The following is a 57671-nucleotide window of genomic DNA, read 5'->3' as shown; positions in this document are numbered from 1 at the left end:
TCCCATGATAAGTGTTTTCTATGTTAGCAATATAAGTTTGTTTAATATGTAATATAAGTTAAAATGTTTGCATAAACTTATAATTGTTAAAGTATATTTTTGGCGTTGACCCGCCCTCGCTAGGGGGTTGTATCGTCTGTAGGCGAACAGAGGGCGACGAAAGGGCGAAGAGAGGGCGAACCAACCCCCTAGAGACCCCCTTGCAAATGAAAGGTCATTTGTCGTGTCTATTAATTTTCTTTTAGCGCACAATGCGATCATAATAAACACTAATCCCAAAAAAAATTGTTAACTTAATCAGTATACTAAAAACCATAAATATGAAAAATCCAGTCCTATTTACATTACTCTGCGCTTCCGCATTATTCGCCAGTTGCGGTCAGAATACCGATAGCAAAAAGGTTAAAGATATTGATGCAGCCAAAACAGATTCTCTGGCAACTGCTGAATGTTATGTTGCGGTTGATTCCAATGATAAAGCTACCCTTAAACTATTCACTGGTAATGATGGTAAGGTGACGGGGAGTTTAGTGATTGATTATCATGAAAAAGGTAAAAATGATGGTACCCTGGAAGGGAAGTATAGTGGCGACACGTTATTTGTGGATTACACGTTTAAAATAGGAACAAAAAATCCAACCGTATATAAAAACCCATTGGCTTTTCTAAAGAAAGATGGCAAGCTGACCTTAGGGGTAGGGGTAATTGAGACTTACATAGGTAGATCATACTTTGCAAAAGACAAGCCGATCCGTTTTGACAGGAGTAAATTTATATTTGATCCAGCAAATTGTGAAGAATAGTATGGTTATAAATGTGGATAACCCTGTGGATAACCAGGGTAAAACTATGTTGGTAACAGGTGTAGAACCCGTTGGTAACACGTGGAAAAAGGGTGAATAAAGTGTTAATAATTATTTTAAAATAAACTTGACATGTATAGTTAATTAGCTGTATATTAGATATATCAAATACGGAGTACCTTGATAAGCTGAAAGACTACATCCAATGATACCATATGGCCCAAGGGCACGAGGGTGAGGATGATTCGCAGGTAAAGCAATGTTAAGATTCGACGCAACGGAGAATCGAAGAAAAGAGTAACTTAGTTGAGAAACCAGGTGAAATCATGAGCTGCCTAATCAGCATGTAAAACTTTGAACGGTTCTATGGAACGGGGAAAAAGAAATTACATAAAACGTGTATAAACTGGTTTGAAAAGATCAGGCATACCATAAATATCAATGGAGGAACGATTTGATGTTTTTTAGATAGCTACGGCTATTTGAAATGAAGCCAGGGAACCTATTCGAACGAAGCGGAACCCTGGCTTTTTTATGTTTGGTGGGGTATAGCCACTATCATTTCATAGCCCATGCTTATTAAAATAATTCCCAATCAACTTCTTCTTTTCAAAATCTTCAATGACTTTATCTTCTAATGGGGTTCTTTTGATAACAGGATTATCCATCCAGAAGCTTGGATCATAACTTACCTCCTTTAAGATGTCCTCGTCATTGGCCGTCAGGTTCAACGCATAAAATGTAATTTTTGAAAGATCAGCTTGCTCGTTGAGCATATATACCTGCGAGTTATAGCTTAAATGGCCGCCGCCAAGTAGTCCTGCATATTTAATTTTTGCATTAACATCCAAATTAGCATATTTTAGAATGTAATGGTTGCCGTTATTACTTTTAGTATAGATGGCTTCCAGTGGACTGTCGTCAATTTCCAGTTTTACGGGTCCACCACTAGTAATCTTGAAATTTCGCACAAAGCCAGTTATTCTGGATACATCATAGCTACTTGTGTTTATAAAATAACGGCCTTCAAAATACATCGTTTTCGGCTGGATCTTTTTATTCTTCAGGTGGCATTCAATGATAGCGATTTCATCTTCACCATCTTTGATGTAACCTTGTAATTTATAGTTGTAAAATTCTGAGGCGTTCTTTCCTAAAGGCGTAGCAAAGACAGAAGAGGAGAGGTAGCCTACGGATGCGAAACTGATGAAATTAAAATTTGAAAGCGGGACGTTTTTTTTTGACTTTGAAGATCTTGATTGCGTAGGGTTCCATCCAAGGATTGCAAAATTACTGTATTGAGCATCAAAAAAACTTTCACTTACCCCCGTGTATTGATCATTTAAGGAAGACAATTGTCTGATGAAGGCTTTGGCATAATGTCGGTTGCCCGCATTATTTAAGGCCTTCTTATAGGCAGAATCCATAATAGACTTGGAGGGATTGCTGGTGATGTTAACCTCATCGAGATTGACCTGAGTTGCCTGGAGTTTGATCGCTATGGGCTGATCTATTTTCAGATTTGATATTTCTACAGCCTGATATCCTAAATATGATGCGATAATCCTGGAGTTTTTATGGGCGCTAAGCGTAAATATCCCTTCTGAATTAGTAACAGTTAATTCTTTCCCATCAACTTTTATGGTGGCGTAAGCAATAGGAAGTCCACTTTCGGCATCTTCAACTTTTCCTGATATCCGGGTTTGTGCTAAACCCTGATTTACAATGAAAAAGATGGCAAAAAAAACTAGCCTTAATATATTTTTTAATTTCCTCATTAATTTAAACTTACAATTTTCCTTTAACAAAATCCGTATGTCTAAAAGATTCGCTTCGTGTTGATCTGATGCATTTTACACTGGTCTTTATTTATTTTGTTTTTTATCATAGGCACGAAGATTTGAAAAGGTGTTGAACGAGCCTTGCTTAACCAATTGTTTGAATTTTGCAAGTATTCATTTGTTCGCTGCAAACGGACCATCGCACCAGGATCTACCTTTGTTTAACACTAATTAAATGTTTTACACTAATTAAAAGGAACAATCATGGAAATAACACATCAAAAAGTATGGTTCATTACCGGCGCATCAAAAGGTTTAGGTTTAACACTTGCCAAACAATTATTAGCACAGGGGCAACAGGTGGCCGCCACCTCAAGGCGCGTGGAAGATCTTAGCGATGCGGTTGGGGATAATGATAATTTTTTGCCACTGTCGGTAGACATCAGTAATGAAGACAGTGTGGGCAACGCCATTGACCAGGTGATTGCGCACTTTGGAAAGCTGGATGTTGTGGTGAATAACGCAGGATACGGCTTAACAGGTGCATTGGAAGAATTAACAGATGCAGAAAGCAGGGCCAATTTCGAGGTCAATGTTTTTGGTTCGCTCAACGTAATTCGTAAAGCCATGCCACACCTGCGCCGTCAGGGTTCGGGACATATTATAAACATCGCTTCTATTGGTGGTTTTACCGGCGCCTTTCCAGGATTTGGGATTTACTGCGCCACAAAATTCGCGGTACATGGTTTCTCTGAATCCTTAAGAGAAGAAGTGAAAGACTTTGGTGTTAAGGTAACGGTGGTTTCGCCGGGTTATTTCAGAACCAGTTTCCTCAGCAAGACCTCTTTAAATGTGCCGGCCAATCAGATGGCAGAATACCAGAAAGTACGCGCTGTACAGGATGCCCATGAGCATGACATCAATGGAAACCAGCCTAATGATCCGGAAAAAGGTGCAGCGGCAATGATTAAACTGGTGAGTCTGGAAAACCCTCCAGTTCATTTATTTCTGGGTGAGGATGCTTATGCACTTGCGGAAGCTAAAATAGCTGCGGTACAACAAGAAATGGAGCAATTTGCAGCTATTGGGAAATCGACAGGTTTCGATGCAGTGGTTAGTACACCTGTTCATTAATTGAAGGAATATTTTTAATTTTGAAGGAGGCTATCCATGCAGGAACTAAAAGGCACTCAGGAAGGTACACCAATTCATAAACGCAAGCAAACTGATGGAGGCAAAAAACAGGAGGACAGGAACAGAAACGCTGGAAGAATTTTACAAACATAAATTTGTAGGTATATCCGGGGACGCCCAAAAAGCCATCGGCGATTTCAATGTGTTCGTGATGGAAGACATCAGTACACCCGAAGGGAATTCTACGGTGGAGTATACACGTCGGGATTTTTTTAAAATCAGCCTGGTTTCTGGTACCAACTTGTATCATTATGCCGATAAAACAATAAAGATTGAGGGCACAGCACTCCTGTTTTTTAACCCTCGGGTGCCTTATAAAATGGAATGTGTAAAGGGTAACAATAAAGGCTTCTTTTGTATATTTAAAGAAGCCTTTTATACGGAAAAATTAAGGGGCAGTTTGAATGAGCTTCCGATGTTTTCCATCGGTGGAAAACCTTGTTACCTGCTTGATGACCAGCAGCAGGAGGAGGTTTCGCTGATTTTCAAAAAGATGATCAAAGAAACGGGGTCAGATTATAAATACAAACAAGACCTGTTGCTGACCTATGTGACCGAGATGATCCATTATGCTTTAAAATTGGAGCCTGCAGAGGGATTGACGCAGCACACCGATGCCAATGCACGGATTACGGCTGTGTTTTCAGAGTTGCTGGAACGGCAGTTCCCCATCATATCGCCCGAGCAAAGGCTGCGGATGCGCTCAGCAAAAGATTATGCTGACCAGCTTTTTGTGCATGTGAACCACCTGAACCGGGCCATTAAGGAAACCACGGGTAAAACCACGAGCTTTTATATTGCAAGCAGGATGGCGCGGGAAGCGAAGGCTTTGCTGAAACATACGGACTGGAACATATCGGAGATCAGTTACTGCCTTGGTTTTGAAGAGCCAGCGCATTTTAATAACTTTTTTCGGAAACATACGGAGGTGACACCAACTAAATACAGAATGGCATAACGGTGCAAAAGACTACCTAAACAAGATACTTAAATATGGAGACGAACCACGAACGACTAAAGTACCCCATTGGTAAATTCGAAAAACCAGCAATCATTGAAAATGCGCAAATAGAACGTTGGATTAAAAGTATCGAAGCGTTTCCCCAACAATTAAGTCAGGAAGTTCGCGGGCTTTCTGAAGAGGAATTGGAGCAGCAATACCGGCCAGACGGCTGGACCATCAGACAAGTGGTTAATCATTGTGCAGACAGCCATATGAACAGCCTGATCAGGTTTAAGCTGGCATTAACAGAAGATACGCCAACCATAAAGCCATACCAAGAAGATCGTTGGGCTGAACTGCCTGACACGAAAAAATTTCCTGTTGAAAGCTCATTGAAGCTGCTAAATGGGCTGCATGAAAGATGGGTTTGCTTACTCAGGAATTTATCGGACGAACAGTTGGATCGCCAGTTTAAGCATCCGGAAACGCAAGAGCTCATATCGTTAAAAACCAATATTGGAATTTATGCCTGGCATGGTGAGCATCATTTAGCGCATGTGAGAAATGCAAAAGCAAGGTTACAAACCAATCTTAACGAGGTGTAAAGAAGTGTATTCATCGCCAAACCTTTAAGCTGTTCAAATATTATTCTATTGCTCAAAATGTATGTTTTGAACTAGGTAAGCTTTTCCAAAATACTGTTTGTCGTGACTAACGTTTGCTTTGATTGATTTCCATTTTGGGAGCTGAGCCTGACCCGGATTTTCACGAAGGGATTGTGCGTGTTGCCAGATCTCTTCCAACTGGGCTTTTATAGTTTCATTGGCTGGGGTAAGTTGTACTTTTTCTGACTTGAAAAAGTAATCGTTTCCTTTTTTGTTTAGTAATAAAGTTGGGCCGCCAGGAACGTGGGATTGGATGAGTTCAAGTTGGAAAGCATCATGCCCAGTATACTGGTTTTTATCAAGGATATCCATAAATTCAAACCAATAAGCTGAACCATCTTGAGGTGGGTTTTCTGTAAATACAAACCTGGCTTTTACCCGGTAGGAATAACCAGGCTGACGCTCTTCAAATCCCATAAGTGAGGCACCTGCAGGTACTTTATTGGGTAACTGCAAAAGGATGTCTTCGGTTGAGGCATAGTTATGGTTTACGAGCAGTTCTACTACTTGTCCGTTTTTAAGTTGGTTGGGTCCATGTAATTCTTCTTTGGTGCAGGAAAGGAGGGAAAAGGCAATGACCAGTAAAAGTAAGTGCTTCATAAAGGTTTGATTTGGTTAAGGTTTGTTTAAAGTTAAACGAGGATACGGGTTTTTACGCTACAATTGATGATTATATAGTTTATACATTGGATGAGAATGATTTAGTGATATGGGGATACGGATTACCATTAAGAAATTTCAATTTGAGTTGTTTACTTCTTGTGAAAAATAACATTGTGAAATATTACGCGAAAAAAGTAAATTTATCCTCTACTGAGAATCAAAATTAACTCTGCTGCTATTATTTTTAAGCAAAACAAATCAACGACGCTCCTATGAAACATTTAATGTTGACATTTATTGTTCTTTTTATCAGTATTGATTCCGTGTTTTCACAGGACCTTTCCGGAAAGCGCATCACTGTGCATGCAAGAGGTAGTGGCTATGGTTTTGAGTATTTCGTGGAAACTTCATGTTTCGAAAATCAGATTAAAATCAAAATTAAATCTAAGGACAGTGTTTCAAACCACACATTGGAGTTAGACAGTAATTATCTGGCTACGAGAAAAACGATTTATAGTTTGGATTCCTATGACTTAAAAAACGACAGGCATGTTAATCTTTTTAAGAAAGCTGATTCAATTAATAATGCTTATACAGTTTATGATATCGACAGTGTTATTATATTAAATACTAAAAATCCAGCATATGAGAAGCTCCTGAGGGAATTGTTCAGCTCATCAATGGCAGAACTCGAAAATCAAGAGGGTAATAAAAACAGAATAGTTCTGGATGGAACTTTGATGTACTTTGATTTTCTGCAAAATAATTCCAGTTTGTTTACTGCACGCGCTCACAGTCCGTCTGAAGTAAGTCATCCATTACTTCATAGGTATATAAAAGCTACTTTAGCTATTTACAGAAAAGAAACCAAGAATACCTTTTTTACAATACAAAGATCCGGAGGATAATATATTTCATGCGAATCCTACCAGTGTTGCTATCGGGAGCAGATTTAGAATAGCGTATGGGTTGTACTACCTATTAGCGAACAGGGATGTAGAGATTTTGATTTCCTGGTTTAGAGTAGACAAATTGCCAGAGATGGTTTTTTTTTGCTCTGAATGAAGCGGCACTACAACATAAATAATAATCCCACATACGGTAGAATGTTTCATCATAGTCTTGGCGTAGCTCTGGCCAAGACTTTTTAAATCTGGTTCGCCATTCCATTAATGTTGGGTCATAAAATGAACCGAAGTTATGCCAATCCTCAGTAACAAACAAACCTTCAGCCGCTTTAGTGATCTGATTTAAAGATGGCATCATGCCATTTGGGAAAATATATCGATGTATCCAAGGATCGGTGCGTTTTGTAGAGATATCGGAACCAATTGTATGCAGAAGAAAAAGTCCATTATCCTTTAATGCATCGTTTACCACTTGCATAAATTGCTTATAATTTTTATATCCAACATGCTCCATCATTCCGATAGATACAATCCGATCAAATTGACCACGTATTTTACGATAATCTTGTAAATGGAACTCTACTGGCAAATGTGCATACTTTATTTTTGCTAGTTGGGCCTGTTCTTTAGATAAGGTAACTCCAACCACTTCTACGCCATATTTTTGCGCTGCGAAGGCTGCAAAGCCTCCCCATCCACAGCCAATATCTAATATGCGTTGCCCTTCTTCCAACTTGAGTTTTCTGCAAATTAGATCCAGTTTATTATCCTGTGCCTCTTCAAGCGTGTTTGCGTCCTTCCAATAAGCACATGAATAGATCATTCGTTTATCAAGCATTGCTTCAAAAAGCTTATTTCCAAGATCATAATGCTTATGAATGTTTTGTAATGCACGCTTAATGGATTGTTCATTTACTAACCAGCCTACTATCTTATGCCATAATATTTTAATAGATTGATGTTTATATGGGCTTATGTTAGCAATTAAAAGCTTGTATAAGGCAATATCTGGCGATATACAATCCCACAAACCTGCAGTATAAGATTCGCCAAGTCCAAGGGACCCATTTTGAAATACAATTTTATAGAACCGGTCATCATTAACTTGAATGTCTCCTGGGTTAGTTCCATTAACCTTAATGTCTGCTAATTCCAAATGCTTCCTGATAAACCGTTGTTGAAAGTTATCATTATATGATGATGTTATTGGAATATCCATAAAACTCAATTTAGTTCTAGTTGGTCTTTAATACAGAATACGGAGCTCGCCAAAGATAAGATTGTCAGCATGCATAAGAAATGATTTAAATCACCTATAATCGTGACTGGCTTAGCGTAAGCTGCTGAATGTTAATGCATTTGTGTTAATAAATGCCTGGGGATAGCTGTTAGTTATCATCCTATTGAAATTATTTATGTAGCTTGGGTTAACCAAATAACGCTCCATGAAAAAAATTTATCTAGTAATAGCCTTCCTGTCGCTATTCTTCAACCTGTATGCACAGAAACAGGATGTTATAAAATCTAATAGGCAGGGTGCTACCACAGGAATCGTAAACAGTTTGAATGAAGTAATGATCCCGATGGAAACACTATCCCCTGACAGCAGTTTTTCGGACATCCGCATACTAAAACAGCGATTAAAAAATAGGAATATCGTTGCTTTAGGCGAGGGCACCCACGGCACCAAAGAGTTTTTTCAATATAAAGACAGGTTGATCCGGTTCCTCGTTTCCGAACTTGGTTATAAAGCCATTGCATTCGAAAGTGACTTTGCGGCTGTTCAGTATCTTGATCATTATATCAATCATCAAACAGATCAAATAACTACAGGATATGGTGGCTTTCCTTTAACAAAAGAAACAAGGCTGATGTTATCGTGGTTAAGGGAATACAATCAAGCAAAGGATGCGGATGATCGGGTTCATCTCTATGGAATCGAGGCCAGAGGCTTCAACAATATATCCGACAGCATTCTGAATTCATTCAGTGATCTTCCGGAAGCATGTAAGCAAGTGTTGACGAAAATTAAACAGACAGGTTATACTGATTTAACTAAGAAAGACATTCAAGATGTTAAAACGATCATACCACAACTTGAGCAGCATGTGCTTCGGCATGATAATGTTTTATACAGGCACTATGTTAACTTACTGGCGCAATTAACAAACAATTATTTAGCGTATAAGGTTGGCCACCGTGATCAGTATATGGCTGAGAATACCTCCTGGATTATTGAAAATACAAACAGCAAAAATGTGATCTTATGGGCACATAATGGTCACTTGTCGAAGACAGCAATTTATAAAGGGTATACGCTGGGCAATCGTTTATATGAGAAATATGGATCGGGATACTTCGCCATTGCGACTACTTTTAACAAGGGGGAAGTTACGGTGTCGGTAAGAAAAAAAGGAAAAAGAGTTTACCAAAAAGCTTATTACCCTGAAGTAACCTCAAAAATTGACTATGCGTACTATTTAAAACAGTCTAAAAATCCGAATTTCATGATCGACATGAGCGCTGTTAAAGATCATGACGTTTTGCAGCCGTTCTTTTTAAAAAAGAGGTTGTTGAGAATGATCGGTGCTACAGGTGGTATATTGAAAGCCCCGCTATCTATTTCTGAAAACTTTGATTTACTCATCTATATTAATAGTACTCATGCGGGTTGATCACCTTCGAATTTGATTGTTATGGCATAGGAATTCGTTTAGCGATCAGTTAGTGGCGTAGAAAGCTGTGTAATAGGGGGTTTATAATGGTCAGATCTTCAATTTTTAAAGTGGATTGCTTTCAGATTAAATAATTCATAGAACATCTTTATTAAATGTGTGTTTTTTATAGAAAATAAAGGTGCAACCAACTTTATAAATTATGGACACTACAAAAATCACCATACAATCCACTGTTTCGGCAGATAAATCAAAAGCCTGGAACTATTACACCATGCCCGAGCACATTACACAATGGAATTTTGCCACCGACGACTGGGAATGTCCAAAAGTGGAAAACGACATGCAGGTTGGTCGTAAGTACTACGCAAGAATGGAAGCTAAAGATGGCAGTGTGGGTTTTGATTTTGAAGCCATATATGACGACATCGATGAAGGAGAATCATTCACTTATACCATGTTAGATAACAGGCAAGTTGATGTGAATTTCGAAAGTATTGGCGATGAAACTCTAGTCACTATAACCTTTGATGCAGAAAAAGAAAACAGTGAAGAATTGCAAAGAAGCGGATGGCAAGCTATACTTGACAATTTTAAAAGGTACGTCGAAGCAAATTAGCGTTCTGCCGGTCAGCTAGAATAATACATATGTCTTTAATGGTTTGATACTGACCTTTGTAAATCATTTGGCCGGCATCAAGACGGAACTTTATTATATTTCCTTAAATTTAGGAACCATGAGTAAAGTCCGAAAAAACACTTCATCCGATCCGAAAAAGATATTCGTCCTTGATACGTCTGTAATTCTGTACGACCACAATGCTTTTAACAATTTCCAGGAACATGATGTAGCCGTGCCTATACAGGTTTTAGAAGAGCTCGACAACATGAAAAATGGTAACGAAACTCGCAATGCGGAAGCAAGGAGTTTTATAAGGCTAATGGATCAGGCTTCCAGCGAACAGCTGATGACAACGTGGCATCCGATTAAAGGCGGCAAAGGGGGAAGGTTCAAGGTGGTAATGGATATAGCTCCGACCTCACAAAATGCAGAGGCCATTTTTGGTTCCGGAAAGTTTGATCACCGGATCCTGAATGCTGCATTGGGATTAAAAGAGGAGTTCAGTGATAAAAAAGTAGTGCTGGTGTCTAAAGATATTTGCTTGCGGCTGAAGGCGAAATCCCTGGGGCTTTTTGCAGAGGATTATGAAACCGGCAAGGTGAAAAATGTGGACGACCTGTATACTGGCAAGACCACATTGGTGAAAGTGCCCGCATTACCTTTTGATGAGCTCAGAGAAACCGGGAGTCTGAAGGGCGATGCTATTAACCTGCCGTATACTCAAGGCAATCATTTTTACCAGTTAAAGAGCGGCCGTAAATCTGGTTTGGCCTTTTATAGTGTAAAATCAAATAACCTTTCGCTGATCAAAGCGGCCAGTGCTTTTAAAATTTCACCTAAAAATGAAGAGCAGGCGCTTGCTATGCATGCATTGCTGAATCGCGACATTAAACTGGTGACCATACAGGGGAAAGCAGGAACCGGGAAAACCTTACTGGCTATGGCAAGCGCCCTTGAACAACGTAAAGAATACCGGCAGATTTATGTTACCCGCCCCATAATTCCATTAAGCAATAAAGACATCGGGTTTTTACCAGGTGATGCCAAGTCAAAGATAGATCCGTATATGGCTCCGATCTGGGACAGCTTGCGGTTTATTAAAGGGCAGTATAACCACGACCCTAAAGTGCAGGCTAAGATTGATGAGTTTTTGAGTACTGAAAAGATTGTGATTACTCCTTTGGCTTTTATCAGGGGGCGTACACTGACTAAAGTCTTTTTTATTATTGACGAGGCTCAGAATTTGACGCCACATGAAGTTAAAACTATTATTTCAAGGGCCGGAGAAGATACGAAGATCATCTTTACGGGCGATATCCACCAGATAGATGCGCCTTACCTGGATGCAGAAAGTAACGGATTGTCCTATTTAATTGAAAGTGCAAAAGGTCATCCGCTTTATGCGCACATCACCCTGGATAAAGGGGAGCGAAGTGCATTAGCCAACCTGGCCAACGACTTGTTATAAGGGCTGTTCTGGCGCTTGGAATTGCCTGGTGATGGAATCGAGCACCGGCTGGTTTTTGATGATGCTAAGCTGCATCTGTTGTAAAGCATAGTCTGAAATTTGCCAGCCTATTGGCAGTACCGGCCATACATTTTCTTTGATTTTAACCACCCTGGGGTTGATGGAAAAGTAATTCCAGTTATTTCTCTTTGCCAGGAACCTGTTAATGGTGTCGGCTTTTACTGTATTGCCATTGGTGCTGTTTAATAAACCCAGGGCTGGCGCCAGTGGTTCGTAAAGGTTTTTTATCCGTTCTACCGAATCTAATACGGGGATGCTGTTAGGCAGGGATAGAAAGTTTATTTTTAGCTTTAAGTTTTGATAAGATGGGTCTTTGTGTTGTAAGGAATCCCATACGCTTTTAAATACCTGAAATACTTGTAGGGAGGTTTCTGCACCTGAGTTCTCCAGGGTGCCACCATCTGTAAAATGATGTCGTTCATCAAATTTTGCTGTCGGGCTTACATATGGGAAGCGGGCACTGATGAAGGCAGCCGTACTTAGATACAGGTCTTCGTTACTTTTAATAAATTCCTGCAAAAGCACCGTGCCGGGAAAATCGGTACCCTTTAAGTGCACTGGTGAAATAATGCCTTTATAGCCTGTATTGATGTCGTAAGTATTAGAGAAAAACAGGGGCACATCGATCATATTAGGCAGCCATCCAGTGCGCATGGGCACCTGGTAATTTATGCCGTTTCGGCGCATATAAATTTCCCAGTTTTGTTCTTGAATCCGGGCGCGATCTGGGTATAACTTAACACCAATGAGCGATTGTAAGGCATCGCGGCCAAACAACCCGGTCAGCGTTGCGGTAAGGTAATCGTGCTGGTATAACTTCAGTATATTTTCAGGGTAGAATGTTTCGTCGGTTTTTCCTCCATGGTGTTCCAGTCTTGAGGAAACCAACAGTGATATACCAATAGTGCCACCTGAGGTGCCGGAGTAGGAGAATACATGATGCTGGAAATCGTGGTCTCTGACTCTTGTGCCGGGCATTTTATGGAGCATCTGATCCAGTCGCCCCACCACCATGGTGGTCCAGGCAGCAGCCCTGATGCCACCGCCATAAGCATTTACAAAGAATACCGGATACCCCAGGTTGTATTGCTGGTTATGATTGGCAATTTCCTTTTTACGGTGTTCCAGCCAGGTTAGTGTGTAGCTACGCAAGGTCTGGGGTTTGGATTGCGCTGCTGGGCGCGCTATCAGGTGAATTTTATGGATGTCGTTTATACTTACCGCAGACTTATAAACAATGACCAATAAAAACAGGGTTATAAATTGTATACCCATTCGGTTACCTGCAACCAACAAGAAGGAAAAAAACAGTGTATAAGCTACTAAGGCTGCAATAACCACGGGCAAGGTGTAAAATCGATCGTTTCGGGTAAGTAGAAAGACCACCGCCTCAAAGTTGAACGCAATGAAAAGAAGGCTCACCAGTACACCTGCTGTCAAAATAATGGGGGATATGGCCATGTGCTCAAAATGGCGAATACAATTTCGGTAGCTAACGGTAAGTAAAAAGGCAAAGGAAAGGAGTAGAAACCCTAATGCAAGGTAAGTAAGGTAGTAAGGAGCACGAGTTTCTTCTGAGCGGCCCCAAAAGATAATAGTGAGGAGAATGATGAGCATGGTAACGGTATACCTTGTGCTGCTAAATACGCCGTTTGGTTTATAAATGTAATCGAGCCAGTTGTACCGAAGGATGTTGATGTATAACACCGCAATTACAAATAAAACCAGGAGGGGAGGAATACTGTCGATCAGGTAATGGATATGGTAGTTTTGCATGGTAATCATAATGCAAATGGCGGGGATGATAAAAGTGAGGGCGCCAAGAAAACGTGCGAAGTCGAGCTTCTCCCTTCTATGCTCCTTAGTAAAATCTAATTTAGGGGCGGTAACCTTTTTAAGGTCTACCTGGGGCATGTTATCGTAAACTTTTGGAAGTAGCCAGTTAACCATGGCCAGTACCGTAGTTACACTATAAAACCAGAAGATACCCCAATCTGAGGTGTTAATGGTGACTAACAAATCTTGCCCCTGATCGGTTAAGGCCAGCAGTAAAAAAAGGCTCAGTAGCCCCAGAAGAACGATGCGGAATTTCCAGCTATAGATGACAAAGGACCTTAGTAAAGCGGAGAGTCTTTTTAGCCATATGCGTATGTGGTTAAGGATGCCTATTTTAATACAGAAATAATAAAGAGTACCGGTTAGTAGTGCATATTTTAATAGGGCAGGGCCGTAAATTTTCCATGGGGGTGGGATTTTGTGCGGGGCTAGGGGCTCATTCTCGAAAGCCCGTAACAGGTAGCTGTTTTCTATAAGGTCTGCAATACCCGCAAACAGTACTAACAGGAACAAAAGTAGCCATCGCCTGCGATAGGTAGAATGAGGGCCCAGAGACAACTCTTTTCTGAATTTGTAAAAGATTAAAAAGAAAAACAGGATGTATAAAACTATAAAATAATCGTTGGCTTTGGTTTGTTTTATTGCAGTATCGAGCCCGGTTAATTTTCCTGTAATGACGGTGTCGCGGCTATAAGTTTGTTCATTAATATAGGCACTTTCCCACTCTTTAAGAATTTGCTGTTGCTGCGCTTCGGTAAAAGCAAATTGCATGGAAAGCATTCCCTGGGGGGCGTGGTCTGTGCGCAGGAGAAAACTGTTTTTTGTAGTCACGACGGCTGCAAACAACAAAGCGATGACAACAAGATAAAGGATGGTTTTGAAGCTGTTCATAAGCCATTTAAGCGAAGGGCAAACAAAAGGACTGAACTATTAACTGTATAAGTAGAATATTGGCAAATAGGTTTTTGGTGAGTTAAAATAGTTGATAATTAAGTTATTATAAAAAAGTGTGCCAAGCTAGAATAGATTAGGCGTATATTTGCGCCCAAATGGTAAGAAGTTCTTTAGCCTTCCTTTTAATCTTCACGACCCTGTCGGCTAACCTTAGCCGATATTTCGTGTACGTGGGCTTTGAATTTAACAAGAATTACATTGCCACCGTACTTTGTGAAAACCGAGATAAACCGGTGTTACAATGTAATGGGAAATGTTACTTATCAAAGCAGCTGAAACAAGCAGCAGAAAAAGAGAAAAACCAGGAGCAGGCCGCCAAAAAAAGTGTATTTCATGATGCATGCATGAGCCAGGAAATTGTGATAGAAATTCCTTCGCAATTGTTGAAGCCAATGGTTGTTTTGGAGCTGCCTTTTGCGCTCCCAACGCATTCTGCTATGATCTTCCATCCTCCAAAAGTATAGTTTTATTTACTTCGTTTTTGAAACGTTCCATAGAACGTATTAACCCCTTGTGACCTATTTTTTAAAAATCATGGAAAACAAGGGCTGTAAATGGAATTGACGCGCTTTTAGCGATCGTCGGTGATAGACTATGCTTCAGCGTATGGCTATTGAAAACTATATTATCTAATGAAATTTAAAAAACTAGTATTTTTAATTGGCTTTGCCCTACACGCTATTTCGGTACAGGCACAGGAGCTTGCCTTTAAAGGGCATATCTATGATTCTCAAACCAGACAGGCACTTGCCGGGGCTACCATAAAATCATCGTTAAACAAAGAGATTGGAAAGACGGATGAAAGGGGATTATTCGAAATTAAGGTTACGCCCTCTGAAACAGCTGTTAAGGTTGTGCTGGTGGGTTATAAAACTCAGGTGTTTACCCTTAGCAGTGAACAAAAAAACATTAATGTACAACTGGAAGCTGATGTAAACCGGCTTAATGAAGTTAGGGTGCAGGGTTATGATGGCCATAAAACAAATAAAGAAACTGCGGGTTCTGTGGCCTTGATTACCTCGGCTACCCTTTCCAGAGGATCTGGTGTATCATTACAATCGGCTTTAAATGGGATTCCGGGAGTTAGGATGGACCAAAGCACACTTTCAGAAGCAAGGATTTCTATCCGCGGAAATGGTGTGCGTGCCTCCTTTGGTATGCGCAATATTAAAGTATACCTGAATGAGATTCCATTGACGGAAGCTGATGGCACCACGCGGATAGAAGCGTTGGACATTAACAGTGTAGGACGTGCAGAAGTAATCAAGGGGCCTGCATCGAGTATCTATGGCGCGGGAACAGGCGGAGTGATTAATTTTCAGCTGCAGCGTGCACCATACCAGGAGCAAAGTATTGAAGTGGCATCCTTGGCGGGTGCTTACGGATTGCGTAGGCTGTCCAGCACCTATCGAAATGGTGGCGATCAGATGAATAGCTACCTGTCTTATGGCTGGCAGGAATATGGTGGTTACCGCGAGCACAGCAAAGATATGAGAAGGTTTATGACAGGTAATTTCCAGTTGTTCCCAAGCGATAAGCGGATCATCACGTTATTGCTGAATCGCACGCAACAGAATTCACAGATCCCGGGTGCGTTAACCCAGGCACAAGCTGATGCTAATCCGTTGCAAGCCAACGCTACAAATGTTGATAAAGCTGCAGCCCGGTACCAGACCTGGACGCGCATTGGCATGGGGCAGCAATACCGATTTAATGAGCATTTATCAAATAGCAGTAGTGTATTCACATACTTTTACGACCTTGATCATCCGCTGGCTTATGCTTACCTGCGTAATACCTATCAAAGTTTCGGGGGACGGACTCGGTTTAATTACGACCCTGAATTTAGTGTTTTGCCTACTCGATTTACCGTAGGAGCCGAATATAACCAGGGTTTAACCAAAGGAACACAATACGTGAATAACCATGGGAAGGAAGGCGAATTAACAGGTAATGTTGATTATAAGAACACCCAGTATTCGTTGTTTTATCAGTCGGAAACGCAGCTTGCCAAAAATACCGCGCTAACATTTGGTTTAAGTTACAACAGCTTAAGTTACGATGTAAATAATTACTTGCAGCAGGAGCAGCGTGGTGTGAAGAAGTTTAAACCGCAGGCCAATCCACGGCTTGCCATTAGTCAGCATGTGAGTGATGCACTAAGTTTGCATGCCAGTGTGAGCACAGGTTTTTCACCTCCATCAAGTTCGGAGATTAAAAACGTTGACGGATCGATCAATCCTGCGTTACAAGCTGAAAAAGCGGTTAATTATGAACTAAACGCAAAAGGCAATTTAATGCAATCTCGCCTGGCTTATGACTTCGCATTGTTTAAAATGGATATGGAGGGTGAACTGATTGCTCAGTCGGTACAGCAGGGCATTACCATTTACAACAATGCGGGTAAAACCAGTCACAATGGGGCAGAGCTAGCCTTGTCATACCAATGGGTGCAAGCAGAAGACGACCAGCAGGTGAAAGTTTTTCGTCCTTATGCTTCGGTTACCTATTCAGACTTTACGTTTAAGGACTATAACGTATTAAATAGTGCTAACGAAGTTACTGCACGATACCATGGGAATGCGCTTACAGGTATTGCACCCTGGGTGTTTAATGCAGGGTTAGACCTGGAAACCAAACTTGGCTTTTACTTCTACGGGAGTTATTTTTTTAGTGATAAATTACCTGTCAATGATGCCAATAGCGCATTTAATGCAGCATACCATTTACTAAATGGGAAAATAGGATATCAGGTTAAAGTCGGCAGGCAACTGGACATCAATGTTTATATGGGTATGGATAACCTGCTTAATAAAAATTACAGTTCAATTGTAGCCTTAAATGCAGTAGGTTATAATGGCGCGCAACCCGCTTATTACCAGCCTTCCCCGAAAAGAAACGGTTATGGTGGCTTAAATCTTAAATGGATATTTTAAACATGAAACGATATAAATTATTGATGGTATTCCTTGCTGTGATTGGCTGGACTGCCTGTAAGCAAGCTGCAGTTTCACCGATGGAACCAGTGGCCCTAAATAAAACGAGTAGCCATGCTGTTGGCGCTTATTTTACCAAAGACCATAAAGGTAACCCAGTGCTTTGCTGGTCGGAGAAAGAGAACGAACAAGCGCCGTTTCAGCTGAAATACGCGGTTTATGATGCGGTTGCGCAAGATTTTTCGGCACCCGTAACAGTCGCCGGATCGGCAGGTTGCAGCACTGGGGCAGAAAGCATGGGTAAAATTGCATTTAAAGCAGATGGAACAGTTTTCGCCCTTTACGGTAAACGTTTTGAACAAGAGAAGAATCCTTTTGCAGGAGCAATATATTATACCGTGTCACTTGATCATGGCAAGACCTGGGCCAGGGAGTCTTTTCTGCATACGGATACTTCTCATCATTATGGCAGGGGTTTCTTCGATGTGACCACTTTGACTGATGGTGAGCTTGCGGCGATTTGGCTTGATGGCCGCTTTGGAAAAACGGTTAAGGGTTCTACCTTATTTTTTGCCCGTACAGAGAAAGGAAAAGGTTTTGTTCAGGAACGTGTGCTGGATAAAGGAACCTGTGAGTGTTGCAGAACGAATATCCTTAAAGATGCTGCCGGCAATATTCATGTGGCTTACAGAAGTATCATGTCGTCTTCTGAATTATCCGAAAAGCAAGTGCGGGATATGGCCTACCTGTATTCAGCTGATCGAGGTAAAACATTCTCAGCAGGAAAAACAATTAGTTACGACAATTGGGAGATAAATGGTTGTCCGCACTCAGGTCCGTCCTTAGCCAGCACTCCTGAAAGTATCCATGCCCTGTGGTTTACTGCAGGCGGCGCGCCAGGGATTTATTATGCTCAGGCCGACGAGGGTTCAGTGTTTCAAAAGAGACGTTTAATAAGCGCAACGGGCAGGCATCCCCAAATGGTAACCTTAGGGATTAATCAGCTGGCACTTGTTTATGAAAACACCATAGAACAGGAGCCAAAAACGGCGGCCAAACCGATGAAGATGTCCTCGCCGATGCACCACCAGGCAGCAGGCTTGGCTAAGATCATGTTGCATATACAGGGTGCTGGCGTGAAAGCTGCCCCTATAGCTGTAACCAATGGCCAATTTGCCGACCACCATGCAGTGCTTACTCCCAATGGTGACCAATTATTGGTGGCCTGGATCAGGGATGATGGGCATGGGGGCTCTAAAGTATATTACACGAGGGTGTTATAAAAACCATTCAGGCCGCCGGGTTGTTGAGGTGTTAACCAACATGAAAACTATGGGTCTTGAAAAATATGTAGAGAAGCGGGACTTTACCAAAACCGCTGAACCAAAATCTGGAAAAGCTAAGGATAAAAACTCCCTGGTATTTGTGATTCAGAAACATGATGCATCCCGGCTGCATTATGATTTCCGTTTAGAAATGGAGGGTGTGTTGAAAAGTTGGGCGGTGCCCAAAGGACCTTCTACAGACCCGAAAGTGAAACGACTGGCGATGATGGTGGAAGACCATCCTTATGATTACCGGACTTTTGAGGGCATTATTCCGAAGGGAGAATATGGTGGGGGAACTGTAATTGTATGGGACGAAGGAACCTATGAGCCACTGGATCCGATTAAGGGAAAAAAAGCACAGGAAAAATACTTACTGAAGCAGCTGGCCGAAGGATCAGTGAAGGTGAAACTGCATGGTGAAAAACTGCAGGGAGAATTTGCGTTGGTAAAAACCCACGGTATGGGCGACAATGCCTGGCTGCTGATTAAACATAAAGATGAATATGCATCTGCCAAAGATATTACCAAACAGGATAAGTCGGTAGTTTCCGGTTTAACGATTGAAAAAGTAGAGAAAAATACTGCTGAAACGCCCGTGAAGGCTGCAAAGACTAATGGAACGAAAAAAGCAGGTGATAAAACCAAAACCGCAAAATCAAAGACTGCCAAACCGGCCAAGGAAGTAGAACCATCACTGGAAGACGAACCGGAAAAGGAAATAGACACCACCAAGTTACTGAAATCGGCACCCAAGAGTAAGCTGCCAAGAAACATAAAGCCCATGCTGGCAACCCTGGTGGATGAGCCATTTGATGATCCGGGCTGGCAATATGAAGTAAAATGGGATGGGTACCGTGCCCTGGCTTTTATTGAAAAAGGGGAGGTTCAGTTGGTTAGTCGTAACAATAAATCTTTTGAGGAAAAATTTTATCCCATATTTAACTTGTTAAAGGAGTTGAAGTTCAATGCCGTATTTGATGGTGAAATCCTGGTGCTGGATGAAAAGGGCAGGTCTAATTTTAGTGATTTGCAGAACTGGCGAAGTGAAGCAGATGGGGAACTGGTTTATTATGTGTTTGACCTGTTGTGGTATGAGGGTAAAAACTTGATGGATATGCCTTTAATTGAACGCCAGGCCATACTAAAAGAGATATTGCCTACTGATGATGACCGCCTGCGCATGAGTAAAGTGTTTCATTCAAGTGGCATCGATTTTTTTCATGCCGCTGAAAAGATGGGCCTTGAGGGAATTATTGCAAAGAAAAGCGACAGCACTTATGCTTCAGGTAACCGTTCGAAAGAGTGGTTAAAGGTAAAGGTTAGTAAACGGCAGGAGGTAGTGATTGCCGGATTTACGAAGAACCAGGATACGGTGAAGCAGTTCAGTTCGCTACTGTTAGGTGTTTATGAGGACGGTGCATTCACTTATGTGGGTAAAGTGGGCACCGGTTTCTCTGACAAACTGCAGAAGGAGATGATGGCACAGTTTAAGCCTTTAATTACGGATGAAAGCCCGTTTACTACAGAGCCCGATGTAAATAAACCATCGCGTTTCCGTCCGAATCCGCCCAAAGCGAAAGCCACCTGGCTCAAGCCAGCGCTTGTTTGTGAAGTAGCATTTAGTGAGGTAACTACGGATGGGGTTTTTCGTCATCCTTCCTTTCAGGGAATGCGGATAGATAAAAATGCAAAAGAAGTAATTCGTGAGGTGCCTGTGGAAACAACAGAAGTGGTGGACGCAGAGGTGGAAGCCGATGCTCAGGAAGATAAGAAGACGCTGGTAAAAGCACCGAAAGCCAAAGAACGAAGAACGTTGCTGAATCCGACTGATGAGACACAGGTGCGTAAGATTTGCGGACATGAATTAAAATTTACCCACCTGAGTAAGTTATACTGGCCAGAAGACAAAGTTTCAAAACGAGATATGTTTAATTACTACTACCAGGTTGCGGAATACATATTGCCTTATTTAAAAGACCGTCCGATGTCCTTGAATCGTTTTCCCGGTGGTATCCACAGCAAAGGCTTTTATCAAAAGGATATTAAGGGCAAAGGGCCTGACTGGGCAAAGACATTTCCCTATACCACCAGCGATGGGGAAGAAAAAGAGTACCTGGTGGCTACTGATGAGGCGGCTTTATTGTGGATGGCCTCCCTGGGATGTATTGAAATGAACCCCTGGTTTAGCAGGGTACAGTCGCCCGACAACCCTGATTATTGCGTAATTGATCTGGATCCTGATAAAAACACCTTCGACCAGGTGATTGAAGCGGCTTTGGAAGTGAAGAAAGTGTTAGATGCCATAGGTATTCCAGGCTATTGCAAAACTTCTGGATCTACAGGTATACATATTTATATCCCTCTGGCAGCAAAATATACTTATGAGCAGTCACAGTTGTTTGCCAGGATCCTGGTGAATATTGTTCACGAGCAAATACCTGAATTTACCAGTGTGGAGCGAATGATTGCTAATCGAAAAGGGAAGATGTACCTTGATTTTCTGCAGAACCGTCCTGGGGCAACCATCGCGGGACCTTATTCTTTGCGACCAAAACCGGGGGCTACGGTGTCTATGCCCTTGCATTGGGAGGAATTGAAACCAGGATTAAAAATGCAGGACTTTAACATATTTAATGCGGTGGATCGTCTAAAAAAGGAAGGTGATATTTTTAAAGGTGCCCTCGGGAAGGGTATTGACCTTGAAGCAGCGATGAAAAAGGCTAAATCCATATATGGATAAACAAGAAAGCAGTTCATTTGAACTGCTTTCTTGTTTATTAATTAAAAATCTGAATAGGCTGTCGGCGAGAGGAGCATCGCGTCTAACTTCTGCATGTTGTTTTTGTAGATTTCCTGGCTGGCCATGGCTTTCCATTTAGGGTCGTTTCCGAATTTCTTCCATTGTTCGTCACGTGAAGCTTTGTTACTATAGGAGGTCATATACATCAGGTTGGGCATACGGCTTCCAGCTATTACTTCACCATAAAACACTGGCTGGCTTCCGATACGATCGAATATTTCCATTTCGCCGTCATTAAACATGGCGACTTTGTTTTTGTAAAGCTTTTCTGTAGCACTTTCATAACTCCGCAATTCATAGATGCGCTCACTTTTAAGTCCAGGAAACTCAGGTGTTTTAAGTTGCGGCATCCCGTTAAAGGCATACATGAGGATGGATTCTTTACGGACATATGGTGCGTCGTTGTGTGCTGCATGGATGTAGTCGCTTCCTTTCTCTGCAAGTTCCTTGTCTTTGGCAAGCGAACTTTCGAGGTTACCAAATCCTGTTAGGGTGTAAAAAGGGATCAATACATACATTCTTTTGTTGGTAGCAGTATCCATGTTTGCAGTTTTAAAGACGCCAACAGTTTTAATGCCCTGGCGGTGCAGTGCCGGCAAATAAGCTTCGGAAAGATACTTATCCAAGCGTTGCTCCTGACCTTTATTAGCCACATGGTAGATAATAAGCTGGTAATACTGTCGTTTTGGAGGTTTCGTGACTGCCGAAGCCGGGACAGTGAAGATGCCCGCGAGCAGGAAAATAGTAACTGCTGCGGTTAAAAAGGATTTTATTTTCATGGTGATGCGTGTTTTTTTGATGATTAAAAATAAGATAAAATTTAAGAATTAGCCACATAAAACTTGGCATATGGAAACTATTTAATAAATTAAAGAAAAATCTAATGTGCATTAAAACGGGCGAAAATGTTTGATGAACTAGAAAAATACAACCTGAATGGCAACTTCTTTTTTCAGGCCACAGATCGTCTGGAAGAAGTTTGCAACGCTCCGCGTGATCAATTTGGTGTTTTCTTAGTATATGCATTGCATAAAGGGCGGGTGGAACTGATTTATGTGGGTAAAACTGGTTATCACCGGCCAGGTACGAGAAAACAGGAAGAGCCATCTTTGCATGATGGATTACGGGAAAATTTGGTGGATGGTCTTCATTTCGACGAGACCAAACGAAAGAATTGCTGGCCTGTGCAGATGCTGATTGAGGACATTGAAGCATTGCATATTCATTGGTATGTAACCTGTGATGGTAAATATAATGACCGGCCGAAAACCATTAAAATAAAAATATTAAAAATTTATGAAAATATTTACGGCACTTTTCCCAGGTGGAATTTAGCTGCAGATTTGTGTTAGGATTAAGCTATGCGTCTCGTTATCAGAAAGCTGTGAAATATAGGCCTAGTATTCGGTTTAAACATATGTGAGCGGCCTTTAAATTTTTATTGAAAATAATTAGAAAAGCATTTTGACTTATCAAAACTATCTCTATCTTTGCAGTCCTAAACAACTCCTAACTGCGGATGTGGCGTAATTGGTAGCCGCACCAGACTTAGGATCTGGCGCTTCACGGCGTGGGGGTTCGAGTCCCTTCATCCGCACATTAAATTCCTCCGAAAAATTTCGGGGGAATTTTTGTATAAAGAATTTAATTATTTGATTCAGAAATATGAATATTACACAGGAAAAGATTAACGACTTAAACGCAGTTGTAAAAATTAAAATAGCACCTGAAGATTATACTGAAAAGGTAGAAAAAGCCATTAAAGACCAAGCTAAAAAGGCAACTATCCCTGGTTTCCGTAAAGGAATGGTTCCTGCATCGCATATCAAAAGGACACATGGTAAAGCAATTCTTGTTGAAGAGATCAACAACTTGTTAAGCGAAACCTTAAATAAATACTTAACTGAAAATAAAGTAGAAATTCTTGGTCAGCCATTACCGGTAATGGATAACACCAAAGAATTTAAATGGGATAACACCGATGAGTTTGAATTCGACTACGAAATTGGTTTAGCCCCAGCAGTTGACGTAAACATCACAGAAAAAGATAAGTTTACCCAATATATCGTTAAAGCCGACGAAGAAACTTTAGCATCTCGTATCAAAAACATCAGACGCAGCTATGGTAAGATGACAAATCCGGAAGTTTCGGAGGCGGATGACGTACTTTATGCCGATTTAGCACAGCTTGACGCTGATGGTTCGATTATTGAAGGTGGTATTACAGCAACAGGCTCTATTCGCTTAGATGCAGTAAAAGACAAGAAAATCTTAAAGACCTTAATTGGTTTGAAAAAGGATGATGTTGTTGAATTAGACCTTCAGAAAGCATTTGATAACAATGAAGGGATTATTGCCAAGGTTTTGAATATCAGCGAGGAAGATGCTGAAAAAGTAGATTCTAAATTCAAGGTAACGGTTAAAAATGTAAACCGTTTAGAAGAATCGGATTTAAACCAGGAGTTCTTTGACAAAATATTCGGTGAAGGCGTTGTTACAGACGAGGCAGGATTTACTGCCAAAATTACCGAAGAAGTGGAAAGTATGTTTAAGCAAGATGCTGATCGCAAATTGCAAAACGATATGTATACGCAATTGGTAGATGGTTCGAACATTGAATTACCTGACGAATTTTTACGTAAATGGTTAAAAGCAACTAACGAGAAATTAACAGACGAAGAATTGGCAGAAGGATATGATGACTTTGCTAAAAACCTTAAATGGACGTTAATTGAGAATAAGCTGATTAAAGACAACAACATCGAAATTAAATATGAAGATGTTTTTCAAACAGCTAAACAACGTTTAGATGCGCAATTTAGAATGTACAGCCCTGCTCCAATGCCAGAGGACCAGTTAGCTCAATACACAACTACTTTCTTAAAGGAAAAAGACAACGCTAACCGCATTTTTGAAGAAGTGAAAGCAACCAAAGTTTTTGAATATATTCAAACAGTTGCCACTTTGGATAAAAAAGAAATACCTTATAACAAATTTGTAGAGTTGGTATAGTACATACTCAAAACATATTAATTTAATTGAATAAGGCGGCTTTTTTAGGCCGCCTTATTTATATTAACTCTTTTCATTTTACAATACAATAATAATTAATCAAAATAGTTTTATTATTATTGAAATATAGATTACTGAATAGAAATTAAAAAATAGATCTCATGAAGATTGATAAAGACGAATTTAGAAAATACGCAGTTAAACACCACCGTATAAACGGTTTAAATGTAGATCGTTTCATTGGGCAAACCAATATGTCGCCTAAAAGCATGACTCCATATATCATCGAAGAACGTCAGTTGAACGTTGCACAGATGGACGTTTTTTCCCGTTTAATGATGGACAGAATTATCTTTTTAGGAGATGCAATTCATGAGGGAAATGCTAACATTATCCAGGCACAGTTGTTATTCCTTCAGTCTACTGATAATAACAGGGATATCCAGATTTACATTAACTCCCCAGGTGGTTCTGTTTATGCCGGTTTAGGTATTTACGATACCATGCAATACATTACACCGGATGTAGCAACAATTTGTACAGGTATGGCAGCATCCATGGGTGCGGTACTATTAGTTGCCGGGGCTAAAGGTAAACGTGCTGCTTTAAAGCACTCCCGTGTAATGATTCACCAGCCATCTGGTGGTGCACAGGGAGTAGCGTCTGATATGGAGATTAATTTAAGAGAGATGCTTAAATTAAAAAAAGAATTATATGACATCATTGCTGGTCACTCTGGTCAGACTTACGAATGGGTTGAAAAAGCTTCCGATCGTGATTACTGGATGACTTCTAGCGAGGCTAAAGACTTCGGAATGATTGACGAAGTGTTAGGTTCTAACAATATTTAATAAAATGGCTAAACAAAATAAAGAATCCCGTTGCTCATTTTGCGGATCCGGAAAGCAAGACACACTGATGCTTATTGAAGGATTAGATGCATTTATCTGTGATAAATGTGTAGTGCAAGCCAATCAGTTACTGGTGCAGGAATTGGGAAATAAGAAAACGAAAGGCCTAGATGCGTCGTTAACTTTATTAAAACCTTTGGAAATAAAGCAACATATTGACCAATATGTTATTGGGCAAGATGCTGCAAAAAAGGTGCTTTCTGTAGCAGTTTATAATCACTATAAAAGATTAAGTCAAAAAATTAACCAGGAGGATGAAGTAGAGATTGAAAAATCAAATATCATGCTGGTTGGTGAAACTGGTACAGGCAAAACTTTATTGGCAAAAACTATTGCGAAGATCCTTCATGTTCCATTTTGCATTTGCGATGCGACAGTTTTAACTGAAGCAGGCTATGTTGGAGAAGACGTAGAAAGTATTTTAACCCGTTTGTTGCAGGCAGCTGATTATGACGTTGCTTCTGCTGAACGTGGCATAGTTTATATTGATGAAGTGGATAAGGTTGCGCGTAAGAGCGATAACCCATCTATTACGAGAGATGTTTCTGGTGAAGGCGTACAACAGGCTTTGCTAAAGATCCTGGAGGGTACAATCGTTAATGTTCCACCACAGGGCGGACGTAAACACCCTGATCAAAAAATGATTCCTGTAAATACCAATAACATTTTATTTATCTGTGGAGGTGCATTTGATGGTATTGAACGTAAGATTGCCAATCGTTTACGCACACAGGCAGTGGGTTATAAGGTTAAGAAGGATGATATTGATTTAGACCTTAAAAATCTTTATAAATACATTACCCCACAGGATTTGAAATCATTTGGTTTGATTCCTGAGCTTATTGGTCGTGTACCGGTGTTAACTCACTTAAATCCTTTAGACAAAGAGGCTTTGCGTAACATATTAACAGAACCAAAGAATTCTTTGTTCCGTCAATATGTGAAGTTATTTGAATACGAAGGCGTTAAATTGAATTTTGACGACGACGTACTTGATTTTATTGTTGATAAGGCGATGGAATATAAATTGGGTGCCAGAGGACTTCGCTCTATTTGTGAAGCGATTATGTTGGACGCGATGTTCGATATCCCGTCAGAACCGGGAGTCAAGGAATTGAATATTACCCTCGACTATGCGGTAGAGAAATTTGAAAAGGCCGACTTTAAAAAGTTAAAAGCTGCTTAAAAATTTGATCCCCGTTTTTAACGGGGATTTTTTTTACCATTTAATTATGGCTTAGCATATGATAATCTAAAAAGAGAACCATGAACGAAGAAAAAGAAATTAAAAAGGAAGAATTGGGCGTAAAAGAAAAAAAAGTGAAGAAGGTTAAAGAGGTAGATTCACCTATTCAATCAGGTTTAAAAACGAAAGAGGATATTGTTAAAAATTGGTTACCCCGTTATACAGGCAGACCGCTGGAAGAGTTTAGTAAGTATATTTTATTGACAAATTTCAGTATATACGTTCAAATGTTTTCAGAATGGAATGACGGTGCACCAATAATGGGTTTGGATAAACCTATGCAAAGTGTTACTGCAAACGGAATCACTATTATTAACTTTGGTATGGGAAGCCCGCTTGCTGCTACCATGATGGATCTGCTATCGGCCATAACGCCAAAAGCCGTTTTATTTTTAGGCAAGTGCGGTGGTTTAAAGAGAAAAAATCAAATAGGCGATTTGATTTTACCGATTGCAGCGATCAGGGGCGAAGGAACTTCAAACGATTATTTACCTGCTGAAGTACCGGCATTGCCTGCCTTTGCGTTGCAAAAAGCAATTTCTACTACTATACGCGACCACGAAAGAGACTATTGGACCGGAACATGTTATACCACCAACCGCAGGGTTTGGGAACATGATAAGGAGTTTAAGAAGTATTTGAAAACACTACGTGCCATGGCTGTTGATATGGAAACTGCAACTATATTTACAGCGGGTTTTGCCAATAAGATTCCCACTGGTGCTCTGTTGCTTGTATCAGATCAACCGATGATTCCAGAAGGTGTTAAAACCTCAGAAAGTGATAGCAAAGTAACCACTAACTATGTTGAAACGCACTTGAGAATTGGGGTAGATTCTTTGAAACAATTAAGTAACCATGGGTTAACGGTAAAACACCTCAAGTTCTAATCCTCATATTATCGTACAGGCTTTATTGAATCATTGAATCGAGCTAAACCTGCGGTTCTTCTGCTTTTTTAGGAAAATCAAATAACAATACTGTTCCTGTATGATAACTAATTTCGGCCCAGTTTGCTGTATCGAAATGTAGCAATACAATGCCTGAGGTCGGAATATTATAAATCTTCGCATCTGACAGGTAATTGGCAAAATCTGTGAAACCCGGATTATGCCCGAAAAGCGCTGCAGAATGATAATCATTAGACAGGCTATTTACCACCTTTAAAAGATCTTTGGTATCGGCCTCGTAGATAGACGAATCAGTAATAATGCTCTCTGCCGGTCTGTTCCAGACCTGCGCGAAATGTTTAGCAGTAGTGAACGCTCTTACAGCCGGACTACTTACGAGAACACTTGTTGATACGGCTTTATTGAGGCATCTTTCTGCCATGCAATGTGCATTTTTATTTCCAGTATGGTTGAGGGGCCTATCAAAATCTTTAAGATTAATGTTGCCTCTATCTGATTTACCGTGTCTGACCAGCAGAAGTTGTTTCGCCATATAATTTTTGTATTACCTTATTTAGAACAATTAACTCCGACAAATTGTTCATACAGGCAAAATCGCCTCTAAAACACGGCTTATTGCCATATATGGAGCAGGGTCTGCACTCAAGTTCTAACTGGACGGTGTCCTGATCGTGCTGCCCATATCCCATAAAGCCTGCATAAGGGTGTGTAGCGCCCCAAATAGAAACCACGGGTATCCCTTTTAAAGACGCCAGGTGCATTCCGGATGAATCCATGCTTACCATGACATCAAGATGAGAAATTAGGTCTAATTCCTGGGAAAGGTTGAGTTTTTGGATCACGGAATGAACGTTTGGGTATTTCTGCTCCCATTGCTCAGCAATAGCGCTTTCCTGCGGGCCTCCTCCAAATACGAGGACTTTATGTCCCAACTCGGAAAGTTTCTGGACCACATATTCCATTTTGTCTAAGGGATATACCTTTTGTGCATGTTGGGCAAAAGGGCTGACGCCTATATATTTCTGTGTTTTTTGCTCGTCGATGAATGGCTGTAGTACCGGGGTTACATGAGCTATAGCGCGTGTTGGCAACTGATGCGAAAGTTGGAAAGGAAAGCCCAAGTTGCGGAATACGTCGGCATAGCGTTCTGACGTCCGTTTAAGGGGCTTCAATACTTTGTTCACCTGACGCGTTAATTTTTTCTTTTCACTGCGGCCTTTATCCAGTCGCCTAACCTTTACACCGCTTAAAAAGAATAGCAGACACAAGATTGCACTTCGGAGGTTGGTATGCAGGTCGGCTACAGCGGTGAATTGATGCCGTCTTAGTTCCCCAAAAAGTTTAAGCAGACCAAGGAAACCTTTGTGCTGCTTTTTGGGATCAAAAGGATGAAAGGACACCTGACGAAGATCAGAAAAAAAGGGAGAAAAGAGCGCCCGGCTAAGCATAACCACTTCGGCATCAGTGTATTTATCAGTAAACTCCCGAATAACAGGCGCCGCCATGGCCACATCGCCCATGGCAGAAAATCTGATGACCAGAATCTTAGCTGCGCCGGACATTTATTTTGTATTGTATAAAATGGGATTCAAAGCAGGGTCATTATACATTTTCATTTGCTTATACACTTTCATGTATTTATCGCCATTTTTAATGTCTGTTATTAGTTCATCAAGACTGCCTGAGAGGTCCTGACGTTGTTGCAATAAAATGTCTAATTTAAGTTTACATGCTGCCGTATGTTCAGAAGAAACATTAGTTCTTTCTGTTTCTTCCTTCATGTGAAAAACCTTCAAAGCAAGAATGGACAGCCGGTCAATTACCCATGCCGGGCTTTCCGAGTTTATTTTAGCGTTGGCCTTGGGGCTAACCGAAGCAAACTCTTCCAGAAAATAACTATCTATGTACTCTACAACATCAGTACGTTCCTGGTTAGATTTATCAATCCTTCTTTTCCATTGCAAACCTTCTACAGGGTCGATATCAGGATTACGTACCACATCTTCCATGTGCCATTGCGCCGTATCGATCCAGCACTTCAAATACAGGAGGTGTTCCAGGGTATTCACAGGATATGGATTATTGATGGGATGATCGATTTGGTTGTGTTGGTGATAGTCGTTAATCACATCATCAAATATCTTATTGCATAGGGTACTAATCATGCGATAAAGGTAGGTATAATCTATTTTTTATTGCGGAAATATTCAGTAATGTCTGTCAGATTAAATGCATTTAAGCACTGTTTTGCTGATAATCCACCTTTTCTTGCCACCAATGTGCCGTAATGCATGTCCTTGAATCCTTCCATGCGGTGGGCATCAGGATTAATGGAAAGTAACACCCCTTTTTCAAGCGCATAACGGTGCCAGCGCCAGTCGAGGTCAAGTCGAAGAGGATTGGCGTTAATTTCTATCACCACCTTATTGGCTGCACAAGCGTCAATTACTTTTTCAAAATTGATAGGGTAACCTTTCCGGCTGAGCAACAGGCGGCCAGTAGGGTGGCCTAATATGGTAGTATAAGGGTTTTCTATCGCTTTAATTAAGCGGGCAGTGGCTTTCTCCTCATCCATCCGTAAATTGCTATGTACCGAAGCAACAACAAAGTCAAATGTTTTCAAAATTTCGTCACTATAATCAAGTGAACCATCATTCAGGATATCGCTTTCAATCCCTTTAAATATTTTAAAAGGTGCCAGTTTAATATTTAGGGCTTCAATTTCCTTTTGCTGCGCATAAACACGCTGATCGTTTAGACCGTTGGCATAAACAGCAGAACGGGAGTGATCGCAGATGCCCAAGTATTCCAACTTTAACTCATCTTTACAGTACACAGCCATTTGTTCAAGCGTATGTACCCCATCACTCCAGGTAGAGTGGTTATGTAATGTCCCTTTCAGGTCCTCGTCAGTAATAAGTACAGGTAATTGTTTAGTTCTGGCCAGTTCTATTTCATTGGTGCCTTCCCTTAATTCAGGTTCGATATAGTCAAGTCCCGCTTTGGCATAGATTTCTGCCTCAGAAGCATAGGTTCCTGTACCCGCCAGGGCAAGTACCGCCGTAACATGTTCGGTATTTCCAGTCAGGCTAAACCATTGCGTGTAAAAATCTGCCTTCTTGGATAAGAATAGCCTGATTTTCAAACCCATGGAAGTTAGGGCATGGTAGGTGTAATCGTCTTCTTTAACAAATTCAAAGGGTTCAAACAGCCTTAGTTTTTCTGCAGTTTCGTCCGGCAGGTCGGTTCCAACCAGAATATCCAGTTCGGTGATAATTTCGCAACGCCTCCTAAAATCACCCGTTATTTCCACCAGTGGGGCATTTTCGAAGTTGTTGAGCCACAGCGCAAGGTCAGCATGCAGGGAGTAGGCTAAATGTTCGGCTTGTGCGTAAAGGAACTTCCCTTCAGCAGCCAATTTAAACTCAATTGCCTTTTTTATTTCCTCCTGGGTTTTCAAGCCAAAACCTTTAGCCTCAATCAGCCGGTTTTCATTGCAGGCATAATAAAGCTCGCCTAGGGTTTCAATGCCAAGGTCTTTCCATATGACCACAATCTTTTTCGGGCCTATACCTTTCATGCCTAACATCTCAATAACACCTTCGGGCGTTTTATCGATGAGGTTCTGCAGTTCAGTGAGGGTACCGAGCGATATTAGTTCCCACACTTTGGAGGACATGCTTTTACCCAGTCCGTCAATTTGCGCTATTTCTTCAAGGGTTTTCCCTTTAATGGGGTAAGGTAGTTTATCAATTTTCAGGGCCGCATTGGCCACAGTTCTTATTTTAAAAGTATTTTCTTTATGCAGTTCCATCACCTGAGAAAGCAGGCGTAGGGTACGGGCTATGGTTTTATTTTCCATTAATTGATATTAATGTTAAATGGCATACGTGCCTGAATGCCGCTATTTAAAACAGCTTTTTTCATTTGTTCATACATCAGGAAATGCTCACCAAACTCTTTTTGCGCATAATAGGTTCTAATTTTATCGGTAGAGCTGTCCATCAACGATTTAAAAGGATCAGTTTTTTCCGGATATTCCACCACGCGGTATGTTTTAAGTTTAGCTTTTTTGCCTGCGGCAGCAATGGCGTCCTGGAAGCTACCTAGTCGGTCAGCAAGCCCAAGTCTCACGGCATCAGTACCCACCCAAACACGTCCGCCACCAATAGAATCTACATATTTTGTAGTCATCTTACGGCCATCGGCAACCCGGGTAACAAAAACATCGTAAATGTGATTAACTTCGTTCTGAATAATAAACCTTTCTCCGGCGGTGAGCGGGCGGTCTACACTCATGATATCGGCATATTTCCCGGTTTTTACCCCATCAAAGGTGATACCCAGTTTCGTGTTTAACAGCTTTTGAAAATTAGGTATAATACCGAACACACCAATTGAGCCCGTAATGGTATTGGGCTGTACAAAGATCGAATCTGCAGAGCAGGCGATGTAGTAGCCACCAGAAGCGGCAACATCACCAAATGATGCCATTACCGGTTTCACCTTTTTACTCAATTCCATTTCTCTCCAGATTACATCGGAAGCCAAAGCACTACCGCCACCAGAATTTACTCTAAGTACAATAGCTTTAACATTTGAGTCCTGTCTGGCTTTACGAATGGCACGGGAGATACGTTCTGACCCAATGGTTTCATCATTGCCTTCACCGTCAGTGATTTCGCCAATGGCATAGATTACTGCAATTTTAGAGCGGTCGGACGTTTTCTCACTTATTACATTTTCTGCATATTCATTAATAGTAACGGCTACAATTTTATCGTTTTTACCAATACCACTTAATTTCTTCAATTCATCAATCACCTGGTCTTTATAGCGCAATGCATCAACCATTTTGAAAGTTATTGCATCTTTTGGTAGTTGAATTTTATAATCATTGGCAATAACAAAAAGACTGTCGATTGGAATCTTGCGGGTTTCAGAAATCCCTTGCAGAAAAGTTTTATATAAACCATTTACATAAGCAGAAACCTGTAGGCGGTTATACTCGCTCATTTTGTCGTTAATAAAAGGCTCTACTGCACTTTTATAGTCACCTACACGAATAATTTGTGCTTCAATACCCATTTTTTCAAGGGCACCTTTAAAAAACATCAGTTCAGAATTGAAACCTTTAAATTCTAAAGCACCTTGAGGGTATAGGTAGACTTTATTCGCTGCAGATGCCACGTAATAAGCATCTTGTGTGTAAACCTCACTATAAGCAATTACTTGTTTTTTGCTTTTTTTAAAATCAATTATGGCGTCTCTGATTTCTTTAAGGGATGCCTTACCTACACTCGGGGAACTTACATTCAGGTATATTACTTTGATGTTGGGATCAGTTTTAGCTTTTTCAATTGCCCTGATCATATCTCTTAAACCAATGCTTTTTTCAGACGAACCAATAATTGGTAAGTTTTCAAAACGGGTGTTTGGTGTACGTTCTCTAATGTTTTGATCCAGGTTAAGGTAAAGTACACTGTTAGGCTTTACATCAACCGTTTTATCGTCGCTTATGGAGGAGAGCACGGCGCCAATGATGAACATAAAAAAGATGAAGACCAGGAATATTGAAAGCATAAATCCCACTACTGTGGCAGAAACATATTTGAAGAATTCTCTCATGAGTTGTTTAGGTATTAGATTTTGTAAATATAGGAAACAGTTTGGGCTTAGGTTGCAAAAAGTGATAAGCTCACAAATGTTTCCTAACTTTAAAGCCGCCGTTAATGGCGATTAATATGGGTTTAGATACTAAATTAGTTTATTTGTTACTCGGAAGCAACCTCGGGGACCGGAATGCGTTGATTGAAGAAGCAATTGTAGCAATAGCACATCAGATTGGCCCAGTGAAAGCCAGATCGTCGATATATGAAACTGCGGCATGGGGGAAAGAAGACCAGCCAGGATTCCTAAACATTGCAATAGCGGTAGAAACCCGGCTAGCTGCACAGGAAGTTTTAAAGCAGGCTTTGGCAATTGAAGAAGAATTGGGAAGAGTGAGGAAAGAGAAGTGGGGTGCGAGGCTAATTGATATAGACATTATTTTCTATAGTAAAGATGTGATTTCCATTGCCGGAGAGCTGGAAGTGCCACATCCAGAGATGCACAAAAGGAAGTTTGTATTGGTTCCTATGGCAGAAATTGCTGGAGATTTTATACATCCTGTGTTCCATAGTAAAATATCGGAACTATTAATAGATTTGCCAGATGATTTAAAGGTGTTTAAATTATAAAATTATTTTAGTTTTGTTTTATGCTAGACCTCGAAAAGAATAACCTCCCACTGGATCTCTCTTACTTAAGTGAAATGTCGGGCGATAGTCCGGAATTTATGATAGAGATGATCGATATGTTTAAACAGCAAACACCCATCTATCTAGACGATCTAAAAAAAGCGATCGATGTACAGGATTGGAGCAGGACGGCGAGTTGTGCCCATAAAATGAAACCTACTTTTTCCTATGTTGGTCGCGATGACGCCAAAGAACACATGCAATGGATTGAACATCACGCTCGTGACCTACAGGATTTAGATAAAATTCCGGGAAAATTCGCTGAGGTTAATGAGTTTGTAAATGTGCTTTATCAACAGCTTGATGATGCCAGAGCGGAATTAAGCAAACGACTTTAAACCGAAGGGCTTAAAGTCGTTATAAATATTTACGATTCTATCTCGTTTCTAAAGTGCAGAAACGACGAAGTAATGTATAAGACCAGTACAATAGGTATTGCTGCAAACTTTAAAAGTGCTATTAATACCGCTGATATGATCAGGAAGATGTATTTTACTTTATTGTCCTGCCAATTGGAAGTACCAAACTTCAAGGAAAAAATCTTTATTTCCGAAACCAGTAACCAGCACGTCAGGATGGTGATTCCAATAAGGAAAATAGTCGAGTTAATGATTTCCGGGTAGTCCCGCTGAATAAATGGGAGGGAAACAATAAACAAGGTGTTCATCGGGGTATTTAAACCAATAAAATCTTCAGTCTGCCGGGTATCAAGGTTAAACTTGGCCAAACGCAAAGCAGAGAATATGGTAATTAAAAAAGCAGTGTAGGGTAGGTAAGGCGAAGTAAAATTACTTTGCGATATTAACTGAAACATTACCACACCTGGTAGAAAACCAAAACTCACTACATCGGCAAGAGAGTCTAGCTCCTTGCCAATTTCAGATTTCACTTTTAACAGCCTGGCAGAAAATCCATCGAGGAAATCGAAGATTCCTGATACTAAAACTGCGTAGGCCGTTATTGTTAAATCTCCCTTAAAGGCAAATACAATGCCGATGCAACCTGAAAGAAGGTTTGCGCATGTTAGTGCATTAGGGATATGTCTCTTCATGTATTAGCTGTTCATCGATATTAAGAATTCTTCATTTGATTTTGTGTTTTTGATTTGTGCCTGCACAAATTCCATTGCTTCCTGGGCGTTCATATCCGCCAGGTGATTACGCAAGATCCAAACACGTTGAAGGGTATCTCTATCATGTAACAAGTCGTCGCGGCGTGTACTTGAAGCTGTAATGTCAATAGCTGGGAAGATACGTTTGTTAGACAACTTACGATCCAACTGAAGCTCCATGTTACCAGTACCTTTAAATTCTTCAAAGATTACCTCGTCCATTTTCGAACCAGTATCTGTTAGTGCTGTAGCCAGGATGGTTAATGATCCACCTCTTTCGATATTACGGGCTGCACCAAAGAAACGTTTAGGTTTATGTAAAGCATTAGCATCAACACCACCAGAAAGAATTTTTCCTGAAGCAGGAGCAGTAGTGTTATAGGCTCTGGCCAAACGGGTGATGGAATCTAACAAGATAACTACATCGTGACCACATTCTACCAAACGCTTAGCTTTTTCTAAAACGATATTGGCAATTTTAACGTGGCGTTCTGCAGGCTCGTCAAAAGTAGATGCAATTACTTCTGCACGTACACTTCTGGCCATATCGGTAACCTCTTCAGGCCTTTCGTCAATCAGCAAGATAATCAGGTAAACTTCAGGGTGGTTGTTAGCAATGGCATTAGCTACTTCTTTCAACAAGTTCGTTTTACCAGTTTTTGGTTGAGCAACAATTAAACCACGCTGTCCTTTACCAATTGGGGTAAACAAATCGATAATACGGGTAGAATAATTGTTAGAATCGTTAGAAAGGTTAAATCTTTCTGTAGGAAACAAAGGCGTTAAATAATCGAAAGGCACCCTGTCGCGAACATCAGCAGGTAAACGTCCGTTGATGGTTTCTACCCTTACCAAAGGGAAATATTTTTCACCTTCTTTAGGGGGGCGAATACTGCCTTTAACAGTATCTCCGGTTTTTAAACCGAATAGTTTAATCTGCGATTGCGAAACATAGATATCATCCGGAGAGGACAAATAGTTGTAATCTGCAGACCTTAAGAAACCATAGCCATCAGGCATAATTTCTAAAACACCTTCATTAGTGATGGTATTATCGAAATCCAGGTTAGAATAACTGGTTTCGTTTGATTTATTATTGTTTTGAGTTGGATTCTTTTGTCTGTTGTCTTCACGTTGTGGTTTAACTTTCCGTTGTTCCACAGGCACAGTAACACCATTTGCCATGGGTGTAGCAATAACAGTAGCTTCCACTTTTTCTGGTTTTTCCTCAGCAACTGCAGCTACCACCGCAGTTTTATCTTCGGCTAAAACTTCAGGAAGATTTTCGAAAGGTTTCTTTGTTAAAGGCTCTTCAAATAAAGTGGGTCTGTTTGATGGACCCGCGTCAGCATCATCCTTATTGGTAATACGAGCACGTTTTCTTAATGGTTTGTCGCCCGTAGACATGGATTTGGCCATTTTAGGTTTTGCGACTTTCTCTTGCACAGGATCTTTTTCGGTTAACGCTGGCGTAAGTTCTTCCTCTTTAATTTGAGAGATTACTTCTATTAATTCAGCCTTACGTAACTCATCAGCATTTACAATGCCATGAGCTTTAGCCAGCTCACGCAGTTCTGCTGTGAGTTTTTCATTTAATTCTGTTTTATTAAACATTATATATGGTAGAAAATTTTTGGTAATAAATATTTATGGAATGAACAATGCAAAAAATACACGCTTGATTGGCCTTTTGAAGCAAAATGTGGAGATTTTCTGGAATGATCAGATTATTTTAGAGAATTATCTTGCAATTGTATGTATTTGTAAATTAATCTCCAAGAAAAAAATAAAATTGTTGAAATTAATTTTTCGGTGATTGTTCAAATATACGCATTATTTGCCTCATAATTTGTCATATTTGCAGCAAAAATTGCACAGATGAACAAAGCTCAATTATTTGAACAGATACAGAAAAAGCGCTCTTTTTTATGCGTAGGATTAGATACAGTACTGGAAAAGGTACCGCAACACCTCCTGAAATATAAAGATCCTGTACTGGAATTTAATAAACAAATTATTGACGCCACCCAGGATCTCTGTGTAGCCTACAAACCTAATACCGCATTCTACGAGGCTCGTGGCGTACAGGGTTGGCAGAGTTTAATTGATACCTGGAAATATATACCAAAGTCCATTTTCAGCATTGCTGATGCAAAAAGGGGCGATATTGGCAACACTTCTGCGATGTATGCTGATGCCTTTTTTAATGAAGAGAAATCGGGGATGAGTTTTGATTCCATTACCGTTGCACCTTACATGGGAGAGGACTCGGTAAGCCCATTTTTAAACTATGCCGATAAATGGGTGATATTGCTTGCCTTAACCTCAAATCCAGGCCATCGCGATTTCCAGACACAGGCTATTACAGAAGGTAAACTTTATGAAGAAGTGATCAGGGTATCCTCAACCTGGGCTAACAGTGAACAGTTAATGTATGTAGTAGGTGCAACCCGGGGTGCAGAGTTTGAAAACATACGCAGGCTAGCACCAAACAACTTTTTATTAGTACCTGGTGTAGGTGCACAGGGGGGAAGTTTAGGTGATGTTTGTGAATTTGGCTTAAATGATCAATGCGGGTTACTGGTAAATTCATCCCGCGGTATTATTTACGCAAGTAATGGCGAAGATTTTGCAGAAAGAGCCAGAGAAGAAGCATTAAAGCTACAACGAGAAATGGAACAGATTCTTTCAAGTAACGGATTGTTATAATTTACTGTTCCAGTGTTCGGATTTGATACATTGGAAGACTTATTTAGATAACAATATGGGCTGCCTGTAAATTCCTTGCTTTGGTTATTACTATTATTACAATCGTAATAATTTTTCAGCATTTTTATAGCCTATCCTTTCTTTGTCATCTGTTGAAATAGTAGCATTTTCAAGGAATTGTCTGGTGTTATAGTCTATTAAATATGGATAATCACCAGAATGAATGATTTGAGTTGCCCCCAACTCCGAGATGGCAAACTGCAACTGTGATTCAGAAAAAAGTCCGCTCGGAGTTACATAAACATTACTTTTATAATAATCAGAAATTTTACGGTTTAGTTTTAATGTTATTCCTAACTGTTCATCTAATCTGTTTAGGAAAAAAGGCACCAATTCCCCCCAATGCCCTGAAATTAATTTCAGGTTAGGAAGTTTATCGAAAATGCCGGAAGCGATTAATCTAATCACAGATATGCCTGAATCAATATGCCATCCGTAACCAGCAGCTGCAAACATTGCCGATGCCACAGGACTCCAGTTATTACTGTGATAATAATACTGAGCAATTTCTTTTTGAATAATTGCAGGGTGGAGATACAATGGCACATTTAAAAATTGTGCTTTATTAAAAATAGGCAAAAACTCTTCTTCGTCAAAAAAGCTACCGTTGAAAGTGCCAGTAAGTATAGCGCCCTTTAAACCTAATTCGTTTATTGCCCGGTGTAATTCTTCAGCAGCAGCTTCTGGATCTGCAACTGGCAAAACGGCAAAACCTGCAAACCTCGTTGGATGAAGTTTTATTAAACCAGCCAATTCATTATTAGCTTCTTGGCATAATTCAATGGCTAATTTTTTGTCAGTAATATTCTGAGGGCTTCCAGCAGCGTGAGATAATATTTGCATGTCAATACCGCTTTCGTCCATGAAAGTTATTCTACGTTCTCCTACATCTTCAATATCGTCCATTGTAGGTAATACTAAAGCCATCAGGTCCTTTTGAGCTGCATTAGCTGGCGGCATTCCACCATTTTGCTTAATGTTAAACGCCGTCACCCTTTGCGAAATATTCTTGAGCATGAAATGTTCTTCGATGGTTATTATTTTCATCGTTGCAGGTTTAGTATTTTGTTGTGGGTATTACCAATTACTGATGAAAATTTGTTACCTGTTTCAGGTCATTGGGGCCTCCCAAGCAGCCCGGGTATTAATCCCTGTTTCTATGGCAAGCACTTCAATCTGTTCTATTTCATTATTTGTAAGCGTAATACGGGCTGCATTTGCAGCATCGTGGACCTGAGAGACTTTGGTAACCCCAATAAGAGGCATCGTGTTTTTCGCTATGGCCCAAGCCACGGCCACCTGCGCAACGGAAGCATTTTTACTTTCACCTATGTCTTTCATTTTCGATATTAATTTTTCCAAATGAGGGAGGGTTTTATTATAACTTTTGGCTCTTCCACTACCTTCAGGAAGTGGGTTTTGCGTGTTGTATTTCCCAGATAATGCTCCTTGCTCCAAAACCATATAAGAGAAGAATGTGATGTTGTTATCCTGGCAATAGTCAATAATTCCTGCATCTTCCGAGGCGCGATACAACAGACTAAAGTGATTTTGAACGGCAGAAATGCCAAATCCATCTTTCTCCAGAATCTGGTTTGCCTCTTTAATCTGATCCAGGTTATGATTAGATACACCTACACTTTTTACCTTTCCGCTTTTTAATAAAGGGATCAGACCCGGTACCCATTTTGGGGCATCAGTAGGGTTGTGTATCCAATAAATATCTATATAATCAGTACCAAGACGTTCACAGCTTTCATTAAACATATCCTCCACGGGAAAATCTGTAGCTTTTGCCATGTTTGGGGTAAATTTAGTGGAGAGGATAATGTCCTCTCGGCGTGATTGTCTCACAAATTTGCCTAATATCTCTTCAGAAGCACCCATTCCGTATACTGCGGCAGTATCCCAAAGGTTGAGGCCCGCTTCCATTGCAGCATGGAATACGGGTTTTAAGTCATCTGCGGTAAGTGAGTTGCCAAAAATCTGGTCTCCTCCGATGGCTCCTTTACCCCAGGACCATGTACCTAATGCTATTTTTGGTAGATTTTTCATTTTTGCCAATTTTAATATTCTTTATAGCTTAACTATATCATTTGTGCGTAACGGGCGCTAGCTATTTATATTCGTTAGTTTGCTGGATCTTTTATTTTTTTAGTTTCGACAAAACATAAGGCTCACCAGGTGCTAATACAACCAAACGGTCCGAGTTTTTGACCAAACTTTTTAATTTCTCAGGATCAGCATTAAATGGCGTGAAATCTGGAGCATCTACAGTTCCCCAATGCGACAATATCAGCAGTGTATTTGGATAGGTTTCTGCAATTTTCAATGCTCCTTCAAGTGTGAAGTGCCATTCATTATCAGAAAAATCAAATAGAATGGCGTCAGGAGTTGGGAGGCTTAAATGCTCCGGCATGAGCCTTGAATCTCCCTGTGCCCATATGGTTCCATCAGGAGTCTCGATCAAAAAGCCGGCACAATCTTCTTTCGCGAAATTTCTAGTTCTATTGGGATCCTGGTTCTGCCAGTCATGATCAGCAGGTGTTAATTTTATCTTTACCTTTCCAACATCGAAGCTTTCACCAATTCCATGTCCTTTAGACTTAAATCCTTCATTCTTCATCAATGAGTCTACATAAATGGTAGAATGGTATAATTTCGTAACAGGGTACAGGTCTTTTAGCGTCGGGATACTGTAATGATCGTTGTCGCTATGTGTTACCAGTACAGCATCCAGATGAGGAACTTCTTTTGGATTTACAGGAGCTTCGAACAGTACAGGCATATCGAACCCTTTTAATAAGGGGTCAACCGCAATTGTGGTTCCCCTGCTATTGATTAAAAAGCCACCATTGCCTAACCATCTAATTACTGTTTTATCAGACTTTTGAAAGGCTTCGGCTCCAAACTTTTGTGGTGGGGGTGGTGTAGCCTGGTACTTTTTATTCTTTACGCTATCGGTTTTTACCTGTGCATTTGTTGATAGTGCAATGGCCAGCAAAAAGCCTATCATGATCTGTGTTTTCTTTGTGTTTTTAAGCATGAAACTGCTGTTTTTTTTAATGGTGGTTGTTGCCTGTCAGAGTGAAGATGGAGGTATAGACTTTAACGACTTTTTTGATTTGAAAGTATCTCATTGCCAGTATTATTGGTAAGCAATTTACCTTTTGAAAAAGTACAGATATATGGTGCCAGCTAACCGAAGAAAGCATGGGTTTGATTGGTGTCACATATTCCTTTCTCAGTGTTTAACGGAACTTGTATCTCAACAACAAAAGGCAAGAATGGAGCGTATGCCAATCCACATTTCCTTGTCCGCAATTTCGGATTTTCTTTATATTTTTATCTCAAAAAGGATAAATTGCGGGAAATTATATCCGATATGCGTAAATATTTGCTGATTATCGTGGCCATTTTTGCCATGAATTTCAAGACCACCGCTCAGACTGTTAACCAAAATGCAGGCTGGCTATTTCTAATGAACTCCACTAAATTTAATGATAAATGGGGTATGCACTTTGACTTCCAGATTCGTACCCAAAACGATTGGGACGGCGTTAGAAATGTGCTGATCAGACCGGGTATTACTTATTATATCAATAAAAGCAGCGATGTCACGCTCGGCTACTTGTATACACCTACTTTTTTGAAGGTAGATGGCGCTGACGACAACACCCTTACCGAGCACCGAATTTGGGAGCAGTATATTTACAAGCACAAATTAAGTTCAATTAATGTAAGCCACAGGTTCCGTCTGGAACAAAGGTTTGTTGAGGAGCAGTTTTCACAACGTGCACGTTATTTTGTTAGGTTTTTGTTGCCACTTCAAAAGGTTGACGGATCATTCGATGAAGGATTCTTTGCGGCGCTTCAGAACGAAGTTTTTCTTAACGTTCAGAACAAAGATCAGGTTAATGGAAGTTTGTTCGACCAGAACCGTGCATATGGTGCAGCTGGATACCGGTTTAGCCCAAAGGTTGATGTGGAAGTAGGTTATATGAACCAGGCTGTTAACGGAAGGATTAATAATACCAATAACAGTATAGTTCAGCTGGCATTATATACGAGGTTTTAGCGTAGCCGATAATTCCATTGTTTTTTTTCTTTTTCCGCTATTATATTTAATAGGAATGCAGCTTGTTGAACGTCTTTGATGTTTTTGTTTTGGCTTGTTTTCTCAACTAAGTGAGACACGGAGGACCAATGTTCTGCAATCTCTAAAAAAGCTTTATGACCCACCTGTTAGAGGTTTACAGCATCCATCAAACCAGGATCTCTAAAAAATAAACGGGATGCCCTTATCAGGCACCCCATCTAATTAACGCGCTCAAAAGCTATGTTACAGATAATAAAATTAAAAACCAAATTATTTGTTTAGCGGATTTCCTTTTTGTTCCGTATCAGGTGTCCCTTTCTCAGTATTTTTCAACATATGTATACTAGCAATGATTAACAAAATAACGCAGATTGCGAGTACTACTTTTAACCATGTCTTCTTCATCATACCTTTTATGTCAAATGATATACCATGATAAATCGAAAACGATGACCTTTAAGAGTAGGCCAAGGGCTATTTAACAAAGAACTTTATGACGTCTGCCAGGCTTAAGAAGGGAATTTGTGAGAAGTGTATGTTGAAACGTATGTAGCAAAAAAAATCCTTCTATAAATCGTTGATTTACAAAAGGACAATTATTTAACCGTACCCGGAAGCAGATTCGAACTGCCACACTCTTACAAGCGCCACCCCCTCAAGGTGGTGCGTCTACCAATTCCGCCACCCGGGTATCTTGCTGCAAATATATATTTATTCCGCAATTATTATCAACTATTTATTCAATTGTTAGACCTCAATAACTAATCCATCATAGGCCAGTTTAATGTTTGGCGGCAGTTCCTGCTCAACCTCAGCATGTAAACCCAAATTATGGCTGATGTGGGTAAAATAAGTTGTTTCAGCATTTATTTCCTTGGCAAAAGCAATCGCCTGTTCCAGGTTAAAATGAGAAATATGTGTAGAACGTTGCAAGGCGTTAACAACCAGAACTTTGCTGCCTTTAATCTTTTCGATCGAAGAAGCAGACACCGTTTTCGCGTCTGTAATGTAGGTGAAGTCGTTAATGCGGTAACCCAGGATCGGCAACTTGTAATGCATGATTTCTATCGGGATAAACAAGGTTTCGCCAATGGTAAACGGTTCCTTATCGATATCGTGGATTTGAATCTGTGGCAAGCCAGGGTAGTGGATGTCGGAGAAGATATACGAGAATTCCCTTTTTAAAGCCTTTTGTACACGGGAATCTGCGTAAATATGAATATCCTTTTTAAGCAGGTAATTGAAAGGCCTGATGTCATCTAAACCCGCTATGTGATCCTTATGCTCATGAGTAAATACAATAGCATCCAGATCTTTCACACCTGCCCGTAACATCTGGTACCTGAAGTCAGGTCCGCTGTCGATAACAATTGTTTTATCTTCAGTTTCTACGAGTACAGAGGTGCGGAGCCTGTTGTCTCTAAAATCTTTAGAGCTGCATATTTCACAGCCACAACTTATTACTGGTATTCCCTGCGATGTCCCGGTCCCTAAAAACGTTATCTTCAAAACTTAGTGATTAAAATCAGTTGCTTAATTTAGCAAAAAAAACTTACCTCAGGTCAACAACCTCCACACCTGGATATTTTTTTACATCGAATGTAAATGTCGATTCCGGTAATTTCACGTTAGGTACAAATGACTTCACATTATACGTATATGTAGTGCCATTTTTCTCGTAAATCACCGCTTTTGTTAGTCGCAGTGCATTTTTGTCAATTGTTAAACGAACTTTATTATAAGATTTTTTAGGGTCGGTAGGGGTCAGATCAATCAGTTGGTAAACTTTACTACCCACTTTACTTTCACCTGCGTACCTGGCTTTAAAACCTCTTTCATAAATGGTAAAGATCTGCGCAGGGTTCAGCGCATCAGGGTCGTTATCAACAGTAGATAATTGCACCTCCTGATCCTGTTTCAAGTGTATCCATTGGTTCTTGCCATCGCTAAACAAATCGCGATCCTCCATCACCAATTTATATTTATTGGCATTGGCCTTTACATACAATAAGCCTTTGTCTGTTTGGTTAAGCTTTGCTTTCGGATTGTTAGCCGTAATCGTGAAATCGGCTTTAACGGTGCCATAGGTTTTATATTTCTTGCTCATCGCCGTCAAAATGGCGGTCGCTTTAGCATCATTTTGCGCAAAAATGGTGTTGCTCATACCAGTGAAAACCAGCAGTAACACCAAGATATTTTTCATCATGTTCTTTTATTTATTTACTCTTCAGGTTATCCAAGAACTGTTCCAAAGCGTAATCATCTGGAATCAGTACCTCACGGGCCTTACTGCCTTCAAACGGCCCAACAACCCCTGCGGCTTCCAATTGGTCAATGATTCTTCCGGCACGGTTGTACCCTAATTTCATCTTGCGCTGTATCAGGGAAGTTGAACCTTGCTGGTGCATAACAATCAGTCTGGCTGCATCTTCGAACATCGAATCACGGTCGGAGGCATCAAAATCCATCTTCGCATTTTCTGCCGCTTCATCCACATATTCAGGAAGCTGGTAGGCTTCCGGATAACCACGCTGGTTACCAATAAATTCAGATATGCGGTCAACTTCCGGTGTATCCACAAAGGCACATTGTAGACGAATCAGGTCATTTCCCGTCGATAACAACATGTCGCCACGACCAATCAGCTGATCAGCACCACCGCTATCTAAAATGGTACGTGAATCTATTTTCGACAATACCCTGAAGGCTAATCTGGCCGGGAAATTGGCTTTAATGGTACCTGTAATAATATTTACAGACGGTCTTTGTGTAGCCAGCACCAGGTGTATACCTACCGCCCTGGCAAGTTGTGCTAAACGTGCAATCGGTGTTTCTACTTCTTTACCGGCAGTCATCATTAAGTCGGCAAACTCATCTACAATCAGTACGATATAAGGAAGGAACCTGTGTGAATTGTTTGGATTCAACTTCCTTTTAATGAACTTCTCGTTGTATTCTTTAATGTTCCTTACCTGTGCATCTTTTAACAGATCGTAACGCTGATCCATTTCAATACATAGCGAGTTTAAGGTCGTAATTACTTTCTTGGTATCTGTAATAATCGCATCAGCTTCTCCTGGTAGTTTGGCTAGAAAGTGACGTTCAATTTTGTTAAATAAGGTCAACTCCACTTTTTTAGGATCCACCAATACAAACTTTAATTGTGAAGGGTGTTTCTTGTACAATAGGGAAACCAGGATCGAGTTGATCCCAACCGATTTACCCTGGCCGGTAGCTCCGGCCACCAGTAAGTGGGGCATTTTTGCCAAATCGCCTATATACACTTCGTTTGAAATTGTTTTTCCCATCGCAATAGGCAGGTCCATGGTGGTTTGCTGGAACTTTTCTGTTTCCATGATACTGCGCATGGATACCATTTCCGGGTGCAGGTTGGGTACTTCAATACCAATGGTTCCTTTTCCAGGCATCGGTGCAATAATCCTGATCCCAAGCGCCGCTAAACTCAGGGCAATATCGTCTTCAAGGTTTTTAATTTTTGAAATCCTCACACCGGGTGCGGGAATAATCTCATATAAGGTAACGGTTGGCCCGATGGTCGCTTTAATTTTATCAATTTCGATATTGTAGTGATTCAGCGTCTCTACAATTTTATTTTTATTAACCTCCAGTTCTTCTGCATCGACGGATATCTTATTAGAACCATAATTTTCTAACAAGCCCAGGTGCGGAAATTTATAACTCGCCAGGTCTAAAGTAGGGTCGTAAGTTCCAAACTGTTCAACCAGTTCTTCGGCTTTTTTCTCTTCCTCGGTTTTTTCTATGGTTAATTCAGGGTCCGCGTAATCCGGTGCTGTGTATTTAGGTTCACGCATCAAGGTTACCGGGTCTACAACCAGCGGAACTTGCATTACATTGGCCACAGGTGGTTTTGGTGGCGCAGGGACCACTTTTTCAAATTTCGGTTCTTCAGGTTCCACGCGAGGTGCTTCCCTGGGTTCCGGTGTTAACACAATGTCCTGTGTCTTCTTTTTCTGGTTAGCAAAACGGTCATTCAGGGTAAATTCTACCGGCTCCGAACGTGGCTCATTAGCCAGCACCACTTCTTTTACTTCGGTTATGTCGGGCTCCACATCCAGGTTAAAAGTCTTCTTTCTTTCCGGAAGTTTAAAGTCGATGTTATAAGCGATAATTAAGATAGTGAGCGCTAAAAAGGTGAGTAATCCACCAACACCAGCCACACCAATCTGTGCTTCCAGCAGGCGGTTGCTCCAGTAACCAAATTCACCCTCCAGGAAGTGTGGTGCTTCAGAAACAAAAGAATGGGCAAAACCAACAGCAATGGAGATAAATAGCAAGAAAAACAAGCTGTAACCCAATGTTTTTTCCATCGGGAATATCTTTACTTTGAACAACAGACGGTAGCCGATCACAAAGAATACAAACACAAATAAAAACGAAGCAATACCGAACCATTCATAGATAAACTGGTGCGATAACAGGGCGCCAAATTTGCCTAACCAGTTTTGCACAACTGGGGTTACATTTGCGGCCTTTAATTCATCGAAAGTTTTAAACAAATTGGACCAGCCGCCATTAGCGTCGATCACATAACTATAGTCATCCTGCCAGGTAAACAGGTAGGAGGTAAACGCGATGACAAAGTATAAGGAAAGAATCAGGAAAAACAGCCCCACGATCTTGATGAAACGGCCATCCTGAAAGTCGAAACTTGGTATATTCTCGAAACGTCTGCTGGCTGGTCTAGAGGATGACCTGGCACCTGGTCTTTCACCAGATTCATTTTTGAATGCGTTCGCTTTAAATTGGTTTCCCTTAAGTGCCATTTTTTTATTCGTATTTATAATCAACAAATATAAAATTTATAGTTGTTAATTATGCAGTAGTAAGGCCTGAGGAGAGCTAAAGATCCCAAATTCCCAATCTTATTTTCTTTATATACCGTCGTACATCTAAAACAAATGCCGCCAATACATAAATTACGATAGGAAAACCCACCGCCAGGAATGAAGCGTAAATGAAGAATAACCTGATCCTGCTGATAGATATGTCTAGTTTTTCGGCAAGGTAAGTGCATACTCCAAAACTCTGTTTTTCAAAATATGTAACCACTCGTTGAAACATTTTGTTATCTATTTAAAATTTTTATTCCTATTGTACAATTTAAACATTTTTTTTGACAACAAAAATATTTATTTAACTGCAGTAGTGCCTGGCTGGTCGCGGCGCTCTCCATCGCAACCCCGGCAAGTTGATAGGGGGCTACAATTGAATTTCTTTCTGCCGGCAGGAAGCTTAACAGCCCGAATGCCCTTTCCGTATATTTTTCCTGGTCAGTGTATTTCCCATAAACGTATAGAAAAATACAAATGGTATTGATCAGTATATTTTGTACCGAGGATGTTCCAATTTGTGGATTTGTTTTTACACTGGGTTTTTTAAAGTGGTAATGCGTTTCCCAATAGGGATTTATGGGAAGTAATGTGAACAGTTTGTGGTAGTCCTGAAATTGGTCGACGGACAAAAACAGGTTGAATAAATTTGGGTGTCTTTGTAGTAATCCGGAAAGCTGTGCCAGTCTATAGGTGGGAAAATTTTCCGGGCGCATTCTTAACATCTTCCACAACGACACCGGCATCGGGCAGAGGTTATGCTTACGTTGTAAAAAAGCATATTCGATTTTTAATTGCGCCGGGTATTGTTCCGTAAAAGGGCCTTCCAAAAAACCTGCCTGTCCGAAAAGCAAGGCTTCCAGCTGCATGGGATTTCGTTGGTATTTTTTAAGCAATTGCAAATCCAGCCGCTCGGCTAATAGTTCGATGGGTAGGGTATTAACTTTGAAACCAAAACTCCGGCAAAGGAAATAATAAAAGGTTTTCTCCCAGTCGCCTTTGTTTTTATCCAATAGCTGGTAAATGGCCTGTGTTTTGTTTTCAAACCTTTCAATCAGTTGCCGGTCCAGTACCAGGCGGATGCTCAGCGCATCAACCGTGTGTAGCTGCCGCTCGCATGGAAAACGGCTGGTCGCATTAATCAATGCATGATAATGGTTATACAAGGTTTCCTTAAATTTCCCTTTTAGCGACAATACCGGAATCTCTGAACCGTTTCGCCTGTAAATGACCTTGTCGTGCTCATATACTACATGCAAAATTACATTTTCATAGGCCAGGTCATCCTGATGTTTGTGAAGCAGCCAATCCGATGACCGGTAGTGTATTTCCACTTGCCCTGCCCAAAGGGTGTCGTCTAGCTGAATTTTAGCTTCCAGGAAATCCGGACCAGCATTTTTATTGCTTACACCGGGGTGGATGACACGGATTTTCCCGCCTGGGTTCGCGTACATGGGTTCCCTATGGTAAAGCCGGAACTTCCAGATAAAGTGTAAAAACTCTTCTTTGAACAACATTTCTTAAAGCTAACCAAAGCGCTTTTGTTAAACCTCTTTATTTTTTAATTGTCGCTCCATCATGAATATGACTTGGATCTAGCCTGCGATTTTTATACGTTAAATTGACGTTTATAAAACTTTCAACTATCTTAGCTGTGCTACCTGTTTCTGCTAACCAAATATCTTCGACCGATGTTAAAAATTACCTGCACATTCCCGCGCTTGCTGCCATTTTTTTTGTTATGCTGCTGGCAGAACCTTGCTTTTGCGCAAGCTGTTAATAAAGACTTTACCGGATACCTTTTTGCTTATTTTGAAGGTTCAGGTAACAAAGAAACTCAGGAGCAACTCCGACTGGCGGTTAGTCAGGATGCGGTGTCCTGGTTTGCATTGAATAATAACGAACCTATCATCCCCTCAAGTGAAATTTCCCAGACTGGTGGTATCCGTGACCCTCATTTATTGCGGGGTGCACGGGATGAAGCCTATTATCTGGTGGCTACCGATATGTTTACCATGAAAAACGGTTGGGACAGCAACCCGGGAATCACCATGATGAAATCAACGAATCTAACGGACTGGAAATCTAATGTCATCGATCTGGCAAAAACATATCCTAAGAAGTTCGGTAAGGTGAAATGGGTATGGGCACCGCAAACCATTTACGATGCAAAAGCTAAAAAATACCTGGTTTATTTCACCGTGAGGCAACATGCCGACGATAAGCTGGATTTTTATGCTGCATATGCCAATAAGGATTTTACAGGCTTTGAAAGTGAGCCTAAATTATTGTTCAGTCCAAAGTATGGCGGTATAGACGGTGATATCGTGTATAAAGACGGGCTTTATCATTTGTTTTTTAAAGGAAATACTAAAGACAACACCGGAAAGGAAATAAAAAATGGTATTCAGCAAGCCACCAGCCGGTCGCTCCAAGGGCCATGGAAAGAGGATTTTAAATATCTCGATGCCTATGCCGACAGTACAGTAGTGGTAGAGGGGTCGAGTATTTTTAAACGCAATGATACTGACGAGTATATTCTTATGTACGACCTCTACACCAATGGGCGCTATGAGTTTCAGCGCAGTACTGACCTGTTTAACTTTACTAAAAAACCGCAGGGTTTTACCAAGAACTTCCATCCAAGGCATGGCAGCGTAATCAGCATCACAAGTAACGAAGCCAGGCAATTGCAGCAAAAATGGCCTGGTGTACCCGGCTCCTTATTGCAACCAGTAAGCCCCGATGACCGTTATCGATTTAAGTCAACTGGTAATCCCATCATTAAACATCATTTTACTGCAGATCCGGCGGCCGTTGTAAAAGGTGATACCCTCTGGTTATACCCGGGTCACGATTTTGCTGGCGGACAAAGAAATTACAAGATGAAAGACTGGCTGGTGTATTCTACTACCGACCTGAAGAACTGGACGGAATACCCTGTTCCTTTAAAAATAACTGATTTTTCCTGGGCCAAAAGTGGTGATGCTTTTGCCGGAGACGTGGTAGAACGTAACGGTAAATATTACTGGTATGTGAGTACCAACTGGTCGGGAATTGGTGTGGCTGTTGCCGACCGACCTGAAGGGCCATTTAAAGATGCGCTTGGCAAGCCGTTATTAACCACAAAAGATTGTTTTGCTTCCAGCCATGCATGGGCATGCATTGATCCTGCCGTATTTATTGATGATGATGGCACCGCCTGGATTTTCTGGGGCAACAGGGAAGGTTATTATGCTAAGCTTAAAGATAATATGATTGAAATTGATGGAGAGATCAAGCAGATCAAGTTTCCCGGACTAAGCTTTACAGAAGCGCCCTGGGTACATAAATACAATGGTAAATATTACCTGAGTTATGCCACAGTATTCCCTGAAAAAATTGCCTATGCTATGGCAGATAAAATCGATGGTCCTTATGTGTATAAAGGCATTATAAATGAAATTGCAGGAAATAGTAACACCAATCACCAGGCAATCATTAAATTTAAGGACCAGTGGTATTTTATTTATCATAATGGCGGTATCAATACGGATGGGGGAAGTTATAGCAGGTCGGTCGCCATGGAGAAATTATATTACCATCCAGATGGAACGATAAAACCCATCGTCATGACCACAAACGGGGTACACACGGAGCAGAATTAAAACGATTATTCACCATCAATTGAGTAAAACAAATGAAAAGTTTACTGATCTTTGCCTTATTACTATTCGCCACTTTGGCACATGCTCAACAAGAAGTGATTAAATTATACCCCGGAAAAGCGCCTGGTTCTGAAAGTTGGAACTGGAAAGAAGCAGAGGAAAACTACAATCCTAAAAGTCCGCATTTATATAATGTGGTAGATCCCACACTTACGGTATTCAGACCAAAAGCTGCACAAAAATCTGAAACTGCGGTGATTGTGGCCCCGGGAGGTGGTTTTCAAATGTTAGCTTTCGAAAAAGAAGGAACCGCTGTAGCCAAATGGCTCGCCGACAGAGGTGTAACCGCGTTTGTGTTGAAATACCGTGTGAATCGCACCAAAGGCACACATCCTGGCGAAGAGTTGGGCCAACTATTAGCTGCTACACCTGCGGGTACCCCGGTTGCTTTTGGTGAGGTAGTGGAATTTGCAATGAATGATGGGCTTGAAGCCGTCAAATACGTTCGTGAACATGCTTCAGAATATGGCATTAATCCAGGGAAAATAGGGTTTATGGGTTTCTCTGCCGGTGGAACCGTTACCATGTCTGTGGCCATAATGGGTAAAGGTGTTACTCAGCCAAACTTTATTGCACCTATATATACTTATTTAAGCGCAGCAATTGGAAACCAGGTACCCAAAGAGAAGATGCCTGCTTTTCTGGCAGCCGCTTCAAATGACGGACTGGGTTTAGCACCACACACTATTGAAATATACAATAAATGGTTAGCTGCCGGCCAGGAAGTAGAATTACATATCTATGAAAAGGGCGACCATGGTTTTGGCATGAGTAAGCAAGGTTTACCTTCTGATACCTGGATAGATCGTTTTGGCGATTGGCTGCAGTCGAAGGGCTTAATAAGTTTACCTGTCGAGCCACTGCTTAAATAAAGTGGCTTTTTCCCTGCTGATATAGATTTCTACGTCTTCAGGGCCGTTTAAAATCACTTTTAGTTTGCCGTTGAAATAGTTGTGAATAGATTTAATGCTGTCGATACTAATCAGGTGCTGGCGGTTCGCCCTAAAAAATTGGTCAGGATTTAGCTGCTCTTCCAGTTCATCCATGGTAAAAAGGACCGCCTGTATGTCGCCATTAGCTAGCACGAGGTGCGACACTTTAAACTCCGAGTAGATATAACTGATGTCTTGCACGGCAATGGTTTTATAACCATCGTGTATAGGAATTAAAAATCTGGAACGATAAACTGCACCAGGTTTTTTAATAATGTCCATCAAACCACTGATCATGGCCCCGGTTTGGTTTTGCGTAGAAAATTGTTTGTATTTATTTAAGGCGCTAGCCAGTTCCAGTTTATCTACCGGTTTAAGCAGGTAATCGATGCTGTTTACCTTGAATGCTCGAATGGCATACTCATCGTAGGCCGTGGTAAATATTACAGGTGCTGTAATGGTGCAAAGCGAGAAAATTTCAAAACATAGTCCGTCGGCCAAACGTACATCCATTAAAATCAGGTCGGGTTCATCATTTGCGGCAAACCACTCCACACTGTCACTTACGCTTTCTAATATATCGACCACCACAACGTCTGGATTTATCTCTAACAGCAGATTTTGTAAGCGGTTGGCATTCCTTTGTTCGTCCTCAATGATCAGTATTCTCATAAGTATTGTTATAAATTCAGCAAGGGCAATTTAACAATAAACTGGTCGGCAGTTTCCTGGATATCTACATTTTGATCAGATAATAATTGATAACGGCTATGAATGTTTTTGATCCCCAGGCAAGTAGAGGGAATATTGTAATTTAGTCGCTGCAGGGTGTTGGTAACCTTTAAACGGTCGTCGCCATCCACGCTGATCGTAATTTGCAGAGGTTTAGAACGCGATGCGGTATTGTGTTTGATGGCATTTTCAATAAGCAGCTGCAGGGTAATAGGGGGAATACCTCTTTTCATGGTGGCCTCGTTTACATCAATATCCATTTTTACATTATCACCGAGTCTGATTTTGATTAAGTAGAAGTAAGCCTGGGCGAATTTTATTTCCTCTGCTACGGAAATGATGTTTTTGTTCAGGTTGATGATCATGTAGCGGTATACCCGCGACAGGTTATCCAGGAAATGTTGCGCCAGGGCAGGATCCTCTGCAATAAGTGCAGAAAGGGTACTGAAGTTATTAAACATAAAATGAGGGTCAAGCTGCGCTTTAAGCGATTCTAGCTGGGCCTCTAATGCAATCTGCTTTAATTCGACAGTTTTTACATTGAGTTCTGCCGTTTCCATTACGGCATCTTTCCATTTTTGAAGGAAAAAATTTCCGGTATAAATCAAACTAATCAGTGTTGATAACAGGAGACTAACCACAAACATCTGACGTAAGATCATGTGGTCAACGTTAGACAATCCTGAATCACCTTCAAAGATGTAAATAGAGGTGCGCAGAAAAATATACAGAAATAACGTAGTTAATATGATTTGTATGATAAACTGGGTTAAAAACCGTTGTAGCGGATACATGACCCATGGTAGTTTCTTGTCGAGTCTTCTGGCCAGAATAAGGTTGATTTCTGTAAGCGACAGGCAAAAGAAGAGTACGAATATCCATTCTATAGTAATTTGCGCGGCACTACGATTGAAGTAGGCCCCCCAATCGCGAAAGGGGTCTACCAGAAAGGCAAGTAAATAAAAGCCAAGAAATACAATGGGTATAAAGATGAACCTGAAATATTTATAAAAGTCTTTATTTGGTTGAGTAACATTCATGTTGTGCAAAAATACGGGTAATAACGCCCAAACTTATTGGTTACTTACTGAATAGCTGCTTTTTGACACTAAAACGGTTAAAGATCTATCTCAAATGTTACTATTTCCTGGTGGAGGGTGTTGGCGCGGGTAAGGCCTCCCTAACACATTTGAGTGCGTCCATGCTTCGCTTCAGGCTAAATTTTACTTTGTTCGGTAAATTGCCAATAATTTTTGTTAAACACTTTCTTACTTTTGCATCGTTTAAATCCGAGAAATCCGATTTAATTAACAAGACATTATTTGGTTTTGGATCACCTTTTTAAGATATCCGGAATTATTTTGTCATCAACATCTTAAATAGAAGTAAATTAATGAAAGTCTACAAATTATTCTTCGTGTTACTCGGGTTTATCCCTATATGGAGTTCCGGATCCTTATTTGCACAAACAAACCAGGAAAATGAAATTCTCTTAAACGCAACATTACCCCAGCTTATTGATTATGCATTAAAAAACAAACCTGAAGTTAAACAGGCTATAATCGATGAGGAAATAGGGGAGCGTGATATTAAGTCGGCGCTATCAGGGTGGTTGCCTCAAATTAATGCTAACGCAAATTTCAACCACAATTTAAAGCAACAAGTTAACGCCCTGACTACTAACGGCGAAACGAATTACATTACTTTTGGTACTAAAAACACATCCGGTATTGTATTACAGGCTGATCAGCAGTTTTTGAATGCAGGTTTAATCCAGGCATCTAAATCTGCCAAGTACTACCGCGAGCAGTATAAAAGAACAACAGAAAGCAAACAGATCAATACCATCGTAGAGGTGAGTAAAGCTTTTTTTGATATTCTAACCAGCCAGGAGCAGTTAAAGATTATTAACGAAAACATAGCCCGTTTAGAAAAGCAACTGAAAGATGCAAAGGCGCAGTATGAAGGTGGTTTGGTTGATAAAACTGATTACCAGCGTGCACAGATCAGTTTGAGTAATTCTCAGGCCGATAAAAAGAGAACCGAAGAATTGCTAAAATACAAATACGCTTATATTAAAGGTTTAATTGGCTATAACCCTGAGCAAGAATTCAGCTTAACATTCGATACGCAGACCATGGAGCAGCATGTGTTGTTAGATACAACACAAATACTTAGTCCGCAAAACCGTGTTGAATACCGTTTACTGGAAACTCAGAGAAACCTGCAGAAAATAAACACCAGTTATAACAAAGCGGCTTATTTGCCAAGGTTATCTGGTTTTATCAATCACAGCTGGAATTATCTGAATAATGATTTTAGTGAATTGTATAACCAGAGTTATCCGGGATCGGTTGTCGGCTTAACCTTAAATGTGCCGATTTTCCAGGGTGGCAAACGTACACAGGAAATCAAAAAATCTCAATTGTTGGAAAGACGGATCGACCTTGATCTTGAGGATACCAGAAACCTGATTAACACACAATATGAGCGTGCATTAGCAACTTATAAATCCAATTTGAACGATTGGAAAACGGCTAATGCCAATGTTGAGATCTCAAAACAGGTTTACAACACCATCAAATTACAGTATGACGAAGGTATTAAAACCTACCTGGATTTGATGACTTCAGAAACTGATTTAAACACGTCACAACTCAATTACCTTAATTCACTTTACAGCTTGTTATCTGCAAAATTAGATGTTCAACAGGCTTTAGGCACCATAACTATTAATCCTTAATTAACAGCAATGAACTTTAATCGTATACAATCAGGTTTATTTATACTTGGCACAGTCATATTAGCATCTTGCGGAAACTCTGAAAAAAACGCTCAGCAAGCCGGACCACCACCACCAACGCCGGTAACTACTTCTACGGTTTCGGAAGAAGATGTAACCATTGTTGATACTTATCCGGGTGTTGTGGTTCCTTTAAATGAAGTAGAATTGCGTGCCCAAGTTGGCGGATATATTACTGCAATTTATGTTAAGGATGGACAAAAAGTAACTAAGGGTCAAAAGCTTTATGAAATTGACCGTACTAAATATATAGCTGCTCAACGTTCGGCACAGGCTGATCTGCAAATGGCAAAGTCAAACTTAGCTAAAGCTAAAAAAGATGCAGAACGCTATACTAAATTAAGCGAACAGGAAGCCGTTGCAAAACAACGTGTTGACTATGCTTTAACCGATCTTGCTAATGCAGAATCTCAGGTTGCTGCGGCACAAGCCAATTTGGCAAATGTCAATGCAGATCTTCAGCGTTCGGTAATTGTGTCTCCTTTAAGCGGTACCATTGGTATTTCACAAGTGAAATTAGGTGCATTCGTAAGCCCTGGTAGCACTTTAATTAACACTGTTTCAACCACCAATCCTATTGCGGTTGATATCTCGGTAAATCAAAGAGATATTGCACGTTTTGTTAAACTGCAGCAAAATCCTTCAGCCATGAAAGATTCTGTTTTTACGCTTGAAATGCAGGATAAAAGTGTGTATCCAATGTCGGGTAGAATTGTTGCCATCGACCGTGCCGTTGACCCAACAGCTGGTACCATCAAAGTTAGAATCAGCTACCCTAACAGTAATAACAGCTTGTTAGCTGGGATGACCTGTAACGTAAAGGTGTTAAACAGATCTGAAGGCAGACAATTAACCATTCCATACAAAGCGGTTACCGAGCAATTAGGTACCTACAGTGTTTATGTTGTTGGCGACAGCAGTAAGGCGCAACCGGTTATTGTGAAACTAGGAAGTGTAATGGGCGACAAAGTAGTGGTTAAAGATGGTCTTAAAAAAGACGATGTGATTGTATCCGAAGGTCAGCAAAATGTTAGACCAGGTGCAGTTGTAGCCCCAGGTCCAGCCAAATAATATTTAATTCAACAAAGATTATATGATATCAGAAGTATTTATACGACGTCCGGTCACGGCCATCGTTATATCCATATTAATTGTCTTGATCGGTACCATTGTGCTTACCACATTGCCGATCAGTCAATATCCAAACGTTGCGCCGCCAACGGTTACAGTAGCGGCAACCTATACAGGTGCTGATGCAGAAACAGTAGAACAAACGGTGACTACACCGATCGAGAGTCAGATCAATGGTACACCGGGCATGAAATACATGAGCTCATCAAGTACAGCCGACGGACGTTCGACCATTACAGTTACTTTCGAAGTAGGTACCGACATTAATATTGCGGCCCTTGATGTTCAGAACAGGGTAGGTATTGCAGAACCTGCATTGCCGGAAGCGGTAAGGCGTTTAGGGGTTACTACTAAAAAAGCCAATACCGATATGTTAATGGTATTGGGTTTGTATTCTCCAAACGGTACTTACGACCAGAAATTCCTTTCCAACTATGTAAACCTTTATGTGAAGGATGCCTTATTAAGGGTTCCTGGTGTGGGTGATGTTACGGCGTTCGGACAGCCATTTAGTATGCGTATCTGGTTGGATGCAAGCAAAATGGCTAGTTTAGGTTTAAGTGCGGCAGAAGTTAATGCTGCAATAACAGAACAGAATTCAAGAATGCCCGGTGGTAAAGTTGGGGGTGCACCTCAAATGGATAACCAGACTTTCGAGTTTAACGTGATTTTAGATGGTGATTTAAGCACTGAAGAAGAATTTAGAAATATCATTGTTAAAACCTCTGCTGATGGATCTGCGGTTTACCTTAAAGATATTGCAAGGGTAGAGTTAGGTGAGTTTTCTTATGCCACCGTAGCGAAACTAGATGGTAAAGTTTCTTCCATGATGGGGGTTTATCAAACACCAGGCGGTAATGCGGTGCAAACTGCAGAAGGTATTAATAAAGCGTTAGAGACTTTAAAGAAATCGTTCCCTGACGATTTAGACTATACCATTGGTTACGAAACGGTATCTATTGTGAATGTGTCGATCAACAGTGTGGTTCACACCTTGATTGAAGCCTTGATTTTGGTAACGCTAGTTGTATTTATCTTCCTTCAAAGTTGGAGAGCTACACTTATTCCGGTAATTGCGATTCCAGTATCCATTGTTGGTACATTTATTTTCTTCACCCTGTTTGGTTTTTCTGTAAACATTTTAACCATGTTGGCCTTTGTATTGGCCATTGGTATTGTAGTGGATGATGCCATTGTTGTGGTGGAAGCGGTACAGCATTATATGGATCATGAGGGACTTGACGCGCCAGAGGCGACAAGAAAAGCGATGAAAGATATTACTGCACCGGTTATCGCCATTGCCTTAATTCTTGCTGCGGTATTTATACCGGTAGGTTTTATTCCAGGTATGGTAGGCCAGTTATATCAACAATTCGCCATCACTATTGCGGTATCTGTATTGATTTCAGCTTTTATCGCATTGTCACTTACTCCGGCATTGTGTTCGATCATGTTAAAACCGATGAAACTGAACAAAGAATCGAAAGGTTTGAATAAATGGTTTTATAAATTTAACATGTGGTTTGCCCGTGTAACCGCTACCTATTCTGAAGGCGTACGC

Annotated in this window: 49 protein-coding genes and 2 tRNA genes (1 of these 51 running past the window's edge); 27 read left to right on the top strand and 24 right to left on the bottom strand. The window is 40.7% G+C overall.

Features of this window, described 5'->3' with window-relative positions:
* Window positions 1-6, bottom strand: the 5' portion of a protein-coding gene (locus ACR2F3_RS10880) for a DUF6266 family protein (RefSeq protein WP_432710001.1). It extends 639 nt beyond the left edge of the window; the window shows 6 of its 645 coding nt (coding positions 1-6); it begins with the start codon at window positions 4-6; the stop codon falls past the left edge of the window.
* 314 nt (window positions 7-320) lie between these two features.
* On the opposite strand from ACR2F3_RS10880, the gene ACR2F3_RS10875 reads away from it, so the two are divergent.
* Complete coding sequence (locus ACR2F3_RS10875; protein WP_432710000.1) at window positions 321-803, top strand: hypothetical protein; 483 nt, start codon at window positions 321-323, stop codon at window positions 801-803.
* Between the two features lie 563 nt (window positions 804-1366).
* Here ACR2F3_RS10875 and ACR2F3_RS10870 read toward each other — a convergent pair.
* A complete protein-coding gene (locus ACR2F3_RS10870) occupies window positions 1367-2581 on the bottom strand; it encodes a carboxypeptidase-like regulatory domain-containing protein (RefSeq protein WP_432709999.1) in 1215 nt (404 codons plus the stop codon).
* A gap of 267 nt (window positions 2582-2848) precedes the next feature.
* Between ACR2F3_RS10870 and ACR2F3_RS10865 the strand changes: the two genes are divergently transcribed.
* The 3 genes from ACR2F3_RS10865 (at window position 2849) to ACR2F3_RS10855 (ending at window position 5326) form a co-directional block, all read left to right on the top strand.
* A complete protein-coding gene (locus ACR2F3_RS10865) occupies window positions 2849-3718 on the top strand; it encodes an SDR family NAD(P)-dependent oxidoreductase (protein WP_432709998.1) in 870 nt (289 codons plus the stop codon).
* A 94-nt stretch (window positions 3719-3812) separates the two neighbouring features.
* Window positions 3813-4736, top strand: a complete 924-nt coding sequence (locus ACR2F3_RS10860) for a helix-turn-helix domain-containing protein (protein ID WP_432709997.1) — start codon at window positions 3813-3815, stop codon at window positions 4734-4736.
* A gap of 35 nt (window positions 4737-4771) precedes the next feature.
* Window positions 4772-5326 carry a YfiT family bacillithiol transferase gene (locus tag ACR2F3_RS10855; RefSeq protein ID WP_432709996.1) on the top strand — a complete coding sequence of 185 codons (555 nt, stop codon included), beginning with the start codon at window positions 4772-4774 and terminating at the stop codon, window positions 5324-5326.
* A gap of 45 nt (window positions 5327-5371) precedes the next feature.
* On the opposite strand, the gene ACR2F3_RS10850 is transcribed toward ACR2F3_RS10855, so the two are convergent.
* On the bottom strand, window positions 5372-5986 hold the full coding sequence (locus ACR2F3_RS10850) for a hypothetical protein (protein ID WP_432709995.1): 615 nt from the start codon (window positions 5984-5986) through the stop codon (window positions 5372-5374).
* 275 nt (window positions 5987-6261) lie between these two features.
* On the opposite strand from ACR2F3_RS10850, the gene ACR2F3_RS10845 reads away from it, so the two are divergent.
* On the top strand, window positions 6262-6897 hold the full coding sequence (locus tag ACR2F3_RS10845) for a hypothetical protein (RefSeq protein WP_432709994.1): 636 nt from the start codon (window positions 6262-6264) through the stop codon (window positions 6895-6897).
* A 73-nt stretch (window positions 6898-6970) separates the two neighbouring features.
* Here the strand turns inward: ACR2F3_RS10845 and cfa are convergent, their stop codons facing one another.
* A complete protein-coding gene (gene cfa, locus ACR2F3_RS10840) occupies window positions 6971-8116 on the bottom strand; it encodes a cyclopropane fatty acyl phospholipid synthase (protein ID WP_432709993.1) in 1146 nt (381 codons plus the stop codon).
* 226 nt (window positions 8117-8342) lie between these two features.
* Between cfa and ACR2F3_RS10835 the strand changes: the two genes are divergently transcribed.
* From ACR2F3_RS10835 to ACR2F3_RS10825, 3 genes are all read left to right on the top strand, one after another.
* The gene (locus tag ACR2F3_RS10835) at window positions 8343-9572 is read left to right on the top strand and encodes an erythromycin esterase family protein (RefSeq protein WP_432709992.1); all 1230 of its coding nucleotides are present in this window, start codon (window positions 8343-8345) and stop codon (window positions 9570-9572) included.
* 202 nt (window positions 9573-9774) lie between these two features.
* Window positions 9775-10191: an SRPBCC domain-containing protein gene (locus ACR2F3_RS10830; RefSeq protein ID WP_432709991.1), complete on the top strand. Its 417-nt coding sequence runs from the start codon at window positions 9775-9777 to the stop codon at window positions 10189-10191.
* 118 nt (window positions 10192-10309) lie between these two features.
* Window positions 10310-11662, top strand: a complete 1353-nt coding sequence (locus ACR2F3_RS10825) for a PhoH family protein (protein ID WP_432709990.1) — start codon at window positions 10310-10312, stop codon at window positions 11660-11662.
* Here ACR2F3_RS10825 and ACR2F3_RS10820 read toward each other — a convergent pair.
* A complete protein-coding gene (locus tag ACR2F3_RS10820) occupies window positions 11657-14449 on the bottom strand; it encodes a hypothetical protein (protein ID WP_432709989.1) in 2793 nt (930 codons plus the stop codon). The genes ACR2F3_RS10825 and ACR2F3_RS10820 overlap by 6 nt on opposite strands.
* 158 nt (window positions 14450-14607) lie before the next feature.
* Between ACR2F3_RS10820 and ACR2F3_RS10815 the strand changes: the two genes are divergently transcribed.
* From ACR2F3_RS10815 to ligD, 4 genes are all read left to right on the top strand, one after another.
* Window positions 14608-14976, top strand: a complete 369-nt coding sequence (locus tag ACR2F3_RS10815; protein ID WP_432709988.1) for a hypothetical protein — start codon at window positions 14608-14610, stop codon at window positions 14974-14976.
* A gap of 168 nt (window positions 14977-15144) precedes the next feature.
* On the top strand, window positions 15145-17448 hold the full coding sequence (locus ACR2F3_RS10810) for a TonB-dependent receptor domain-containing protein (protein ID WP_432709987.1): 2304 nt from the start codon (window positions 15145-15147) through the stop codon (window positions 17446-17448).
* Window positions 17449-17450: 2 nt separating this feature from the next.
* On the top strand, window positions 17451-18731 hold the full coding sequence (locus ACR2F3_RS10805) for a hypothetical protein (RefSeq protein ID WP_432709986.1): 1281 nt from the start codon (window positions 17451-17453) through the stop codon (window positions 18729-18731).
* A 49-nt stretch (window positions 18732-18780) separates the two neighbouring features.
* A complete protein-coding gene (gene ligD / locus ACR2F3_RS10800) occupies window positions 18781-21516 on the top strand; it encodes a DNA ligase D (RefSeq protein ID WP_432710013.1) in 2736 nt (911 codons plus the stop codon).
* Window positions 21517-21557: 41 nt separating this feature from the next.
* On the opposite strand, the gene ACR2F3_RS10795 is transcribed toward ligD, so the two are convergent.
* Window positions 21558-22355 carry an NIPSNAP family protein gene (locus ACR2F3_RS10795; protein WP_432709985.1) on the bottom strand — a complete coding sequence of 266 codons (798 nt, stop codon included), beginning with the start codon at window positions 22353-22355 and terminating at the stop codon, window positions 21558-21560.
* A gap of 126 nt (window positions 22356-22481) precedes the next feature.
* On the opposite strand from ACR2F3_RS10795, the gene ACR2F3_RS10790 reads away from it, so the two are divergent.
* From ACR2F3_RS10790 to ACR2F3_RS10765, 6 genes are all read left to right on the top strand, one after another.
* Window positions 22482-22928: a hypothetical protein gene (locus ACR2F3_RS10790; protein ID WP_432709984.1), complete on the top strand. Its 447-nt coding sequence runs from the start codon at window positions 22482-22484 to the stop codon at window positions 22926-22928.
* 163 nt (window positions 22929-23091) lie between these two features.
* Window positions 23092-23173 (top strand) — tRNA-Leu (locus ACR2F3_RS10785).
* Between the two features lie 68 nt (window positions 23174-23241).
* Complete coding sequence (gene tig, locus ACR2F3_RS10780; RefSeq protein WP_432709983.1) at window positions 23242-24588, top strand: trigger factor; 1347 nt, start codon at window positions 23242-23244, stop codon at window positions 24586-24588.
* Between the two features lie 161 nt (window positions 24589-24749).
* Window positions 24750-25439, top strand: coding sequence for an ATP-dependent Clp endopeptidase proteolytic subunit ClpP (gene clpP, locus ACR2F3_RS10775; protein WP_432709982.1), 690 nt, complete (start codon window positions 24750-24752; stop codon window positions 25437-25439).
* A gap of 4 nt (window positions 25440-25443) precedes the next feature.
* The gene (gene clpX, locus ACR2F3_RS10770) at window positions 25444-26685 is read left to right on the top strand and encodes an ATP-dependent Clp protease ATP-binding subunit ClpX (protein WP_432709981.1); all 1242 of its coding nucleotides are present in this window, start codon (window positions 25444-25446) and stop codon (window positions 26683-26685) included.
* A gap of 80 nt (window positions 26686-26765) precedes the next feature.
* Window positions 26766-27635: an AMP nucleosidase gene (locus ACR2F3_RS10765; protein ID WP_432709980.1), complete on the top strand. Its 870-nt coding sequence runs from the start codon at window positions 26766-26768 to the stop codon at window positions 27633-27635.
* 43 nt (window positions 27636-27678) lie between these two features.
* On the opposite strand, the gene ACR2F3_RS10760 is transcribed toward ACR2F3_RS10765, so the two are convergent.
* From ACR2F3_RS10760 to sppA, 5 genes are read right to left on the bottom strand one after another with little or no spacing between them, the layout of a single operon-like run.
* Complete coding sequence (locus ACR2F3_RS10760; protein ID WP_432709979.1) at window positions 27679-28188, bottom strand: SixA phosphatase family protein; 510 nt, start codon at window positions 28186-28188, stop codon at window positions 27679-27681.
* Window positions 28154-29218 (bottom strand): glycosyltransferase family 9 protein, encoded by a 1065-nt coding sequence (locus ACR2F3_RS10755; RefSeq protein ID WP_432709978.1) that lies wholly within the window; start codon window positions 29216-29218, stop codon window positions 28154-28156. The genes ACR2F3_RS10760 and ACR2F3_RS10755 overlap by 35 nt, the downstream gene beginning before the upstream one ends.
* Complete coding sequence (locus tag ACR2F3_RS10750) at window positions 29219-29821, bottom strand: DUF4254 domain-containing protein (protein ID WP_432709977.1); 603 nt, start codon at window positions 29819-29821, stop codon at window positions 29219-29221.
* Window positions 29822-29841: 20 nt separating this feature from the next.
* The gene (locus tag ACR2F3_RS10745) at window positions 29842-31518 is read right to left on the bottom strand and encodes a helix-hairpin-helix domain-containing protein (RefSeq protein WP_432709976.1); all 1677 of its coding nucleotides are present in this window, start codon (window positions 31516-31518) and stop codon (window positions 29842-29844) included.
* Window positions 31518-33284: a signal peptide peptidase SppA gene (gene sppA, locus ACR2F3_RS10740; RefSeq protein ID WP_432709975.1), complete on the bottom strand. Its 1767-nt coding sequence runs from the start codon at window positions 33282-33284 to the stop codon at window positions 31518-31520. Before sppA ends, ACR2F3_RS10745 begins: the two co-directional genes overlap by 1 nt.
* A 104-nt stretch (window positions 33285-33388) precedes the next feature.
* Here sppA and folK point away from each other — a divergent pair, with 104 nt between their 5' ends.
* Window positions 33389-33895: a 2-amino-4-hydroxy-6-hydroxymethyldihydropteridine diphosphokinase gene (gene folK / locus ACR2F3_RS10735; RefSeq protein WP_432709974.1), complete on the top strand. Its 507-nt coding sequence runs from the start codon at window positions 33389-33391 to the stop codon at window positions 33893-33895.
* Window positions 33896-33915: 20 nt separating this feature from the next.
* Complete coding sequence (locus tag ACR2F3_RS10730; protein WP_432709973.1) at window positions 33916-34293, top strand: Hpt domain-containing protein; 378 nt, start codon at window positions 33916-33918, stop codon at window positions 34291-34293.
* A 29-nt stretch (window positions 34294-34322) separates the two neighbouring features.
* Here ACR2F3_RS10730 and pssA read toward each other — a convergent pair whose 3' ends face one another.
* Together pssA and rho are read right to left on the bottom strand one after the other, a co-directional pair.
* The gene (gene pssA / locus ACR2F3_RS10725; RefSeq protein WP_432709972.1) at window positions 34323-35006 is read right to left on the bottom strand and encodes a CDP-diacylglycerol--serine O-phosphatidyltransferase; all 684 of its coding nucleotides are present in this window, start codon (window positions 35004-35006) and stop codon (window positions 34323-34325) included.
* A 3-nt stretch (window positions 35007-35009) separates the two neighbouring features.
* The gene (gene rho / locus ACR2F3_RS10720) at window positions 35010-36680 is read right to left on the bottom strand and encodes a transcription termination factor Rho (protein WP_432709971.1); all 1671 of its coding nucleotides are present in this window, start codon (window positions 36678-36680) and stop codon (window positions 35010-35012) included.
* Between the two features lie 264 nt (window positions 36681-36944).
* Between rho and pyrF the strand changes: the two genes are divergently transcribed.
* Window positions 36945-37775: an orotidine-5'-phosphate decarboxylase gene (gene pyrF / locus ACR2F3_RS10715; protein ID WP_432709970.1), complete on the top strand. Its 831-nt coding sequence runs from the start codon at window positions 36945-36947 to the stop codon at window positions 37773-37775.
* Window positions 37776-37871: 96 nt separating this feature from the next.
* On the opposite strand, the gene ACR2F3_RS10710 is transcribed toward pyrF, so the two are convergent.
* The 3 genes from ACR2F3_RS10710 to ACR2F3_RS10700 form a co-directional block, all read right to left on the bottom strand.
* On the bottom strand, window positions 37872-38882 hold the full coding sequence (locus ACR2F3_RS10710; protein WP_432709969.1) for an amidohydrolase family protein: 1011 nt from the start codon (window positions 38880-38882) through the stop codon (window positions 37872-37874).
* A 63-nt stretch (window positions 38883-38945) separates the two neighbouring features.
* The gene (locus ACR2F3_RS10705; protein ID WP_432709968.1) at window positions 38946-39890 is read right to left on the bottom strand and encodes an aldo/keto reductase; all 945 of its coding nucleotides are present in this window, start codon (window positions 39888-39890) and stop codon (window positions 38946-38948) included.
* Between the two features lie 91 nt (window positions 39891-39981).
* Window positions 39982-40881, bottom strand: coding sequence for an MBL fold metallo-hydrolase (locus tag ACR2F3_RS10700; protein ID WP_432709967.1), 900 nt, complete (start codon window positions 40879-40881; stop codon window positions 39982-39984).
* 318 nt (window positions 40882-41199) lie between these two features.
* On the opposite strand from ACR2F3_RS10700, the gene ACR2F3_RS10695 reads away from it, so the two are divergent.
* Window positions 41200-41913 (top strand): DUF2490 domain-containing protein, encoded by a 714-nt coding sequence (locus tag ACR2F3_RS10695; RefSeq protein WP_432709966.1) that lies wholly within the window; start codon window positions 41200-41202, stop codon window positions 41911-41913.
* Window positions 41914-42541: 628 nt separating this feature from the next.
* On the opposite strand, the gene ACR2F3_RS10690 is transcribed toward ACR2F3_RS10695, so the two are convergent.
* The 6 genes from ACR2F3_RS10690 to ACR2F3_RS10665 form a co-directional block, all read right to left on the bottom strand.
* Window positions 42542-42625: transfer RNA gene (locus ACR2F3_RS10690), tRNA-Leu, on the bottom strand.
* 56 nt (window positions 42626-42681) lie between these two features.
* Window positions 42682-43443, bottom strand: a complete 762-nt coding sequence (locus ACR2F3_RS10685) for an MBL fold metallo-hydrolase (RefSeq protein WP_432709965.1) — start codon at window positions 43441-43443, stop codon at window positions 42682-42684.
* Window positions 43444-43486: 43 nt separating this feature from the next.
* The gene (locus tag ACR2F3_RS10680) at window positions 43487-44140 is read right to left on the bottom strand and encodes a LolA family protein (RefSeq protein ID WP_432709964.1); all 654 of its coding nucleotides are present in this window, start codon (window positions 44138-44140) and stop codon (window positions 43487-43489) included.
* Between the two features lie 10 nt (window positions 44141-44150).
* The gene (locus tag ACR2F3_RS10675) at window positions 44151-46739 is read right to left on the bottom strand and encodes a DNA translocase FtsK 4TM domain-containing protein (protein ID WP_432709963.1); all 2589 of its coding nucleotides are present in this window, start codon (window positions 46737-46739) and stop codon (window positions 44151-44153) included.
* 76 nt (window positions 46740-46815) lie between these two features.
* Window positions 46816-47037: a PspC domain-containing protein gene (locus ACR2F3_RS10670; RefSeq protein WP_432709962.1), complete on the bottom strand. Its 222-nt coding sequence runs from the start codon at window positions 47035-47037 to the stop codon at window positions 46816-46818.
* Between the two features lie 4 nt (window positions 47038-47041).
* Complete coding sequence (locus ACR2F3_RS10665) at window positions 47042-48322, bottom strand: DUF2851 family protein (RefSeq protein WP_432709961.1); 1281 nt, start codon at window positions 48320-48322, stop codon at window positions 47042-47044.
* A 174-nt stretch (window positions 48323-48496) separates the two neighbouring features.
* On the opposite strand from ACR2F3_RS10665, the gene ACR2F3_RS10660 reads away from it, so the two are divergent.
* Together ACR2F3_RS10660 and ACR2F3_RS10655 are read left to right on the top strand one after the other, a co-directional pair.
* The gene (locus ACR2F3_RS10660; protein ID WP_432709960.1) at window positions 48497-50452 is read left to right on the top strand and encodes a family 43 glycosylhydrolase; all 1956 of its coding nucleotides are present in this window, start codon (window positions 48497-48499) and stop codon (window positions 50450-50452) included.
* A 32-nt stretch (window positions 50453-50484) separates the two neighbouring features.
* Entirely contained in the window at window positions 50485-51384 is a 900-nt protein-coding gene (locus tag ACR2F3_RS10655; protein WP_432709959.1) for an alpha/beta hydrolase, read from the top strand.
* Here the strand turns inward: ACR2F3_RS10655 and ACR2F3_RS10650 are convergent.
* A complete protein-coding gene (locus ACR2F3_RS10650) occupies window positions 51358-52116 on the bottom strand; it encodes a LytR/AlgR family response regulator transcription factor (protein ID WP_432709958.1) in 759 nt (252 codons plus the stop codon). The genes ACR2F3_RS10655 and ACR2F3_RS10650 overlap by 27 nt on opposite strands.
* An 8-nt stretch (window positions 52117-52124) precedes the next feature.
* Entirely contained in the window at window positions 52125-53216 is a 1092-nt protein-coding gene (locus ACR2F3_RS10645; protein WP_432709957.1) for a sensor histidine kinase, read from the bottom strand.
* Between the two features lie 353 nt (window positions 53217-53569).
* Between ACR2F3_RS10645 and ACR2F3_RS10640 the strand changes: the two genes are divergently transcribed.
* From ACR2F3_RS10640 to ACR2F3_RS10630, 3 genes are all read left to right on the top strand, one after another.
* Window positions 53570-54919 carry a TolC family protein gene (locus tag ACR2F3_RS10640; RefSeq protein ID WP_432709956.1) on the top strand — a complete coding sequence of 450 codons (1350 nt, stop codon included), beginning with the start codon at window positions 53570-53572 and terminating at the stop codon, window positions 54917-54919.
* Window positions 54920-54928: 9 nt separating this feature from the next.
* Entirely contained in the window at window positions 54929-56050 is a 1122-nt protein-coding gene (locus ACR2F3_RS10635) for an efflux RND transporter periplasmic adaptor subunit (protein ID WP_432709955.1), read from the top strand.
* 22 nt (window positions 56051-56072) lie between these two features.
* Window positions 56073-57671 (top strand): efflux RND transporter permease subunit (locus ACR2F3_RS10630; protein ID WP_432709954.1); only part of this gene is annotated, 1599 nt, incomplete at its 3' end.

The organism is Pedobacter sp., assembly GCF_045627485.1.
In the GTDB taxonomy this organism is placed as follows: Bacteria; Bacteroidota; Bacteroidia; order Sphingobacteriales; family Sphingobacteriaceae; genus Pedobacter.
This window is presented reverse-complemented; position numbering and strand designations above follow the sequence as displayed.

Coding starts and splice junctions, on each gene's coding strand:
- ACR2F3_RS10755 (WP_432709978.1), bottom strand. CDS start 29,218: ATGTCCGGCGCAGCTAAGATTCTGGTCATCAGATTTTCTGCCATGGGC.
- clpX (WP_432709981.1), top strand. CDS start 25,444: ATGGCTAAACAAAATAAAGAATCCCGTTGCTCATTTTGCGGATCCGGA.
- ACR2F3_RS10835 (WP_432709992.1), top strand. CDS start 8,343: ATGAAAAAAATTTATCTAGTAATAGCCTTCCTGTCGCTATTCTTCAAC.
- ACR2F3_RS10670 (WP_432709962.1), bottom strand. CDS start 47,037: ATGTTTCAACGAGTGGTTACATATTTTGAAAAACAGAGTTTTGGAGTA.
- ACR2F3_RS10710 (WP_432709969.1), bottom strand. CDS start 38,882: ATGAAAATAATAACCATCGAAGAACATTTCATGCTCAAGAATATTTCG.
- clpP (WP_432709982.1), top strand. CDS start 24,750: ATGAAGATTGATAAAGACGAATTTAGAAAATACGCAGTTAAACACCAC.
- rho (WP_432709971.1), bottom strand. CDS start 36,680: ATGTTTAATAAAACAGAATTAAATGAAAAACTCACAGCAGAACTGCGT.
- ACR2F3_RS10805 (WP_432709986.1), top strand. CDS start 17,451: ATGAAACGATATAAATTATTGATGGTATTCCTTGCTGTGATTGGCTGG.
- ACR2F3_RS10870 (WP_432709999.1), bottom strand. CDS start 2,581: ATGAGGAAATTAAAAAATATATTAAGGCTAGTTTTTTTTGCCATCTTT.
- ACR2F3_RS10635 (WP_432709955.1), top strand. CDS start 54,929: ATGAACTTTAATCGTATACAATCAGGTTTATTTATACTTGGCACAGTC.
- ACR2F3_RS10855 (WP_432709996.1), top strand. CDS start 4,772: ATGGAGACGAACCACGAACGACTAAAGTACCCCATTGGTAAATTCGAA.
- ACR2F3_RS10795 (WP_432709985.1), bottom strand. CDS start 22,355: ATGAAAATAAAATCCTTTTTAACCGCAGCAGTTACTATTTTCCTGCTC.
- ACR2F3_RS10860 (WP_432709997.1), top strand. CDS start 3,813: ATGGAGGCAAAAAACAGGAGGACAGGAACAGAAACGCTGGAAGAATTT.
- ACR2F3_RS10820 (WP_432709989.1), bottom strand. CDS start 14,449: ATGAACAGCTTCAAAACCATCCTTTATCTTGTTGTCATCGCTTTGTTG.
- ACR2F3_RS10645 (WP_432709957.1), bottom strand. CDS start 53,216: ATGAATGTTACTCAACCAAATAAAGACTTTTATAAATATTTCAGGTTC.
- ACR2F3_RS10655 (WP_432709959.1), top strand. CDS start 50,485: ATGAAAAGTTTACTGATCTTTGCCTTATTACTATTCGCCACTTTGGCA.
- ACR2F3_RS10705 (WP_432709968.1), bottom strand. CDS start 39,890: ATGAAAAATCTACCAAAAATAGCATTAGGTACATGGTCCTGGGGTAAA.
- ACR2F3_RS10810 (WP_432709987.1), top strand. CDS start 15,145: ATGAAATTTAAAAAACTAGTATTTTTAATTGGCTTTGCCCTACACGCT.
- ACR2F3_RS10750 (WP_432709977.1), bottom strand. CDS start 29,821: ATGATTAGTACCCTATGCAATAAGATATTTGATGATGTGATTAACGAC.
- ACR2F3_RS10700 (WP_432709967.1), bottom strand. CDS start 40,881: ATGCTTAAAAACACAAAGAAAACACAGATCATGATAGGCTTTTTGCTG.
- ACR2F3_RS10825 (WP_432709990.1), top strand. CDS start 10,310: ATGAGTAAAGTCCGAAAAAACACTTCATCCGATCCGAAAAAGATATTC.
- ACR2F3_RS10665 (WP_432709961.1), bottom strand. CDS start 48,322: ATGTTGTTCAAAGAAGAGTTTTTACACTTTATCTGGAAGTTCCGGCTT.
- ACR2F3_RS10650 (WP_432709958.1), bottom strand. CDS start 52,116: ATGAGAATACTGATCATTGAGGACGAACAAAGGAATGCCAACCGCTTA.
- ACR2F3_RS10745 (WP_432709976.1), bottom strand. CDS start 31,518: ATGGAAAATAAAACCATAGCCCGTACCCTACGCCTGCTTTCTCAGGTG.
- pyrF (WP_432709970.1), top strand. CDS start 36,945: ATGAACAAAGCTCAATTATTTGAACAGATACAGAAAAAGCGCTCTTTT.
- ACR2F3_RS10875 (WP_432710000.1), top strand. CDS start 321: ATGAAAAATCCAGTCCTATTTACATTACTCTGCGCTTCCGCATTATTC.
- ACR2F3_RS10815 (WP_432709988.1), top strand. CDS start 14,608: ATGGTAAGAAGTTCTTTAGCCTTCCTTTTAATCTTCACGACCCTGTCG.
- folK (WP_432709974.1), top strand. CDS start 33,389: ATGGCGATTAATATGGGTTTAGATACTAAATTAGTTTATTTGTTACTC.
- ACR2F3_RS10830 (WP_432709991.1), top strand. CDS start 9,775: ATGGACACTACAAAAATCACCATACAATCCACTGTTTCGGCAGATAAA.
- ACR2F3_RS10760 (WP_432709979.1), bottom strand. CDS start 28,188: ATGGCGAAACAACTTCTGCTGGTCAGACACGGTAAATCAGATAGAGGC.
- ACR2F3_RS10765 (WP_432709980.1), top strand. CDS start 26,766: ATGAACGAAGAAAAAGAAATTAAAAAGGAAGAATTGGGCGTAAAAGAA.
- pssA (WP_432709972.1), bottom strand. CDS start 35,006: ATGAAGAGACATATCCCTAATGCACTAACATGCGCAAACCTTCTTTCA.
- ACR2F3_RS10865 (WP_432709998.1), top strand. CDS start 2,849: ATGGAAATAACACATCAAAAAGTATGGTTCATTACCGGCGCATCAAAA.
- ACR2F3_RS10850 (WP_432709995.1), bottom strand. CDS start 5,986: ATGAAGCACTTACTTTTACTGGTCATTGCCTTTTCCCTCCTTTCCTGC.
- tig (WP_432709983.1), top strand. CDS start 23,242: ATGAATATTACACAGGAAAAGATTAACGACTTAAACGCAGTTGTAAAA.
- sppA (WP_432709975.1), bottom strand. CDS start 33,284: ATGAGAGAATTCTTCAAATATGTTTCTGCCACAGTAGTGGGATTTATG.
- ACR2F3_RS10660 (WP_432709960.1), top strand. CDS start 48,497: ATGTTAAAAATTACCTGCACATTCCCGCGCTTGCTGCCATTTTTTTTG.
- cfa (WP_432709993.1), bottom strand. CDS start 8,116: ATGGATATTCCAATAACATCATCATATAATGATAACTTTCAACAACGG.
- ACR2F3_RS10680 (WP_432709964.1), bottom strand. CDS start 44,140: ATGATGAAAAATATCTTGGTGTTACTGCTGGTTTTCACTGGTATGAGC.
- ACR2F3_RS10640 (WP_432709956.1), top strand. CDS start 53,570: ATGAAAGTCTACAAATTATTCTTCGTGTTACTCGGGTTTATCCCTATA.
- ACR2F3_RS10845 (WP_432709994.1), top strand. CDS start 6,262: ATGAAACATTTAATGTTGACATTTATTGTTCTTTTTATCAGTATTGAT.
- ACR2F3_RS10675 (WP_432709963.1), bottom strand. CDS start 46,739: ATGGCACTTAAGGGAAACCAATTTAAAGCGAACGCATTCAAAAATGAA.
- ligD (WP_432710013.1), top strand. CDS start 18,781: ATGGGTCTTGAAAAATATGTAGAGAAGCGGGACTTTACCAAAACCGCT.
- ACR2F3_RS10790 (WP_432709984.1), top strand. CDS start 22,482: ATGTTTGATGAACTAGAAAAATACAACCTGAATGGCAACTTCTTTTTT.
- ACR2F3_RS10730 (WP_432709973.1), top strand. CDS start 33,916: ATGCTAGACCTCGAAAAGAATAACCTCCCACTGGATCTCTCTTACTTA.